Source organism: Paenirhizobium cremeum (genome assembly GCF_022884085.1).
GTDB lineage: Bacteria > Pseudomonadota > Alphaproteobacteria > Rhizobiales > Rhizobiaceae > Allorhizobium > Allorhizobium cremeum.
This window is the reverse complement of sequence record NZ_JAGGCS010000004.1, coordinates 338056-387069: the sequence shown is the minus strand read 5'-3', so window position 1 is coordinate 387069 and position 49014 is coordinate 338056. Positions and strand designations below refer to the sequence as shown.

The following is a 49014-nucleotide window of genomic DNA, read 5'->3' as shown; positions in this document are numbered from 1 at the left end:
CCGCAAAAATATGGCTGCCATACTTTGTCAACAGGACCTAGGACGCATGTCACGGCATAACCAGGATATACGCTCGATTAAGTAGCGAGTGAGATAAAAATAAAGTTGGTTTCGCTCAGTGTATATTCCATCTGGAATATTTCTTTTGTACCCAACAACACTGATCGCCCGAACCGGATGAGATGCAAGCTCTCTTACCGCGACCAATTTCTGTCCGTGTGACAATTCCGCAAAATGTAATATGCGATTTTTTCTTTCCGGCATTCTGGAAGATATCTGATCACGCCACGTTACTGCTTCGAGATCGTATTGTTTTCTGAATAACAACGCGGATAAAACAAGCCAGCTGGATGCACCGCCCCTTCCGCCAGGCTCTCTATAGTTCCCAAGCCCATCGTCCCCAGATTCGTCAATATACGCAATGAATGTGTGTGGCATGACTCAATAGGTATCAAATTATTTAGTCTAAAACATTCTAAAGTTTTCATGCAATCAATACTCAAGCTTTTTAGAAGCTAGAAATCGATCGCGCGGCCGTTGATCTCCCAATCGCCGAAGCGGGCGGGGTCGGCGCCGCCGCGTCCGCCGATTTCTGCCGGCGGCGTTGTTTTGTGCTCGTTGCGGCGGCGTTCCTCCGCCTCGGCAAGAGCGCGCCGCGCTGCATCGCTGAGGACCTTTGCCGGCGGTTCCTGCTCGCGCGTAGCACTCTCGGCGTTGACGGGGTTGTTGTCGTTGTCGGCGTTACTGCTCATATCCGATTCATTCCGGCGATCATTGAAACTTGGCCAAGTCCATTTACATCTAATGCAGTCTTGCGCACCAACCAAGGCTTGAAGCCGGATTTGCGCCGAACGACGGAGAGAAACGATGAATTTCATGCGAACAGCCATGCTGCTGGCCTTCATGACGGCCCTGTTCATGGGTGTCGGCTACCTCATCGGCGGCCAGAGCGGCATGCTGATCGCCTTTGTCGTCGCCGCGGCCATGAACTTCTTTTCCTACTGGAATTCTGATCGAATGGTGCTGTCGGCCTACCACGCCCAAGAGGTGGACGAACGCAGCGCGCCGGAATTCTATGCCACCATCCGGGAACTGGCGCGCAACGCCAACCTGCCGATGCCCAAGGTCTATATCTTCGACAGCCCGCAGCCCAACGCCTTTGCGACCGGGCGAAATCCCGAGAATGCCGCCGTTGCCGCTTCGACCGGTCTCCTGCGCCGGCTCAACCCCCAGGAGGTCGCCGGCGTGATGGCCCACGAGCTGGCGCATGTCGAAAACCGCGATACGCTGACCATGACGATCACGGCGACCCTTGCCGGCGCCATTTCCATGCTGTCCAACTTCGCCTTCCTGCTTGGTGGCAACCGGGACGAGCGCAACAATCCCTTCGGTTTCATCGGCGTTCTCGTCGCCATGATCGTTGCTCCGCTCGCAGCCATGCTGGTCCAGATGGCGATCAGCCGTACGCGCGAATATGCAGCGGACCGGCGCGGCGCGGAAATCTGCGGCAGCCCCCGGGCGCTTGCGTCGGCCCTGCAGAAGATCGCCGGGGATGCCACCCATATCGAAAATGACGATGCCGAACGCAACCCGGCGACCGCACACATGTTCATCATCAATCCGCTTTCCGGACAGCGCATGGACAATCTTTTCTCCACCCATCCGAATACGGAGAACCGGATAGCCGCGCTCCTGCAGATGGAGGAGAGCGGTTTTGGGGGATCGACGCGGCAGGCGCCCGCTGCTAATGCGACCCGCAAATCGCGCTCCGTTCCGAATACCGGCTGGGGGCGCGGCGGCTCCGAACGCCCCAAGGGACCATGGTCTTGAACGAACAGACGCGCGGCAAATCAGGAAAATCCTTCCATAAGGCGAAACCGCGCGGCGGATCGGCAAACGGCAAGGACAAGGTGGCTGCTGCCCCGCCCAAGGCCGGGCTCGATGCCCGCATAGCCGCGGCGAAGATCCTTTCGGCCGTCGTTGACCGAAAGACGTCGCTCGATGGCATGCTGGATGCCGAACACGGCAATCCCGCGTTCCTGGCGCTCGGCGAGGCCGACCGCGGTCTCGTTCGGGCGATCCTGCAGACAGCACTGCGTTATCTGCCGCGGATCGAGGCGATCCTCGGCCAATTGTTGGATTCGCCCTTGCCGGAAGGTGCTCGCTCGCTGCATCACCTTCTCGTCGTCGGAGCCGCGCAGATGCTCTATCTCGATGTTCCCGATCATTCGGCCGTCGATCTGGCGGTCGAACAGGCCAATCGCGATCCCCGTAACCGGCGCTTCGCCAAGCTCACCAACGCCATCCTGCGTCGCCTTGGCCGGGAGAAAGCGGAACTTCTGGAAAGCGTCGCTGATGTCGTCTGCATGCCGGGATGGTTCTTCAACCGGCTCGTTGCTGCCTATGGACGCGAGGCGGCGACCGCGATCGCCAGGGCGCAATTGCAGCCGGCGGCTATCGATATCACCGTCAAGGGCGATGCGGCCGGCTGGGCCGCGAAACTCGGCGGTCAGGTGTTGCCGACGGGAAGCGTCCGGCTCGATCCCTTCCGCGGGGCGATTCCGACGCTTGAGGGTTTCGAGGAAGGCGCATGGTGGGTACAGGATGCGGCAGCCGCCGTGCCAGCCCGCCTGATGGGGGACGTCCGCGGCAAGCGGGTGGTCGATCTTTGTGCCGCGCCTGGCGGCAAGACCGCCCAGCTTGTGGCAATGGGAGCGGACGTGACGGCGGTCGAGCAGTCGGAATCGCGGCTGAAGCGACTGAAGAGCAATCTCGCCCGGCTCGGTTTCTCGGCGGATTGCGTCCGGTCCAATCTTCTCGACTTCGCAGGAGAGCAACCTTTCGATGCGGTTCTCCTCGATGCGCCGTGTTCATCGACGGGAACCACAAGGCGTCATCCAGATGTGCTCTGGACCAAGGGGCCGGAGGATATCGCCAAGTTGGCGGATGTTCAGGAGAAGTTGCTGCGTCATGCCTTGACGCTTGTCGGGCCGGGTGGAAGGGTTGTCTTTTCCAACTGCTCGCTCGATCCGCTCGAGGGCGAGGAATTGATCGAACGAGTGCTGGCTGACAACCCGGCTTTCCGCCGCATCCCAATCCGGCCTGCCGATTGGCCTGGCATGGAGGATGCCGTTTCGCCCAGAGGCGATTTCCGTGCCACCCCCGCCATTCTTGCGGATCTCGGCGGCATGGACGGTTTCTATGCTTGCGCTCTTGCTAAAATTTAACGGAAACTTCACTAAAATTGTTGGAACTTGAAGAGGCTCGACATCGCCTGCTCGTTGGCGGCGGCAGAGGGCGCTATGTGAACGCTCCGCCCCCGGCCATCGGGCCGACACTGGGCGGAGCGAAGCGATGAGCGCCTGCGTGCTGAGGACAGGATATCTGACCGGCCTCGTTCGCGGGGTCTTCCGCACTCGATGTCTTCGGGGCGGTATGGAAAGACAATGCAGATTACAGAACGCCAGAAGCTGATTTCTCTCTATCTCGGCGAGGCCTGGCGACGGGCTGCTCGCGGGCTGGCGATCGGCCGTGCCATGCGCCTCAAATGGTCGCCGGCCAATACCGCCAAGCTGATCGTCGCCCCGACCGATCTGCGGGTCGTTGATCCTTTTGTGGCCGAGGAAATCCTTCAGGGGCGTTTTCCGCTCGCCGGCCGCGTTCTGGATGCGGGCGATCGTTCGCCCTTCGATTTCGAACCTCCATCGCCGGCTTTCGCGACGAGGCTCCACAGCTTCGCATGGCTTCGTCATATCCGCTCCGACAAGAGTCCCCGTGCCTGCGCCAATGCGCGCGCCATCACCGATTCCTGGATCGGTCAGCACGGAGCGCGGACCGGAGGTGAGGCCTGGGATCACGATGTGGTCGCCCAGCGCATCATCGCCTGGCTTTCCCATTCACCTATCGTCCTGCAGGATACCGATGGCGGCTTCTACCGGCGCTTTCTGGCGAGCCTCGTGTTTCAGGTGCGTTTCCTGCGTCGAGAGGCGGATTTCCTGCCGATCGGCCTGAAGCGGCTGCGTGTCCGGATCGCGCTTGCCATGGCCTCCATCGCCATGGAGTCCCGCTCCTCGACGATCCGACGCGCCGCCCGCGATCTCAACCGCGAGATCGACCTGCAGATCCTTGCCGATGGCGGCCATGTCTCGCGCAATCCGCAGGCAGCGGTCGAGCTTCTGTTCGACCTCCTGCCGCTTCGCCAGACCTATATCAATCTCGGCCACGAGGTTCCCGTGCGGCTCATCCCCGCGATCGATCGGATGTATCCCGCCATCCGGTTCTTCCGCCATCAGGGTGGCGATCTCGCCTTGTTCAACGGCGCGAGCTCGACGCTTGCCAATGAACTGATGTGCGTCCTGCGCTATGATGAAAGTGCCGGCCAGCCGTTCAAGGCGCTGCCCCATTCGCATTTTCACCGGCTCGCGGCAGGCGCGACCGCCATCATCATGGATACGGGCCGTCCGCCCTGCCCGGAGCTTTCGAAGACGGCTCATGCCGGCTGCCTTTCGTTTGAGCTGTCGTCGGGCCGCAACCGTTTCATCGTCAACAGCGGTTCTCCGCGCTTTGCCAACGACAAGCTCCGGCAGCTTGCCCGCACCACAGCGGCGCATTCGACCGTTGCCGTCGGCACCAGTTCGTCGGCGCGCATTTCCTCCTCCGCCTTCCTCGGTCCGTTGATGAGCAGCGGCGTGACCGAGGTGGTCGAGCAGCGCCAGACCGGGCCGGACGGCAGCGATCGGCTCTGCGTCAGCCATGACGGCTATCTCGCCCGCTTCGGTCTGTGGCACGAGCGCGAGATCCGGCTCAACGAAGCCGGCAACAAGATCGCCGGCCGGGACCGCTTCCTGCTGCCGGACCGCACGCCGTCCGCAAAGCCTCCCTCGGAACCGACGGTCGCGCGCTTTCACATCCATCCAGCAATCTCCATCGAACGGATCGACCAACGCAAGGTGCGGCTCGTCGCGCCTGACGGCGAGAGCTGGGTGTTTTCGTCGCCCGCCAACGATCTGGTTATCGGCGAGGATGTGTTCTTCGCCGATGTCTCCGGCGTGCGTCCTTCCCGGCAGCTCGAGCTGATCTTCACTGGTCCGGAAATCCGCTGGTTTCTTGCCCATCACGCATAGGATTGACGCTTAAAGGTTTCATCCTGGAGCGGGCTGTGGTAGGCGGCGGCATCGCGTCTGCGATCTCCATCGAAGGCGCAATTCAGATCGGAGAAAACCATGGCCGTCGTTTCCAAGAAAATTCCTGTGCCGGACCGCATCCGGATCCGTACCGCACTCCTGTCGGTGTCCGACAAGACCGGCATCGTCGAGCTTGCGCAGGCGCTGAACGCGCTTGGCGTCAAGCTTCTGTCGACCGGCGGCACGCACAAGGCGATCGCAGCTGCCGGCCTACCGGTGATCGACGTCTCCGAAGTTACGGGCTTTCCCGAAATCATGGACGGCCGGGTAAAGACGCTGCATCCGCGGGTGCATGGCGGTCTTCTTGCGATCCGCGACGACGAGGAACACCAGGCTGCAATGCGCGAGCACGGCATCGAGGGCATCGACCTCTCGGTCATCAACCTCTATCCGTTCGAGGCCGTTCGTGCGGCGGGTGGGGATTATCCGACCACGGTCGAGAACATCGATATCGGCGGTCCCGCGATGATCCGCGCTTCGGCGAAGAACCATGCCTATGTCACCGTCCTGACCGACCCGTCCGATTACACGACGCTGCTCGACGCACTTCATGCTGACGATGGCCATATCTCCTATGCGGCCCGTCAGAAGTTTGCCGCCAAGGCATTCGCCCGCACGGCGGCCTATGATGCGATCATTTCCAACTGGATGGCGGAAGCGCTCGGTATCGACATGCCGGATTACCGCGCTATCGGCGGCGTGCTGAAGGAAAAGATGCGTTACGGTGAAAACCCGCATCAGAGCGCCGGTTTCTACGTTACCGGTGAGCAGCGGCCGGGGGTGGCGACTGCGACGCTCCTGCAGGGCAAGCAGCTTTCCTACAACAACATCAACGACACGGATGCAGCCTTCGAACTGGTTGCCGAATTCCGCCCAGAAAACGGCCCGGCCTGCGCCATCATCAAGCACGCCAACCCCTGCGGCGTAGCGACCGGTCCAAGCCTTGTCGAAGCCTACAAGCGGGCGCTCGCCTGCGATTCCGTCTCGGCTTTCGGTGGCATCATCGCGCTCAACCAGTTGCTCGATGCGGAAACGGCAACCGAGATCGTCAAGCTCTTCACCGAAGTCATCATCGCTCCCGAAGTGAGCGATGAAGCCAAGGCGATCATTGCGGCTAAGCCCAATCTTCGCCTGCTGACCACAGGCGTCCTGCCCGATCCGCGTGCGGCCGGCATCGTCGCCAAGACGGTTTCGGGCGGCCTGCTCGTCCAGTCGCGCGATAACGTTCTGGTCGAGGATCTGGATCTCAAGGTTGTGACGAAGCGTGCGCCGACGGCGGCCGAACTCGAAGACATGCGCTTTGCTTTCAAGATCGCCAAGCATGTGAAGTCGAATGCGGTGATCTACGCCAAGAACGGCCAGACAGCCGGTATCGGCGCCGGCCAGATGAGCCGCGTGGATTCGGCCCGTATCGCAGCGTTGAAGGCGGAGGATGCAGCAAAGGCGCTTGGCCTCTCCGAACCGCTGACCAAGGGATCGGCGGTTGCCTCGGAAGCCTTCTATCCTTTCGCCGACGGTCTCCTGGCGGCAATCGCGGCGGGTGCTACCGCCGTTATCCAGCCGGGCGGCTCGATGCGCGACGCGGAAGTGATCGCCGCTGCCGACGAGCACAACGTCGCCATGGTCTTCACCGGCATTCGCCACTTCCGGCACTGATCCGTTGCAACAATGGAAAACGGTTGGGCCCGGTCGCAAGACCGGGCTTTTTTCATGCCGTTGCCGAAACAGCCGGATGGGCAGCCGGGTAAGGCGTGCGCAGGAGGATGATGAGGCCGATGAGAAGGAAGGCGATCAGGCTCGCCATGCCGATGCGGGCCGAACCGGTCCAATAGGTCAGAAGCGAGAAGCTCAGTGTCGCCATAAAGCTCGTGGCGCGGCCCGACAGCGCATAGATGCCGAAATAGCGCCCAGCCTCCGAGAGGTTGACGCTTCGTGCGAGATAGGATCGCGAGGAAGCCTGCACCGGACCGAAGGCTATGCCGATCAGGACCCCGTAGAGGATATAGGCCTTCTCCGCCGGCGTCGAAAACAGACCGTCGCTGACAGTGGCTGGCCATTGGACGAGGCCGAACAGTGTGAAGTCCCTGCCGGTGGAAATGATCCCGACAGTTGCGGCCAGCAGGAGGAGAAGGCTCAGCACCACGACGAATTTCGAGCCGAGCAGACGATCGATGAAACTCGCCACCATGCAGCCGAAGATCGCCACGACGTTCAGGATGATGCCGTAAATGCCGATTTCCATGGTCGACCAACCGAACATGGCGGCGGCGAAGATGCCTCCGAGAGTCAGAAGGCCGTTGACGCCGTCCTGATAGATCATCCGGCCGACCAGGAAACGGAAAATTCCGGGTTTCCGGCGCAATTCCAGGAGCGTTTTGCCGAGATCCGCCAGACCCGAGCGAACCGCGGCCGGAAGCGGCTTGCCACGCCCAGCATCGGGCGTGAAAAAGAACATCGGCAGGATGAAGACGAGATACCAGAGTGCCGATATCGGGCCGGTGACGCGCGCGTCCTCGCCGGTCACCGGATCAAGGCCGAAGAGCGGGGAAGCGCCGAGCAGCGTGTGGCCGTCCTTCGGGCTTGCGGCGATGAACAGAACCACGCCGATCAGCACGATCATGCCGCCGAGATAGCCGAGGCCCCAGGCGATGTTGGAGACACGCCCGACATCGCGCGTGTTGACCAGCCGCGGCATCATCGAATCGTTGAAGACGATGGAGAACTCCGCCGAGATCGTCGCGAGGATCATCAGCAGCACCGGATAGACGACGGGCGAGCCCGGTGCCGCGGTCCACAGCAGGCAGAGGCTGACGATCTTGATGACGGCGAAGAAGGCGATCCATGGCTTTCGTGAGCCGGATTCATCCGCGATCGCGCCGAGAACGGGCGAGAGCACGGCGATGATGACCGAAGAAATCGTCGCCATGTTGCTCCACATCGCCTGCGCGTTGACCGGATCATCGGTCAATCGCGAGACGAAATAGGGGCCGAAGATGAAGGTCGTGATGACGGTGAAGAACGGCTGGGCGGCCCAGTCGAAAAACATCCAGCTCACCACCCCGCGACTGAAGACCGGTTGTTTCACCGTTTCCACTGCTAGCGTCAATGTCCGCCCCCTTCTGCCAGCGCCATGTTTATCGCGAACGTCCGTGGGCGAGATCGCTCACGAGGCTTGCCGCCACGGCGATCTTGGACAGGCTTGCCTCTGCGCCTTCGCTTAGTACCAGCAGTTCGGCCCCGAGACGATTGATGCGCTGGAGATCGGCAGAATGCCATGCCCTGACAGGTTGTTTCTCCCCGGCATGGCTTGTGAGCGCAGAGATGACGATTTCGCGCCGCGCCGCGCCGATCTGGTCGAGACTGCGGAAGAGCGCGAGGCTGTCGTAATGATCGTTGGCAACGACCCGGGCGCCCAGCGAGAGGATCCGGTCGATGCGGAAAATCTCCGATACCGCGAAATAGCCCTCGATGGCGCGGGCGAGCGGCGCCCCCGTCCGCTCCGCGATCTGCATGACTTCAGGCACCAGCAGCAGGGCCTGCAGCTTCACGACCTCGGCTGCCCCGTCTGCCGGCACGCCCGAAGCCGTCAACTCCGCCGTCTCGGCCTCGAAATGCTGCCTGAGTTGAGCTGGAAGCGTCGAGGAAAGCGCTTTTTCGCAGGCCTTCACTGCCGTCTTGAGGCGTGGCAGAGCCTCGCCGAGTGGCGCGGCGGAAAGCCCAGTCTCGACGATCAGGCGCGTCACGCCCTCATAAACCCGGCCAACAGTTGCATAGAGTCGGTTCTGGACCTCGCCGGGAATGGTTGCATCAAGCGCGTCGATGCGGTCCCAGACCGCCGGCAGGTCGAGGCCGTCCCGGGTCAGCAATGCCGCCTTCACGACCTCTGCCGGCGGCGCTCCGGTTGCATCGCCGACGGCAACCACGAAGCCCGGGCCGCCGCGATTGATAACGTGGTTGGCCAGAACGGTCGCAATGATCTCGCGGTGCAGGCGGTGGCCGGCGATGTCCTTCGCATAGGTCTTGCGCATGCGGGCGGGGAAATAGTTGGTGAGAGCGGATGCGCAATAGGGATCGTCCGGCAGGCCGGATTCAACGATCTGGTCGAACAGGACGATCTTGGCGTAGGAGAGCAGCACGCCGATTTCCGGCCTGGTGAGGCTCTTTCCTCCGGCATAACGCTCGGCAAGCGCGGCGTTATCCGGCAGCGTCTCGACCTTGCGGTTCAACCTGCCGGCCGCCTCGAGATAGTTCATCAGCCGGCTCAGTTCCTCCCTGTTTCCAGACCCCTTGCGTTCGCTGATCGAGATCGCGAGGCTTTGCAGGTAGTTGTTGCGCAGCACGAGTTCACCGACTTCCTCGGTCATTTCCGAGAGCAGGCGGTTGCGCTTGTCACGGGTCAGACGGCCATCGGCCATCGGAGGGGCAAGCGCGATCTTGATGTTGACCTCGACGTCGGACGAATTCACGCCGGCGGAATTGTCGATCGCGTCGGAATTGATGCGGCCGCCGTTCAGCGCATAGGCGATACGGCCGCGCTGGGTGACGCCGAGATTGGCGCCCTCGCCGATCACCTTGGCCCGGACTTCGGTGCCGGTCACGCGGATTGCGTCATTGGCGCGGTCGCCGACCTCCGTATCCGTTTCGCTCGCCGCTTTCACATAGGTGCCGATGCCGCCGAACCAGAGCAGGTCGACCGGGGCCTTAAGGATAGCGCTCATGATGTCGAAGGGCGTCGCGACCGGCTTGTCGAGGCCGATGGCTGCTGCTGCTTCGGGCGTCAGGGCCACGGATTTCTCCGAGCGCGAAATAATCATCGCACCCTTGGAAAGCGCCTTGCGGTCGTAATCCTGCCAGCTCGACCGCGGCAGCGCGAACATCCGTTTGCGCTCGGCGAAGGAGACGGCGGTATCCGGATCGGGATCGATGAAGATGTCGCGATGGTCGAAGGCGGCGATCAGGCGGATCTTTTGCGAGAGCAGCATGCCGTTGCCGAAGACGTCGCCGGACATGTCGCCAACGCCGACCACGCTGAAAGGCGTAGTCTGGATATCCACGTTCATTTCCCGGAAGTGGCGCTTGACCGCTTCCCAGGCGCCGCGCGCGGTGATGCCCATCTTCTTGTGGTCGTAGCCGGCGGAACCGCCGGAGGCGAAAGCGTCGTCCAGCCAGAAACCCGCAGCCTGGGCAAGGCCGTTCGCGGTGTCGGAAAAAGTGGCGGTGCCTTTGTCCGCGGCAACGACAAAATAAGGATCGTCCTCATCAAGCCGCACGGTATCGGCGGGGGCCACGACCTTGCCGCCGACAATATTGTCGGTGATCGACAGCAGCGTGCGGATATAGGTCTTGTAGGCCTCCGTGCCGGCGGCAAGCCAGGCGTCGCGGCTTGCGCCTACCGGCAGCTGCTTGGGATAGAAGCCGCCCTTGGCGCCCACGGGCACGATGACCGCGTTCTTGACCTGCTGCGCCTTGACGAGCCCCAGCACTTCCGTGCGGTAGTCCTGGGCGCGGTCCGACCAGCGCAGGCCGCCGCGGGCGACCTTGCCGAAGCGCAGGTGCACGCCCTCGACCTCAACGCCGAAGACGAAGATTTCGCGGAAAGGCCTGGGGTCCGGCAGGCCGTCGAGAAGCTGCGGGTCGAACTTGAAGGCCAGCATCGTGGCTGCGTTGTCGTTCTTCTGGAAATAATTGGTGCGCAGCGTCGAATCGACCGCGTTGATGTAGCGCCGCAAAATGCGATCCTCATCCAGACTTGGTACGGCGAGGAGCGCGGTTTCGAGCTCCGCATGAATCTCGGCAAGCTTGCGGGTGCGGGCCTTCTCGGCGAGTTTCGGATCGAAGCTCACATGGAAGAGATCGAAGATCAGTTTGACGATCGCCGGGTGCCGGTTCAAAGTTTCGGCGATATGGCCCTGCGAGTAGACGAAGCCCGCCTGCCTGAGATAGGCGGCATAGGCGCGCAACACGGTCACTTCCCGCGCCGACAAGCCGGCGGCCAGCACCAGGCGGTTGAAGGTGTCGTTGTCGACCTTGCCTGTGAAGGCGGCGAGGAAGGCTTCCTCGGTAATCGCCCTTTTCTCGGCAATCCCGAAGGCATCATCGCCATGGACCTGCAATTCCATGTCGTGCAGGACCACAAGCGCTTCGTCACCCTTGTCCCCGGTGGAGACGTGGATATCGAAGGTGCGCTCGCTGATGACCCTGAAACCGAGATTTTCAAGAAGCGGCACGCGACGCGACAGCGGCAGATGGGCGCCCGCATGGAAAATTTTGAGGTAAAGCTGCCTGCCGGCATCCGTCGTGGTCTCATGGAAGGCGATCGATACGGGTTCGCCGGCGAGGCATGCCTGGATATGGGCGAGGTCGTGGACTGCTTCTTCCGGCGAGAAGGCCTCCTGATAGGCCTGGCTGACGGCAAGTCGCGGCGCCTTCGGGCCGGCCAGCGTCTCGAACCGGTCGCTCCAGCGGGCTGTAATTTCCCGCACCGCTTCCTCGAGCGCCGCCTGAGGAATGCGCGGTGTCTTGCCTTCGGATCGGCCGATGATGATGTGTACGCGTGCCACACCGCCTTCCGGGAATGCTGGATAATAGGCGGAAACGCGGCCCTGATAGACCTGGGTCAGATAGCTACCGATCTTCTCGCGTACGACGGAGTTATAGTCTTCACGGGGAACATAGACGATGAGTGAAACAAACCGGTCGAACTGGTCGATGCGCGGCAGGACGCGCACGCGCGGACGTTCCGACAGGTCGTTGATCTGTTCGCAGAACTTCGCAAGCAATTCCGGCTCGATCTGGAAGAGGTCATCGCGCGGATAGGCTTCCAGCGTGTTCTGCAGCATGCGGCCTGAATGGCTCTGCGGGTCGAAGCCGAAATGGTCGGTCACCTTGCGGGCCTTGGCGCGAAGCAGAGGGATCTGGCTCACCGAACCCGTGTAAGCGGTCGAGGTGAAGAGGCCGACGATCCGCAGTTCGCCCACCACCTTGCCGTCCTTGTCGAAGCGTTTGACGCCGATATAGTCCATGTAGGCACGGCGATGCACGATCGATTTGACATTTGCCTTGGTGACGATGAGGAAATCCGGCCCCTGCAGGAATTCGAGGATTTCCGGCGTCGTGGTGACAGCGTTCTTGCCCTGACGAAGGACGAGCACGTCGGGATCGGACAGGATGCCGAGCCCCTCGCCCTTGTTGCGTTCCAGGATCGCGGCGGTGCCTTCGCCGGAATAGACATATTCCCGCATGCCGAGGAAGGTGAAGTTGTCGTTGCGCAGCCAGTCGAGGAAAGCGAGGGCCTCGTCGCGATCTCCCTTGCGGCGGCCGGGAGCGAGTTCGCCGAGTTCGCTCATCGCCGTATCGAGCAGTGCGAGCATCTGCTTCCAGTCCGCCGAGGCCATGTGGACCTGGGCGAGAACGATTTCCAGGCGCGCTTTCAGAGCTTCTGCCTGCGCGTCGGTTAGCGGAGCAAGATGAAGCTGGATATAGCTGGTGCGGATCGCGCCTTCCGGCTCCTCTTCCTCCGGATTGGCGAGCGAGACCTGGCCACCCGGCACCACTGACAGGATCGGATGAACGGCCATGAAGATATCGCGGTAGAGGCTCGTGACCTCGCCCATGACCGAATCATACAGGAAAGGCTTGTTGCGTTCGATGATCGAAAGGACGCTGACCGGGGTTCCTGCCGGCGTGACGTCGGCGACCGGTGCGATGACCACGCGCGGCGTGTCGCCATCCCAGGCGGCGATGTCTGCTGCTGCCCGCAGCGAGGAAAACGCGAGCATTTCGGGGGTATAGTTGTCGAGATCGTCGCCGCTTGCACGCCCGAACAGGATGACGGGATCAATGAAAGGCTCCTGGATCGCCTCCGCTATCCGGCAAGCGGCCTCCAGCTGAGGTTCCCGCTTGAGCTTCCTGTTCACGACCATTGCTCTCTCCCTTTCAATGTCATGCGCATGTTGCGTGCATGATTCATAAAACAATTTGCCAAATGATGTATCTGCATTCGAGCCAGAGACCGATATTTCCGCTGTTTGAATACGCGATAAATATGACGCAGCAGATGCGCGATATTGACAGGTCCGACACAAAAGGCGGATCAACGGCGCGAACGAAAGTGGAAATCCGGTCATGACAGAGAAGTTAAAGGGTGCCGTCATCGTCATTTCGAGCCATGTGGTCCGGGGATCGGTCGGCAATCGCGCCGCCGTCTTCGCGCTCGAGAGCCTCGGTTTTCCCGTCTGGGCCCTGCCGACGGTGGTTCTTCCGTGGCATCCCGGCCATGGCCCCTCGACGCGGCTTACCTTTGAGGACGCGGATTTCGACAGGGCTATCGACGACCTGATCCGCGCGCCCTGGCTTCCCGAAGTGTCCGCCGTCCTGACCGGTTATTTCGGCAACAGCGCCCAGCCACGTTCCGTCGCCCGCCTCATCGAGGCGCTGAAGGCGAAGAAGCCCGACCTTGTCTATATCTGCGATCCCGTGATGGGCGATCTTGGCGGTCTTTACGTTCCGGAGACAACCGCCGTGGCCATTCGCGATCATCTCATTCCGCTTGCGACGATCGCTACGCCGAACCGCTACGAACTCGCCTGGCTGGTCGGCAGCGCACTGGAGAGCAACAACGACATCATGGAGGCCGCGCTTTCTCTCGGCCCGCCGCAAATGCTGGTGACTTCTGCAGTTCCGATGATGGCCGGTGGAACCGGCAATCTCTATCTCAGCGGCCGCAATGCGCTTCTTGCCGAGCACCGGCTGATCGACAATCCGCCGAACGGCCTCGGCGACCTGCTCTCGGCCCTGTTCCTGGCAAGGCTGCTCGAGGGCCTGCCCGAGGAACGGGCGCTTCAGCTTGCCACCGCCGGCGTCTATGAAATGCTGGCGCGCACAGCGAAGAAGGGCGGAGACGAACTGACGCTGGAAAGCGACGCTTCCAGCCTGTCGTCGCCGATGGCGCTCGTCCAGATGCGGCGGCTCGTTCATCCGGCGCAACGTCCGAAGCATCGCTGAAAATGCAAGGCAGCCAACACTTCGAAGTTTGCATGAGACTGTTGCCATGAGCGTCAGCACACGCTAATCGAAGAGCCATGAAGAGCTTCCCTATTCCCTTGATCGACGGATATCGCAACTTCATGAATGGCCGTTACACGGCCGAACGGGAGCGATACCGGCAATTGGCGGACCAGGGGCAGAAGCCCCAGACGCTAATCATTGCGTGCTGCGATTCCCGTGCGGCTCCGGAAACCATCTTCGATGCCGGTCCGGGCGAACTCTTCGTGGTGCGAAACGTCGCCAACATGGTGCCGCCCTACGAACCCGACGGCCATTATCATTCGACGTCGGCAGCGCTCGAATTTGCAGTGCAGGGCTTGCGCGTCAAGGACATCATCGTCATGGGGCATGGCCGCTGCGGCGGTATCCGGGCGGCGCTCGATCCCAATGCGGAACCGCTTTCTCCCGGTGACTTCATCGGAAAATGGATGGGTCTCGTCAGTTCCGCCGCCGAACAGATCCAGGGCAATTCGGTGATGACGGACACGGAGCGCCAAACTGCGCTGGAACGCATCTCAATCCGCAATTCGATCGCCAATCTCAGGACCTTCCCCTGCGTGCGCATCCTCGAGGAGCGCGGCAAGCTTCAGATCCATGGCGCCTGGTTCGATATTGCCAATGGCGAACTCTGGGTCATGGACCCGGACACTCGGGATTTCGTCCGTCTCGACATGGAAGCGGATGCCGAAGAGCCGCATGATCCGTCCTCGCTAATTTAGAGGTTGTTATCACCTTCACCGTAGACTGCCCTTGATTTTAAGGGGCTGAGCCGCGCGGAAATTCCGGGCGCTATAGCGACGCTCGCGGTGAATGGATGAATCTGGAAGGCACGAGAAGGATCATCATTGCGGCACTGCTGCTGCCCAGCCTCATCATGGCGGCTGAGGCAGTTCTTCTTCTGCGCAGTTACTACCAGAACTACAGGAACTTCGAGGCCGGAAAGCACTACGCCTATATCGTGTCCGATGCTGGCAATATTGCCTCTTCCATCGTTGCCGAAGAGGCGCATTCGACAACCCTTTTTCTTGCGGATAGAAGCGACGCAAACCGGGAAACGCTGGCGGTGCGGCGTTCTGATCTCGACGGCCGCCTCGATCGTTTTCTGGCTCTTCTGGCGCTCTATGCGGAAGAGGAACGCAACCTCCACCTGCTGATTCGAGAGCTATGGCGGGTTTCCGAACGCCTGAAGACGTTCCGCACTACAGTCGATAAGGGTATTGCAAGCGTCGATCAGGTCGTTGGATATTACAAGCCCGTTTCGAACGCACTTTTGGAACTGGTCGCTGCACTTCGTTATGAGATCGAAGATCCCGACCTTTCGCGGCAACTGAGCCTGCTGGTTGATCTTCTCGATGCAAACGAGGCGGGACTGATGGTCGCCTTTTACGGAACCGAGCACTTCCGCGGACGCCGGTTGTCGAAGCAGGACCTTGAGACATTCAACCAGTCGTTCGCCTTCCTGACTGTCGTGACCGAGCGGCTCTCCCTATTTCAGGATGCAGGTGCGATCAGGCGACTCCAGGATTTTGATCTCTCCCTTGACGGCAGATGGCTTGCGCATACGGCGCGCGAGATTTCCGCGGGAAAGGCGCAGCCGTCTCGCCTGATGTTGCACCGATGGTCGCGCCTGCAGGACGACAGGACTGCTCTGTGGCAGAGCGGCATCCGTTTCGCGCTCGACGACATCCGCGCGAGTGGCGACGCGCTTGCCCTGCGTTCCCGTTTCCTGCTCGAATTGCTGGTCGGAGCAATGGCGGTGTTTTCGGTGCTGGTCGGAGTGGTGATCCTGCTGGCGGCAAAAGGGGTTGCGTTTGCCAGCCGATTGATGCGGGAAAGGGAATTGCTGGTCGGAGAACTCCGGAATGCCGCCCAGACGGATCTCCTGACCGGTCTCTACAACCGGCGCGGTTTCGATGCCGCGACGACCGCACTGCTGCACGGGCGGGAAGGGATGGGCGCGATCTCCATGGTTATCTTCGATCTTGACCGGTTCAAGCAGATCAACGACGTTCATGGGCACGATGTCGGCGACATGGTGCTGCAGCGGGTCGCCCAGATCGCGCGAAACAGTTTCCGTTCCCAGGATCTTCTGTCCCGTCATGGCGGCGAGGAGTTTGTCGCCCTTCTACCGGATACGTCTCTCGACGATGCAGCGGCACTTGCCGAACGGGTTCGTATTGCCATCGAGGCGGCGGAAATCCGTCTCGCCGATGGGCGGAGCCTGACCGTAACCGCAAGCTTCGGCTGTTCGTCCGCGGAAGGCGGCAAAACGCATGCGATGGTCAACGAACTGATTAAGAAAGCCGATCTGGCCCTTTATGCGGCGAAGTTTTCCGGCCGCAACCGGGTCGTCGTCGACGGCGCGGCGGATGTGCTTTCCGCCGAACGCCGCAATTCACAGCAGACCTGACGCTGCTGGCTGCCGGTTGGGTTACTGTCCGTCGATCTGGGCGCCGATATAGGCGATTGCCTGCTGATAGACTGTCGCGGCATTCCAGCCCTGGATGGCGGCGAAGTTCGGCTGGCCCTGTTGATAGCCAGCGCCGGCCTGCCAGCCGTGTCCTCTCAGGAAGTTTGCGGTGGACGCCAGCGCATCGGCCTTCGAGCGGACGAGATCGATACGACCGTCGCCGTCGCCGTCCACCCCGTAGCGGACCACGTTGCGCGGCAGGAACTGCGTCTGGCCGATCTCGCCATGAGCTGCGCCGACGGCCGAGACGGAGAGCTCATTGTTGGCGACGAGTTCGAGCGCGGCATAGAGCTGATCGGTGAAATATTCGGAGCGCCGGCAGTCGAATGCGAGGGTGGCGACAGCGGAAAGCGTGTGCTCCTTGCCCTGGAAACCACCAAAACCGGTTTCCATGCCCCAGATCGCGATCAAAGGCCCGGCGGGCACGCCGTAACGCTGCTCGATCCTGGCGAAGAGGGCGGCGTTGTTCTTCTTCATGCCCTTGCCGCGGGAGATGATCGCGGCGCCACCGCGCTTCTGCATGAACTGGTCGAAGGACAGCTTGTAGCTCTTCATGCCGCGATCGGCCCGGATCGTCGCGGTATTATAGGATACCGAGGAAAAGACCTTGTTCAGCACCGACGGGCTGACGCCCTGGCCGCTGGCCTCCCGCTTGAATTCGTCGATCCACTGCTCGAATCCCGCCGACGTGCTGCTGCATTGGGCCGCTGCCGCGCCGCCTGCCGTCAGGGAAAGTGCCGCCGCCGTCAAAAGTGCCGCCGCCGAGATTCTGGACAGTCGCATCGATGCCTCGTTGTTCGCTTATTTAGTCTTTGCCGCAACATGCCAGCGGGCGCTGATTCTGTCACGTCTCATTCAACTATTCCGGAAGTATTTCCGGCCCGTTACCGGTCACAAAAAGATGAACTGGCCCGCCCGGCGCGGATGCGAGGGCGGGCCGGAAGATCGTCTCAGGCTGCGGCCTTCTTCGGCTTGATCAGACCGCGATTGACGAGCAACTCGGCGATCTGGACGGCGTTGAGTGCAGCACCCTTGCGCAGGTTATCGGAAACGACCCAAAGGTTGAGACCGTTCTCGACGGTCGCGTCCTCGCGGATGCGGGAGATGTAGGTTGCGTCTTCGCCGGCGCATTCGACCGGAGTGACGTAGCCGCCGTTCTCGCGCTTGTCGACGACGAGGCAACCCGGGGCTTCGCGCAGGATGTCACGGGCCTGGTCTGCCGTGATTTCCTTTTCGAACTCGATGTTGACCGCTTCCGAATGACCGATGAAGACCGGCACGCGAACGGCGGTGCAGGTCACCTTGATCTTCGGATCGAGCATCTTCTTGGTCTCGGCGAGAACCTTCCACTCTTCCTTGGTGTAGCCGTCTTCCATGAAGACGTCGATGTGGGGAATGACGTTGAAGGCGATGCGCTTGGTGAACTTCTTCGCTTCGATCGGATCGGCAACGAAGACGGCGCGGGTCTGCGTGAAAAGCTCGTCCATGCCTTCCTTGCCGGCACCCGAAACCGACTGGTAGGTGGAGACGACGACGCGCTTGATGGTCGCGGCGTCATGCAGCGGCTTCAAGGCGACGACCAACTGGGCCGTGGAGCAATTCGGGTTGGCGATGATATTGCGCTTCTTGAAATCGACCACGGCGTCGGGATTGACTTCCGGAACGATCAGCGGAACGTCGGCGTCGTAGCGCCAGGCGGACGAGTTGTCGATGACGACGCAGCCCTGCTGGCCGATCTTCGGCGACCACTTCTGCGATACCGCGCCGCCGGCCGACATCAGGCAGATATCGGTGTCGGAAAAATCGTAGTTTTCGAGGTTTTGTACCTTCAGCGTCTTGTCGCCGAAGGAAACTTCCGTGCCCTGCGAGCGGGCGGAGGCCAGTGCCACGACTTCATCGGCGGGGAAACCCCGTTCAGCGAGGATACCCAGCATTTCGCGCCCGACATTGCCGGTGGCGCCCGCGACTGCAATCTTGAAACCCATTTACAAGCTCTCTTTCTGTCTCTCCGCGGGTGGTGAGGGAGGAAGGAAGCCCGAGCGCGCACCTTCCATGTCCCCGGCCTTGCCGGGGAGAGAGCGGTGGCCGGAGACGTCAGACGGTTTTCGTCGTCGTTTTGGCCTTGGTCGTGGATGAAAGGACGGCATACGAAAACATCCCGGCTGCAAGCGCCGGGCCGGACCCCTCAACAATGGATGAGCCGAAGAATTGCATGACCGAATCCTTTTCGCGCCGAGCTAATAAGGCGTTTTTGCCGGGAGTCAAGTAAAAGCGCCGAATTCGCCTGATTGTCGCGCTTTCCGGCCGCCGACGCTTCCTTGCATCGCCGTTACCGGCCGTTGTGCGGGAGGGCAATCTCCGGTTATGTCGTTTATAGAATATATATCCGCCATAAAATTCCATTTGCGTCATCATGGTTCGAAGAAGTTAGACTTAAGTCATACGTCCAAAGCATCTCTCTGCTTTTTCCGGATTTCTGCCAGTCTGTTAACAACCTGTACCGCGACAAAACGACCCGGAGGAGCATTGGGCCGGTCGCGTAAAGGGGGATTTATCTTAGTGGAGGAATTACAATGGCAAATGTCGCAGCCGTTAGCGGCTCGCCTCGTGGCATGACCGCCGAGGAACGCAAGGTTATCTTTGCGTCGTCCCTCGGCACGGTCTTCGAATGGTATGACTTTTATCTCTACGGCTCGCTGGCGCTTTATATCGGTGCGACCTTCTTCTCGCAGTATCCGGAAGCGACCCGCAACATCTTCACCCTTCTCGCCTTCGCGGCGGGCTTCCTTGTGCGTCCCTTCGGCGCGCTGGTATTCGGCCGACTCGGCGACCTCGTCGGCCGCAAGTATACCTTCCTCGTCACCATCCTCATCATGGGCGCCTCGACCTTCCTGGTCGGTCTGCTGCCCGGCTCGGCGAGCATCGGCATCGCGGCCCCGATCATCCTGATCGCGCTCCGCATGCTGCAGGGCCTCGCGCTCGGCGGCGAATACGGTGGCGCTGCGACCTATGTCGCCGAACATGCGCCGCATGGCCGCCGCGGTTTCTACACGTCGTGGATCCAGACGACCGCGACGCTCGGCCTCTTCCTTTCGCTGCTGATCATCCTTGGCATCCAGACGGCCATGGGCCGCGAGGCTTTCGCCGCATGGGGTTGGCGCATTCCGTTCCTTCTCTCCGCGCTTCTCCTGGCCGTTTCGGTCTGGATCCGCATGAAGATGAACGAATCTCCCGCCTTCAAGAAGATGAAGGAAGAAGGCACCCATTCGAAGGCGCCGATTTCGGAGGCCTTCGGCCAGTGGAAGAATGCCAAGGTTGCGATTCTCGCCCTGCTCGGCGCCGTCGCCGGTCAGGCCGTCGTCTGGTATTCCGGTCAGTTCTATGCGCTGTTCTTCCTGCAGAACGTGCTGAAGGTCGATGCCCAGGATGCAAACATCATGGTTGCGATCGCGCTTGCCCTCGGCACCATGTTCTTCGTCGTGTTCGGCTGGCTGTCCGACAAGATCGGCCGCAAGCCGATCATCATGGCCGGCCTGCTGCTTGCAGTCGTCACCTATTTCCCGCTGTTCAAGGCAATGACCGAGTTCGGCAACCCGGCTCTGGCTGCAGCCCAGGCCAATATCCGTGCGACTGTCATGGCCGATCCTGCCGACTGCAACTTCCAGTTCAATCCGACCGGTACGGCGAAGTTCACGACGTCTTGCGACATCGCGACCTCGACGCTCACCAAGAACTCGGTTCCCTATGACGTCGTTGCAGGTCCCGCCGGCTCCGTGGCGACGATCAAGATCGGCGATGCGACGATTGAAGGCTACGACGCCATCAAGTCGGCCGACCAGGCCAAGGCACTCGACGCCAAGATGCAGAAGAGCATCAACGTCGCCCTGCAGGCAAACGGCTACCCGCTGGTTCGCGGTTCGGTAAAGGTTCCCGAATCTAAGCTCGACGCTTTCGTTGCCGCCAATCCGGAACTGGCTCTCGACGCTGCAGCTATCCGTGCCGGTGAAAAGGCCACCGTTGCCACCAGCCAGCTCGTCGCCGACAAGCTGCTGACCTCGGAGGAAGCCGCCGGCGCCACCGACATGGCCGTCTATACGATCGCCAAGGGCGGTGCGTTCAAGATGGTCGCCGATCCGGCCACCGTGAACTGGGTTGGCGTCATCGCCGTGCTGACCGTGCTGATGATCTACGTTACCATGGTCTACGGCCCGATTGCCGCCATGCTCGTCGAAATGTTCCCGACGCGCATCCGTTACACCGGCATGTCGCTGCCCTATCACATCGGCAACGGCTGGTTCGGTGGCCTGCTGCCGGCCACGGCCTTCGCAATGAGCGCCGCCAAGGGCGACATCTACTACGGTCTCTGGTATCCGATCGTCATCGCCGGTATGTCCTTCGTGATCGGCATGATCTTCCTGCGGGAGACCAAGGACAACGACATCAACGCGTGAGGCGTCGAGGTCGAAACGTCGGACAGATCCTGATTTGGGGCAACCCGGTGCTTCGGCGCCGGGTTGCTGCCTTTAGGGAGACGCCGCGATGTCTTGAACGTCTGGTCGGGGTGTGAAACAAGAAACGCCGTGCTTTCAATCCGGCCGGGTTTTTTCATGACAGTGACCATTCGCGACGCCTCGCTGGCGGATCTTTCCGTCATCGCCTCCATTTATGCGGACGCGGTTCTCACCGGCACGGCGAGCTACGAGATCGTGGCGCCGGACGAGGCGGAGATGAAGAAGCGTTTCCAGTCTGTCACCAGCCAGGGATATCCCTATATCGCCGCCGTCGACGAGAGCGGAGACGTGCTGGGCTATGCCTATGCTTCGGCCTTCCGCACCCGGCCTGCCTATCGCTGGCTGGTCGAGGATTCGATCTATCTGGCACCTGCTGCGCGGGGCAAAGGGATCGGCAGACTTCTGCTTGCGGAGCTCGTTGCGCGGTGCGAGGCACTTGGCTTCCGGCAGATGGTCGCCGTGATCGGCGGCGCCAGCCCCGCCTCTATCGCCGTTCACCAGGCCTGCGGTTTTCGCATGGTCGGCACGCTGACCGGGACCGGATTCAAGCTCGGGCAATGGCTGGATACCGTCTTCATGCAGATCGCGCTCGGCGACGGCAATGCCAGCGAGCCCGATCCGGAGAGCTATCCGGGAACGCTCTTTGCCGGCTGAAGGCCTATTCCACCAGCTTCAGCGCCTTGTCGAACACTTTCAGTACCTGTTTAAGCTCATGCCCGCGTTTCAGGATGCGGCCATCGGCGCCCACCACCGAAAAGGCGCCCTGTTTCGACGCCAGTTTCGGATTCTTCTCGATCCGGTAGAGAGGATACTCGCCCGATCGCTTGAAGACCGAGAAGACCGCCTTTTCCTTCAAGTGGTCTATCGCATAGTCGCGCCATTCGCCTTCGCCGACCATGCGTCCGTAGATCCATAGGATCGCATCGAGTTCCCGGCGATGAAAGGTGACTGGCAGCGGATCCCGGCTCTGGCGATATTCCTGCAGATCAACGATGGAAGCGGGCCTGCCATCCTGCGTGTGCGGCGGCTGTCCCTGCAAATCCGGCTCATCGGTCATCAAGACTCCTCGACGTCTCCATCGTGACGGATAAGTGACAGTTTGCCTGACCTCCGTGAAATTGCAACCCTTCCGCCCGATGGTTCGGATCGCGTTTCCGGCGCAATCAGTTTCGCGTGCGATTTCGGTTCTCGAATTCGGCCAGCAGAAGATCGCGCAGCCTTCCCGCCACCGGCGACATACGTTTGCCTGTCATGCTGATGAGGTGATAGGGCGCGACGCTGATCGGCGCCTTGATGTCGAGCTGACAAAGACCCGCGCCGGTGGTCTGGCGACAGAGCAGGTCGGAGACCTCCCGCGACATCGGCGCGATCGCGTTCGAGGAGGCAAGCATTGCGATCATCACCAGCAGGGACGTGGTGTTGACGATGTTGTAGGGAATGGGCGCGCCCTGCTCCACGAAGGCTTCCTCGACGGCCTGGCGCACCGGGGCCCCGGGCGCCTGCATGGCCCAGGGAAAATGCACGAGGTCGGCGAAGGTCAGGTGCTCGGCATTTGCCAGCGGATGGCGCTGATGCACCAGAAGATCGACCTCTTCGGAGAGAGAGGCCTGGATGGTGAACTGACGGGCGTCGATGCCGGCGGGAATGCGCCCCAGGACGAAATCCAGATGACCGGACATGAGATCCGCGATAAGCGGACCGCTCGGCGCCACATCGACATGAATGTCGGCCGCATCGGTTTCGGCTTTCAGCATGTCAATCGCTGGAACGACATAGCCGACCGCGCCGCCTGTCACCGCACCGATGCGCACCGCGCCGGAGAGCCCGCGCCTGATCGCCTCGACCTCCCGGGCCGCTTCTCGGATTTCCATCAGCAGGTTCTGGGCGCGTCGCGCCAGCGCCCGGCCGATCGCCGTGGGTTCCATGCCTTTCGGCGTACGCGTGAAGACGGGACTGCCGATAATATGCTCTATCTCGGACAGCATGCGCGACGCCGCCGGCTGGGTGAGCGCAAGGGCGTTGGCGGCCAGGCTCAGCTGCCCGAGGTCGACGATGGCCCGGATGAGATTGAAGTGCTTGGGCAGAAGGCGGCTGGCAATGATATCGGACATGATGAACATATCGAATATGGTATGAAGAAAGTCAAATAATTCATTTGATCGGTATGTCCGAGCCGTTAAGACTCACCCCAGATCGGGGGCCGCCTGCGCGCGCACCGGTTCTTGCAATGACGGTTGCCAGAAGGAGCTGGGGCCGGATGGATCAGCCAAGGGAGGAATCCATGAAGAAAATCAGCACTCTTATTGCGTCTGTCGCTATCGGCGTGGCTATGTTCGCGTCTGCGGCTCTCGCAGAAACGAAGGGCGTCGTCGGTATCTCGATGCCGACGAAGACCTCGACGCGCTGGATCTCGGACGGCGAGACCATGGAAAAGCTGTTCAAGGACGCCGGCTACACGCCGGACCTGCAATTTGCCGATGACGATATCCCCAATCAGCTCGCCCAGATCGAAAACATGGTCACCAAGGGTGCCAAGGTTCTCGTGATCGGTGCTATCGACGGCACGACGCTGTCGGATATCCTTCAGAAGGCAGCCGATGCGGGCGTGAAGGTCATCGCCTATGACCGCCTTATCCGCGACAGCGGCAATGTCGACTACTACGCAACTTTCGACAACTTCCAGGTCGGCGTCCTGCAGGCCACCAGCCTCGTCAACGGCCTGAAGGAAAAGTTCGCCGACACCAAGCCGTGGAACGTCGAACTGTTCGGCGGTTCGCCGGATGATAACAACGCCTTCTTCTTCTATGATGGCGCAATGTCGGTCCTGCAGCCGCTGATCGACAGCGGCGATATCGTCGTCAAGTCCGGCCAGATGGGCATGGAACAGGTCGGCACGCTGCGTTGGGACGGTACTGTCGCCCAGGCCCGCATGGAAAACCTCCTGTCCTCGACCTATACCGATGCCAAGGTCAACGGTGTCCTGTCTCCCTATGACGGCCTGTCTATCGGCATCCTGTCGGCCCTTAAGGGCGTCGGCTATGGTTCCGGCGATCTCGTCATGCCGGTCGTCACCGGTCAGGACGCCGAACTGCCGTCGGTCAAGTCGATTCTCGCCGGCGAACAGTATTCGACCGTGTTCAAGGATACCCGCGAACTCGCCAAGGTCGCCGTCTCGATGGTCGATTCGATCCTGCAGGGCAAGGAACCGGAAGTGAACGACACCAAGACCTATAACAACGGTGTAAAGGTCGTTCCGTCCTACCTGCTGAAGCCGGTTGCCGTCGACAAGACCAACATCAAGGACGTCATGGTCTCCTCCGGTTACTACACCGCCGAGCAGATCGACAACTGATCCCTCCGGATCGACGCGGGTCCGCGAGATGTCGCGGACCCCATTCCCATCGCATTGAGGGAGCTCGCGCCTTCGGCTGACCTTGGTCGCCGTGCCTGCGCTGGAATTCTGTACATGGATAACATCATTCTCGAGATGCGTGGCATCACCAAGACGTTTCCGGGCGTGAAGGCCCTGGATAACGTCAACCTCAAGGTTCGCGAAGGCGAGATCCACGCTCTGGTCGGCGAAAACGGCGCCGGCAAGTCCACCCTGATGAAGGTGCTTTCCGGCGTTTACCCCGCCGGGACCTACGAGGGTGAAATTCATTTCGACGGCGAGGTCCGTCATTTCTCCACGATTTCCGACAGCGAGGAACTCGGCATCATCATCATCCATCAGGAACTGGCGCTGGTGCCGCTCCTGTCGATCGCCGAAAACATCTTTCTCGGAAACGAAGTGGCCACCCGTGGCGTCATTCACTGGGCAGAGACCTTCTCCCGCACCCAGGATCTGCTTGCCAAGGTCGGGCTGAAGGATTCGCCGACGACCCTGATTACCGATATCGGCGTCGGCAAGCAGCAACTGGTCGAAATCGCCAAGGCGCTTTCCAAGAAGGTGCGCCTGCTCATTCTCGACGAGCCGACCGCTTCGCTCAACGAGACCGATTCCGATGCACTGCTCAACCTGCTGATGGAATTCCGCAAGCAGGGCATGACGTCGATCATCATCTCCCACAAGCTCAACGAAATCCGCAAGGTCGCCGACCAGATCACCATCCTGCGCGATGGCGGGACAGTCGAAACGCTCGACTGTCACACCGGCGATATCAGCGAGGACCGGATCATCAAGGGCATGGTCGGTCGCGCCATGGAGGATCGCTATCCGCTGCGCGAGCCGAAGATCGGCGAGACGCTGCTCGAGGTGAAGAACTGGAACGTCTACCACCAGAACCACCGCGACCGGAAATTCCTGCACGACGTCAATTTCACCGTGCGGGCCGGCGAGGTCGTCGGCATTGCCGGCCTGATGGGCGCGGGCCGTACCGAGACCGCGATGAGCCTGTTCGGCCGCTCCTGGGGTCACAAGATTACCGGCGACGTGTTCATGAACGGCAAGGCGGTGGATGTCAGTACGATCCCGCGGGCAATCGATGCGGGCCTTGCCTACGTCACCGAGGACCGAAAGCACCTCGGCCTCGTGCTGAACAGCAACATCAAGGAAAACACCACGCTGGCCAACCTGCGGGCGGTCTCCGCAAATGGTGTGATCGACGACCGCAAGGAAGCCGCGATCGCCTCCGACTACCGCACCAAGCTGCGCATACGCTCGCACTCGATCTATCAGGAAACCGTCAACCTGTCGGGCGGCAACCAGCAGAAGGTCGTGCTGTCCAAGTGGCTCTTCACCAATCCCGAGGTGCTTATCCTCGACGAGCCGACACGCGGTATCGACATCGGTGCGAAATACGAAATCTACACAATCATCAACCAGCTAGCCGCAGAGGGCAAAGGCATTCTGATGATCTCCTCGGAGATGCCGGAGCTTCTGGGAACCTGTGACCGCATCTACGTGATGAACGAAGGCCGGATCGTTGCCGAGCTTTCGAAGGAAGAGGCGAATCAGGAATCCATCATGCGTGCCATCATGCGCTCGGGGGAGAAACACTAATGGCAATCGACACAAGAACCGAAACCCCGAAAGTTTCCGTCAGCGATTACCTCAGGAAGAACATTCGCGAATACGGTCTGCTTCTGGCCCTCGTGGTCATCATGCTGTTCTTCCAGTACATGACCGCTGGGGTGCTGTTCCGCCCGGTCAACATCACCAATCTGGTGCTGCAGAACTCGTTCATCGTCATCATGGCGCTCGGCATGCTGCTGATCATCGTGGCCGGGCATATCGATCTGTCGGTCGGCTCGATCGTCGCATTCATCGGCGGCATATCGGCGATCATGCTGGTGAAATGGGGCTGGCATTTTGCCCTGGTGGTGCCACTCTGCCTCGTCCTCGGCGCCGCCATGGGCGCCGCGCAGGGCTACTGGGTGGCCTACCAGAAAATCCCGTCCTTCATCGTGACGCTGGCGGGCATGCTGGTTTTTCGCGGCCTGACCTATGTCGTACTCGAAGGACGTCCGATCGGGCCGTTCCCGAAGGAATTCCAGCTCCTGTCGACCGGCTTCATTCCTGATTTCCTGTCGTTCACCGATCCGGCCACCAGCGATATCAAGAACTATGTCGCGCTCATCGCCGTTCTCATCCTGGTTGCGCTCGCCATCTATTCCGGCATGCGCGAACGCCAGATCAATGAACGTCACGGCACTCCGAACGAACCTTTCGCTTTCTTCGCCGCCCAGATGCTGATCATCAGCGTGGTCGCGATTTTCCTCGGTTTTCAGCTTGCGACATATCGCGGCCTGCCGAACGTGCTTGTGGTCATGGGTGTGCTCATCGCGCTCTACTCGTTCGTTACCACTCGCTCGACCATCGGCCGGCGGATTTATGCAATGGGTGGCAACGAGAAGGCGGCCAAGCTTTCAGGCATCAATACCGAGCGGCTGACCTTCTATGCCTTTGTCAACATGGGCGTGCTGGCCGCGCTCGCGGGTATGATTATCGCCGCGCGTCTGAACTCGGCGACGCCGAAGGCCGGCGTGGGCTTTGAGCTCGACGTCATCGCGGCGTGTTTCATCGGCGGTGCGTCGGCTTCGGGCGGCGTGGGCAAGATCACGGGTGCCGTTATCGGCGCCTTTATCATGGGTGTCATGAACAACGGCATGTCGATCATGGGTATCGGCATCGACTATCAGCAGCTCATCAAGGGTCTGGTGTTGCTCGCCGCCGTCTTCTTCGACGTCTACAACAAGAACAAGGCAGTCTGAGGTAAAGGCTATGTATCTGTCGCAATTGAAGGGTGGCGGTATCATCTGCCGCCAGGGAGACTCTGCGCGCCTCGTTCCGGGCTTCGCTTCCACCTACGAGTTGGCGAAGAGCGCAGTCGAGGCCGGGATTTCACTCGCGGCCGCCATCGAGCGCCGGGGTGCCGGCGACGCCGTCGACCTCGCCGCGCTCGCAGCCGGCGGCAGGCTCGATTGTCCTGTCCGTCATCCGGATCCGGCCCATATGTTCCTCACCGGAACGGGCCTGACCCACACGGGTTCGGCCTCTGCCCGTGACAGCATGCATGCCGACACCACCGGCATGAGCGACTCGATGAAGATGTTCCGCATGGGCATCGAGGGCGGCAAGCCGAAGCCGGGTGAGCAGGGGGTGCAGCCGGAGTGGTTCTACAAGGGAACCGGTGTCAACGCGATCGCGCCGGGCGAGGCCCTGGTGTCGCCGTCCTTCGCTCTCGATGGCGGTGAGGAGCCGGAGATTGCCGGCTTCTACCTGATCGGCGAGGACGGCACGGCGTTCCGCATCGGTTTTTCGCTGGCGAACGAGTTCTCCGACCACGTCACGGAAAAGATTAACTACCTCTATCTTGCCCATTCCAAACTGCGGCCGGCCTCCTTCGGTCCTGAACTTCTGGTGGGTGAACTGCCGGAACACGTAACCGGCGCCTCGCGCATCCTGCGCGACGGCAAGGTGATCTGGGAAAAGCCTTTCCTTTCGGGCGAGGGCAACATGTCCCACACCATCGCCAACCTCGAATATCACCATTTCAAGTACGACCTCTTCCGTCAGCCGGGCGATCTTCACGTGCACATGTTTGGCACGGCGACGCTTTCCTTCGCAGACGGCATCAAGACACAGGACGGCGATGTATTCGAAGTCAGCGCGACCCAGTTCGGGCTTGCGCTCAGCAATCCCCTGAAGACCGCGGCCGAACAGATGCCGGCGGTCAAGGCCCTCTGAGAGCGGCCTGCGGACAAAATCGGGCGGCATGAGCCGCCCGCCCTTCGACCAAACAGAATCGAGACAAGCCATGAGCGCTTTCAAACCGGCAGCTTGGCCACGCAGACTGAGATCCCAGGAATGGTACGGCGGCAACTCGCGTGACAATATCTATCACCGCGGCTGGCTGAAGAACCAGGGCTACCCGCACGACCTGTTCGACGGGCGCCCGGTGATCGGCATCCTCAACACGTGGTCGGACCTTACGCCCTGCAACGGCCACCTTCGCGAACTCGCGGAAAAGGTCAAGGCGGGTGTCTGGGAAGCCGGCGGTTTCCCGCTCGAAGTGCCTGTCTTTTCCGCTTCGGAAAACACCTATCGTCCGACCGCGATGATGTACCGCAACCTCGCGGCTCTCGCGGTGGAAGAGACGATCCGCGGCCAGCCTCTCGATGGCGTCGTGCTTCTCGTCGGCTGCGACAAGACCACGCCGTCGTTGCTGATGGGTGCGGCCAGCGTCGATCTGCCGGCGATCATGGTCTCGGGCGGTCCGATGCTGAACGGCTATTTCCGCGGCGAGCGCGTCGGTTCCGGCACGCATCTGTGGAAGTTCTCCGAGGCGGTCAAGGCCGGCGAGATGACCCAGGAGGAATTCCTGGAGGCAGAGGCCTCGATGTCGCGATCGACCGGTACCTGCAACACGATGGGCACCGCCTCGACCATGGCGTCGATGATGGAATCTCTGGGCATGACGCTCTCCGGCAACGCCGCCATTCCGGCCGTCGACAGCCGTCGCCGCGTGATGGCGCAGCTTTCCGGCCGCCGTATCGTGCAGATGGTGAAGGACGACCTCAAGCCTTCCGACATTCTCACCAAGGCCGCTTTCGAAAACGCGATTCGGACCAATGGCGCGGTCGGCGGCTCGACCAATGCCGTCGTGCACCTTCTCGCCATCGCCGGTCGTATCGGCGTCGACCTGACGCTTGATGACTGGGACCGGCTTGGCCGCGACATCCCGACCATCGTCAACCTGATGCCGTCGGGCGAGTATCTCATGGAAGAATTCTTCTATGCGGGCGGCCTGCCTGTCGTCCTGAAGATGCTCGGGCAGTCGGACAAGCTTCACAAGGATGCGCTGACGGTCTCCGGCGGTCCGATCTGGGATGAGGTGAAGGACGTTCGCAACTGGAACGAAGACGTCATCCGTCCCGTCGAGCGGGCCCTGACGCAGCATGGCGGCATTGCCGTGCTCAAGGGCAATCTGGCGCCGAAGGGCTGTGTACTGAAGCCGTCGGCTGCTTCCGAGCACCTGATGCAGCATCGAGGCCGCGCCGTCGTGTTCGAGGACATCGACGACTACAAGGCGAAGATCAACGATGAATCGCTCGATATCGACGAGACCTGCGTCATGGTGATGAAGAACTGTGGTCCGCGTGGCTATCCGGGCATGGCGGAGGTCGGCAACATGGGGCTGCCGCCGAAGGTTCTGCGCAAGGGCATTACGGACATGGTCCGTATCTCGGACGCACGCATGTCCGGCACGGCCTATGGCACCGTCCTCCTGCATACCTCGCCGGAAGCCGCTGTCGGCGGTCCGCTCGCGGTGGTTCGCAACGGCGACATGATCGAGATCGATGTCGCCAACCGGCGCGTCCATCTCGATATCCCGGACGAGGAACTGCAGCGCAGGCTTGCCGCCTGGCGGCCGGCGACGGAAGCGCCGACCGGCGGTTACGCGCGCCTCTTCCACGATCACGTGGAAGGTGCCGATACCGGCGCTGACTTCGACTTCCTGAAGGGTTGCCGCGGCAGCGCCGTCGGCAAGGACTCGCACTGAGGAGAGCCCCATGACGAAGCGCATTCCGCTGGCGCTCGTGGGCGTTGGCAAGATTGCCCGCGACCAGCATATTCCCTCGATCGCCGGGGGCATGGATTTTGAGCTTGCCGCAGCCGTCAGTCGGCACGGCAAGGTCGATGGTGTCGAGAATTTCGAGAGCTTCGAAACCTTTCTCGCCGCCCGTCCGGACGTGACGGCTGTTTCGCTCTGCACGCCGCCGGAAGTCCGTTTCGACATGGCGAAAAAGGCGATTGCCGCCGGCCGCGACGTGCTGATGGAAAAGCCTCCCGCCACTACGCTCGGCGAAGCCGAAGCGCTGACGGCGCTTGCCGCCGAGGCGGGCGTAACGCTTTTTGCCACCTGGCATTCCCGCTTTGCGCTGGGTGTCGAACCGGCGCGACTCTGGCTTTCGGACAAGATCGTCAAGGGCGTGTCGATCGTCTGGAAGGAAGACGTGCGCCGCTGGCATCCCGGTCAGGCCTGGATCTGGGAGCCGGGCGGTTTCGGCGTTTTCGATCCCGGCATCAACGCGCTGTCGATCCTGACTGCCGTCGTACCGGGTCCGATCCTTGTCGAACGCGCGGCGCTGGAATTTCCGGAAAACAGGAAGCAGCCGATTGCAGCCTCGATTGCCATGCGCACCTTCGATGGCGCTCCCGTAGGCGCCGAATTCGACTGGCGCCAGGAAGGCCCGCAGACCTGGGACATCACGATCGAGACCGATAAGGGCTCTTTGCGTCTTTCAAAGGGCGGTTCGGAACTCTATATCGGGGATGCGCTCCATACGGCAGGTCCCGACCGGGAATATGCCGGCATCTACGAGCGCTTCGGCGCACTTGTCCGCGCACGTGAAAGCGATACCGACTACCAACCGTTGAGACTCGTGGCGGATTCCTTCCTCTGCGGCGAACGGAAGGTGGTCGCTTCCTTCGAAGATTGACCATAACGAGGAGGCCCTCCCTTGGCCTATACACTGACCGGAAAGCACCTGATCGCAGGCAACTGGATTGCAGGTAACGAAACCTTCGACTCTTCGCCGGCTACTGGCCCCGTCCGCTCCTTTTCCACCGGCACGGCCGCGCTGGTCGATCAGGCGGCGAAGGCTGCCGAGGAGGCCTTCGAAACCTATGGCTATTCGAGCCGCGAATCCCGCGCCGCCTTCCTGGAGGCGATCGCAGAGGAAATCGATGCGCGTGGCGATGCGATCACAGAGATCGCCATGCAGGAAAGCGGCCTGCCCGAAGCCCGGCTCATCGGCGAGCGTGGCCGCACCGTCGGCCAGCTCCGGCTGTTTGCCGCCCATATCCGCAAGGGCGACTATCTCGATCGCCGCCACGATGAAGCGCTTCCCGACCGCAAGCCGCTGCCGCGTCCGGATCTGAGGCTCGTCCAGCGTCCGATCGGGCCGGTCGGCGTGTTCGGAGCCTCGAATTTTCCGCTCGCCTTTTCAACGGCCGGGGGCGACACGGCGTCGGCGCTGGCCGCCGGCTGCCCGGTTGTCGTCAAGGGCCATGAAGCGCATCCGGGCACGGGCGAAATCGTCGCCCAGGCGATTGATGCCGCGATCAAGCGCACCGGCGTCCATCCTGGCGTCTTCTCGCTCGTGCAGGGCGGAAGCCGCGAGGTCGGAACCTCGCTCGTCCAGCATCCGCTGATCAAGGCCGTCGGCTTCACCGGTTCGCTGGGCGCTGGTCGCGCACTCTTCGATCTCTGCGCGCGCCGTCCCGAACCGATCCCGTTCTTCGGCGAGCTCGGTTCTGTCAACCCGATGTTCCTGCTGCCGGCAGCGCTTGCCGCCCGCGGCGAGGCGATCGCCAAGGGCTGGGTTGGTTCGCTCACCACCGGCGCCGGCCAGTTCTGCACCAATCCCGGCATTGTCGTGCTGACGGAAGGGACCGATGCGGACACTTTCACGGCCACGGCCGAGCAGGCGCTTGCACAGGTCGGTGCGCAGACCATGCTGACGGATGGCATTGCCGATGCCTATCGCAAGGGTGCCGCCCGCATCGCCGCTGTCGAGAATGTCCGCTCGGTACTGACTTCGACCTGCGATCTGCGCAACGCCAAGCCGTATCTCTTCCAGACGACGGCCGAAAACTGGCTGGCGAACCATGAACTCGGCGAGGAGGTCTTCGGTCCGCTCGGCATCATCGTGACGGCCAAGGATGCCGACGAGATGGTGGCGCTCGCCCGCAGCCTCGAAGGACAGCTCACCTCGACGCTGCATCTCGATGCCGGCGACGAGCCGATTGCCGGTCGCCTGCTGCCGGTCCTCGAGCGCAAGGCAGGTCGCATTCTGGCAAACGGCTTCCCGACGGGAGTCGAGGTGGCCGACGCCATGGTGCATGGCGGTCCCTACCCGGCTTCCACCAATTTCGGCGCGACCTCGGTCGGCACGATGGCGATCCGGCGGTTCCTCCGTCCGGTCTGCTATCAGGACATTCCGGTCGCCCTTCTGCCCGAAGACCTGCAATAAAAGGATGACTTGCCGCCCATGACCGGTTCGCCGTTTGCCGCCCTCGTCGATTGGGGAACCAGCAATTTCCGCCTCTGGATCGTGAATGCCGAAGGCGGTGTTCTGGCGGAGCGTCAGTCGGATGACGGTATGGGCAGGCTCGAACGGGATCGTTTCGGTCCTGTCCTGGAAAGGCACCTGCAGGCGCTTGCCGCGCCCGCAGGCCTTGCCGTCGTTGTCGCCGGTATGGCGGGCGCCCGCAGTGGCTGGCTGGAGGCGCCTTATGTCGAAACGCCGGCTCCCCTCGACGGTCTTTATCGCGATGCGGTGTCACCCGCGCATTCCGGCCGTCGGGTTTTCATCCTGCCGGGTGTCTGTCAGAGGATTGCGGGCGCTGAGGATGTCATGCGAGGGGAGGAAACCCAGCTTTCCGGCGCCGTCGCTTCCGGGTTGCAGAACGGTCTGTTTTGCCTGCCCGGCACCCATTCCAAATGGGCGGATGTCAGGGATGGCGCGGTTTCACGCTTCACCACCGCCATGACCGGGGAACTTTTCCAGCTTCTCAGCCGACAGTCGATCCTTCGGCTTTCTGTCCCGGAGGATGCGCGTGCCGATGCCGAACACGCGGCTTTCGCCGCTGGTGTTGACGAGGCGACCGACCCGCATTTTTCCTTGACGACCCGCCTCTTCTCGATCCGGGCGGAAAGCCTGCTGGGGTCGGCCGATGGAACGGCTGCGGTCTCCCGCCTCTCCGGCCTGCTGATCGGTGCCGAAGTCGCCGCCATGAGCCGGCGCTATATGCCGGAAGGCGAGGTGCACATCATCGGTACGGGCGCTCTCGCCCGCCTTTATACCAGGGCGCTCGGACTGTCCGGCATTCGCGCCTCGGCGCTCGATGGAGGCGAACTGGTCCGGAAGGGATTGTTTGCCGCCGCCCGCGCCCTCGTTTCCGTCGCCTGAAGGAGTGACAAGCCATGACCTCTTCCTCCATCTCGTCCGTCGCCTGGCCGAAGCTGAAGCGCAACCTCGTCGCGATCCTGCGCGGCGTCCGACCGGATGAGATCGAGGCGATTGTCGATGCCCTGGTCGAAACCGGATTCGAGGCGATCGAAGTGCCGCTGAATTCGCCGGATCCGTTTGTCTCGATCGAGAAGGCGCGCCGGCTTGCGCCTGCCTCCTGCCTGATCGGCGCCGGAACTGTGCTCGACGTCGCCAATGTCGACCGTCTCGCCGACGTCGGAGGCAATCTTCTCGTCACCCCCAATGTCGAGCCGGATGTCATAAGGCGTGCGGTCGGCCACGGCATGGTTACCATGCCGGGCGTCTTTACCGCCACCGAGGCGCTGCTTGCCGCGAAATCCGGGGCGGCGGCGCTCAAGTTCTTCCCCGCGAGCGCGCTGGGTGCGCAGGGCATCAGTGCGATTCGTGCGATCCTGCCGTCGACACTGGCGATCGGCGCCGTCGGCGGCGTTTCCGAAACCGATTTTGCCGCCTATCTGAAGGTCGGCGTCACCTGTTTCGGTCTCGGTTCGAGTCTCTACAAGCCCGGATATGATGCCCGGGCCGTTGCCGAACGCGCGATCAAAACCGTTGCCGCCTATGACGAGACGGTCGCCGGCGCCTGACATCCTGGGGTCCAGAAAAGAGATGAGTTAATCCTTTCTCTTTTTGTCCAGTTTAAAGTTGACTCTTCTTGTTCACTTAATATTGTCCCTCCGTTCGCGGCGCATACGGGGATCGGTCGCTGCGGACCTTTGGACAGACATGAACAGGAGAGGTCTATGCAGCGGCGGAGCGATCAACCGGCGGTCGGAGTGAATTCGGGACGGCGTTCGGCAAAGGGAATACGTCAATCCCTTCTTGCCGGCGTCGCAACTCTGGCCGTCCTTGCGGCAGCCGCGAGTGCAGTTGCCCAGGAGCCCGCTCAGGACGGATCGACCGAGCTGAAGCCGATTGTCGTCACCGGCAAGAAGGAGAGCGCCGTCGGTCCCGATGCGACGGTGGTGGCGACCGAATCGGCCACCGGCACGAAGACCGACACTCCGATCCTCGACACTTCAGCCTCTGTCTCCGTGGTGACGCAGAAGGAAATGGAGATGCGGGGGGTCGATAATCTGCAGCAGGCCCTTTCCTATACCGCAGGCGTTCTCGGCGACGAGTTCGGCTCAGACGACCGCTATGACTATCTTCGTATTCGTGGTTTCGACCAGACGGCGCTCGGCACCTACCGAGACGGCCTGCCGGCCCGCATTCCGGCATGGTTCACGGCGAGCCGTCTTGAGCCCTATGGCCTGCAACGGGTGGAGGTTCTGAAGGGCTCGACTTCCACGCTTTTCGGCCTTAACGGCCCGGGCGGGCTGGTCAATGCCATCACCAAGCGCCCGCAGGACGAGTTTCATGCGGAAGTCTACACCACCTTCGGCGACGAACACATCGAGACCGGCACCGATTTCGGTGGCCCGATCGGCGACAGCGATGTCTGGAGCTACCGGTTCACCGGCAAGTGGCAGGACGCGGCCAACAGCTATGACTATTCCAACGACGACCGGCTCTATATCGCGCCGGCCCTGACCATCAAGCCCGAGGAAGGCACTTCGCTCACCATCCTGACGGATTATTCGAAGCGTGAAAGCAGCCTCTCCTACGGCTTTATCGACGGCGTCGACATCGACCTCGATACTTTCTTGGGTGAGCCGGAATTCAACAAGTTCAATACGGAGCAGACCGATGTCGGCTACCAGTTCGAACACGAGTTCGACAACGGCCTGACCTTCCGGCAGAACGCCCGCTACAGCCATATCGATCTCGACTATGAGCAGGTCTATGGCGGCACGACCGATCCGGCCGACGATCGCACAGCGTTTCAGGTCTATAGCAGCGGCTATCGCTTCACGATCGACAATCAGCTTCAGTACGATGCGAGCTGGCAGGCGTTCGACAGCAAGACGCTGCTCGGTCTCGACTACACCTATGACAACACCCGGGAAGATATCGACAGCGGCACGGTGCCGGGTATCGACATCTACGATCCCGTCTATTGCGGCCGAAGCTGCATCACCCTCGGACCGTATGTCGACTGGCGCGTGAAGCAGAAGGCTCTCGGTATCTACGCACAGGAAGAGCTGACCTTCGACGATCGCTGGATCCTGACGCTCGGCGGCCGCTACGATCATGTGAACACCGTAGCCGACTATCTGGATACCGGACTGCAGGACGACGATACCGCAGAGGCCTTTACCTCGCGGGTCGGCCTTACCTACAAGATCAACCCGGAACTCGCCGTCTACGCCAATTATTCGGAGTCCTTCCAGCCGCTCGTCACGCCGGGTGCCAACGGCTATTCGGTGGAGGGTTCGCTGAAGCCGCAGGAGGGCACTCAGTATGAGGTCGGCCTCAAGTACCGGCCGGAAAGCATCGATGCGCTCTTCACGCTCGCTCTCTTCGATCTCAAACAGACCAACGTTCCCACTTATGTGACCCCGACCGTGCAGCGTCAGATCGGCGAGGTTCAGGTGCGGGGCGTCGAACTCGAAGGCAAGATGGCGCTTAACGATCGCCTCAACCTCACGCTCGCCTATTCCTATTGGGATGCGGAAATCCTGGAGGACGGTCTCAGCGGCAATGCCGGCAACCGCCCGGATCGCGTGCCGGAACATATCGCTTCCGCCTGGCTCGACTACACGATCCCGGGCGACGGATTCCGGGGCGATCTGACGCTTGGTGCCGGCGTCCGGTATGTCGGCCAGACCTTCGGCGACGCGGAGAACACCGTATCCGTCGATGGTTATACCGTGGTCGATGCGGCGGTGAACTACAAGGTGACGGACAATCTCAATCTTGCCGTCAACGCAACCAACCTGTTCGACCGCGAGTACCAGACGACCTGCTACTACGGCACCTGCTACTACGGCGACCGCCGCAAGGTCGTCGGTACGCTGAAGTACACCTGGTGAGGCTGTGAGCCCGGAACCGGTCAAAGAGGTATCGGTCGCCGATGGCCCGGTCGCGTCGAAGGACGCGGCCGGCGTCGTTGATTTTGCCGATCTGCTGGCGCGCAAAACCGGCGCCAAATACATCTACAGCACCGGCAGGTTTCTATCGCGCCCGCCTGCCGGCACCGAGCTCGTTGCCTGCCAGGAATTGGCGGACGAGCGGATATTCTCAGGGCTGATCGACCGCTATGCCCTCCGCTACAGCGAAGCCGACCGGCGGGCGGTGGTCTCGATGTGGACGATGTATTATTTCAGCAGCCTGATGATCGGCGCTGCCGTCGCCTGGCTCGAACTGCGGCGCGTCCTGCCTTTGTCCCTTGATCGACTGAACCTCGCGGCAGACGCCGCCAGCGGAGAGCCACGGGCCTTCGTGTTTCCCGACTGGGGCCACGAGGAGGAGGGGGCTACCATACATGAAGCCCTTCACGGCCTTTTCCGCCTGCATGCCGAGCCGCTCATCCATGCCATTGCCGCAAACGCCGGCGTCAGCCGCAAGCTGATCTGGGCGAATGCGGCCGGCTATCTCAGCTGGATCGTCAGCGAGGTCGGGCGGCTGACAGATCCGGCGCTGGCTGTTGAGGGGATGGTCTTGCTCGACGAACCGTGCTGGCCCGACGGTTGGAAGAACCCGCTTTTCGGGATGATACGCCGGGAGTGCGGGGAAGATGGCGCCACCTTCGGCCGCCGCCGCGTCTGTTGCCTGCGCTATATCCTGCCGGGCGTTGCCGGCTGCGGCGCGGTCTGTCCCCTGCCGGAAGGCCGCAGCTGACGGCGGTCAAGCCTTCTTTCGCAGCATCAGCATGAGGAACGGTGCGCCGACCAGCGCCGAAACCAATCCCGCCGGTATCTGGTAAGGGAAGACGACGGTGCGTCCCGCCCAGTCCGCCAGCACCATCAGTCCGCCGCCGATTGCGGCTGCGCCGGCCATCTGCGGAAATGCCCGGACAAGCCCCGCTTCGCGGGCCAGATGCGGTCCCATCAGCCCGATGAAGCTCAAAGGTCCGACGCTCAGCGTTGCGGCCGCGCTCATCAGCCCGGCGAGGCCGAAAAGCGCCAGCCGCGAGCGGGTGAGCGGAAGACCGAGTGCTGTCGCCGCGTGGGGGCCGAGCGGCAGGATATCCAGCCAGCGGCGGGTCGAAAGAGCGAGGGCGATCAGCAGCGCCGCTGCTGCGGAAACGGTCACGGCGGTAACGCCATCGACATTGTAGGTCGAGCCGCTCATCCAGCGCATCAGGAACATGGCGCGCGGATCGCCACTTGCCGAGAGGATGCCGACCACGGCATCGACCATGGCGCTGAGCGCGATGCCCGCAAGCAGCACCCGTTCCGGCGCAAGCCCCGAGCGGGCGGCGAAGACAAAGATAATGCCGAGCACGATCAGGGCGCCAAGGGCGGCGGAACCGAGCTGGCTCGCCAGATCCGGGGCTGCCAGCGTAAAGACCGCGACTGTCACGCCGAAGGTCGACCCGGCGCTTATGCCCAATACCTCGGGGCTTGCCATTTCGTTGCCGGTGAGCCGTTGCAGAATGACGCCGGCTACCGCCAACATCGCGCCGGAGGCGAGTGCCGCGAAAACCTTGGGCGCCCTCAGCATCAGGATTTCCCCGGCCGCTGCCGGATCCAGGAAGGCCCAGCCGCCGTCCAGCGCGCGGCCAAGGAACAGGCCGACCAGCACGATGATCGCAACGGTGGTAAGAGCCAGGAGGAGCGCCTTCGGGCCTGCGGCCAACCGGCCGCCTTGCCTCGTTCTGCCTTGCAGTACCCGGTGACGGGTCTTCAGCCGGGGCAGCAGCAGGAGAAGAAGCGGCGACCCGAAAACGGCGGTGACGGCGCCGGTCGGCAGGAAATCGGCCATGGCACCGGCGAGATATTGCACGGCCCCGTCGGCGAACCACAGCAGCGCTCCCCCCATAAGGCTCGACCAGACCAGAATCTCGACCGGACGCCGGGCGCCGGAAAGCCGGGCAATGGTCGGAGCGACAAGGCCGATGAAACCGATGACCCCGACGGCGCTCGTAACGAAGGCCGCAAGTGTCACGGCGGCTGCGACAGCGACGAAACGTAGTTGCGTGATGCGCAGGCCAAGCGCGGATGCGCCGGCTTCGCCGAGTTCCAGCAGCGAAAGCGGACGGATAATCAGCGCCGAAAGGATCGCGACGGCGGCAAGCTTGGGCGCCAGCGAAAGCGGTATGGACCAGCTCTGCTGGGAGAGCGATCCCGCGCCCCAGATGAACAGGCTGACGAGATAGCGCTCATTGAGCAGCATCAGGATTGCCGAGAGTGCGCCGCACCATAGGCTGATGACGAGGCCGGAGAGCACCAGGGAAAACGGCGAGAAGCCCCGCCGCGCGCCGAGCAGGAAGACGAGAGCCGCGGCGATGGCGCTGCCGGCAAGGGCGACGAGATCGCGGCCAAGGCCGAGCAAGGCGGGCGCAAAGAGCGTCGCGACCGCAAGCGCCAGGTTTGCGCCGGCCGAAATGCCGAGCGTGGTCGGCGAGGCGAGCGGATTGCGCAGCACCTGCTGGAAAAGCGCACCCGAAAGCGCGAGCGCCGAGCCCGCCAGAAGCGCCGTCGCCATGCGGGGCAGGGCGGAATAGAGGAGCACCATGCGTGTGACGTCGTAGCCGGCTGCAGGCGCGGCTTCGAGGACCGGCGCGACCTGAAACCAGGCAATAGCTGCCGCCAGCAGCGCCATTGCAAGCGTGATGGACGCCGGCCCGAAAGTAAGCCCTGCCGATCTGCTGTTCATGAGCCGGATTCCAGCTTGCTGGTGATGAGGGAGGCGAGGCGCATGGCTTCGTTGACCATGCCGAACATCAGGGCGGCGGGAACCACCGAAAAATGCCCCGACCGGGCGAAGGGCAGAGCCTGCCAGAGCGGGCTCTGGCTGAGCTTCGGCATGACGTCTGCGGGAACGGGCTCGAAGGCGATCAGTTGCGCACGGGGGTCTTCAATCCTTGACAGTTCCTCGATGCCGATGGCCTGAAAGCCCCAGTAGTTCGATCTTTCCTTCCAGGCGTTCTCGACGCCGATCTTTTCCAGCACGTCGTTGAACAGGCCGGGGGCGCCATAGATGCGGGCGTGGCGGGCGTCCATGAAATTGATGAGCGCCAGCGGGGGCGGCGACAGCGGCTCGAGCCTTCGGCGGCAATCGGCGAAGAAGGCTTCCGCCGCCGCAAGATAGCGCTCGCCGTCTTCCGCCCGACCGATGGCTTCGGCGAGTTTCCGGGTCGCCGCGATAGAGGCCGGCAGGATTTCCCCGCCTTCCGGGGTGTATATCGCCAGCCGCAGGACCGGCGCGATCTTTTCGAGCTTGGGAATGAGTGCGTCGAGATAGGGCGTGGCCAGGATGAGATCGGGCTTCAACGCGACGAGGACTTCGAAATTGACTTCCCAGGGGCTGCCGAGGTCGAGCACGCCCGGCGGCATTTCCGGTTCGACCATCCATATGTCCCAGTCGGCCAGTGAGGCGACCGCGGCCGGCGTGACGCCGAGCGAAAGCAGGGTGGAGGCGAGGCCGTAATCGAGGCTGGCGATCCTCGGCGTGTTGTTCGCGAGGGCCGGCACGGCCGGCATCGACAGGGCGCCGACCATCGCTCGCAGCAGGGTGCGGCGTCTGAGCGGAAACAACGAGCCTGGGTTTTCACGAAACATAAGCGAGCGGTATGCTGAGGGCCGGATGGGGCATCACGTCCATCGCGATGCCGTAGATGTTCTCCAGCGCTTCCCGCTGCAGCAGTTGGGCCGGCGTGCCGCTTGCGACCACTTTTCCGTGTTTCAGGGCATGGATGCGGTCACAGAAGCGGGCGGCCATGTTGATGTCGTGCAGCACGATCACGACGCTCAGCCCCTTCTCGCGCGAAAGCCGGCGAACGAGCGAAAGCACCTCCATCTGGTGGGCGATATCCAGCGCGGAGGTCGGTTCGTCGAGAAGCAGGCATTCACTGTCCTGGGCCACCAGCATGGCGATCCAGGCGCGCTGTCGCTCGCCGCCGGAGAGCGTCTCGACCAGCCTGTCGGCGAAGTCGTCGAGATGGGTAAGCGCGATGGCTTCCTCGACCTTCTGCCGGTCCCGGTCGGTGAAGCGCCCCAGCGCCCCGTGCCAGGGATAGCGTCCGCAGGCCACCAGTTCGCGCACCGTCATGCCGGCGCCGGCGCCGACGTCTTGCGGCAGATAGGCGACGCTGCGGGAAAAGGCGCGCGCATCGAAGGAGGCGGCGGGATGCCCGGCGTAATGAACCGTTCCGGAATTCTGGGTCTGCTGGCGGGCCATGATCTTCAGGAGCGTCGATTTGCCGGAGCCGTTATGACCCACGAGCGCGGTAATCTCTCCCGCGACAAAGTCCAGCGTCACGTCGGTCAGGATGGCGCGCCCCTCGAGGGTCAGCCCGACGGCTTCGACACGGAACGCCTGTCTGAATTGTTCCGTGTCTTGTGCGGGCCATTGGTGTCTCGTCATGCTCCGCTCCTTCGCAATTGCGCAACATCGGTTGTCACTGCGTTACTAAATATGATATTTCCAATCAAGTATATCTTTCCAACAACGCCACCAGCCCCGCCGGCCTGCCCCACGAGGAGCGGAATGAGTTATCTGCCCCGCATGAACAACCGCATCGACGGTTTCTCGGTCCTTCAGGGATTTCATCGCCGATACTGGGACGGCATGGTGGCCGATCTCTGGAGCGTCGACTGCGCGCCTGAGGCCGGCGGTTATTATGTCGGGCGCGATCCGCGGCTCTTTGCCGTGCTCGACGCGCAGTTCGGCGCGGACGGCGATTTCACCATGGCGGAGCTCGGAACGGCTCCTCTTCGGGCCTGCCAGCGCCGCGCCATTTCCTTCATCCCGGCGGGCATGGAGATGCGCACCGAAATGCGCGGCATCCGTTTCCTGCGTCATCTCGACCTGCATTTCGACGTCGACGGGCTCACCCGCCGTTTCGGCGAAGATCTTTCTCCCCAGCTGCTGGAGGAGCCGCGGTTTCTCTGCGACGAAGCGCGCCTGCTGGCGCTTGCCGACCTGATCGCCGCAGAATGCGCCGCGCCCGACCCCTTGCACGGACTTTACGGTGACGGGTTGACGTTGGCTCTCCTGATCGACGTCTTGAAGATCGGCGCCGCCGTCGAGCGGCGGCGCTCCAAGCTGGCGGCATGGCAGTTGCGCAAGGCGACGGAATTCATCGAGGAGAACTGCCTGCGCGCCATTCGCCTGGACGAGCTTGCGGCGCTGACGGGTCTGTCGCCATCCCATTTCAGCCATGCCTTCAAGGCGTCCACCGGCCTGCCGCCGCATCGCTGGCAGATGAAGGTCCGCATGGTGCGCGTCAAGGAGTTCTTGCGCCGGCACGACATGTCGCTGACCGCGGTCGCTGCCGAAACCGGCTTTGCCGATCCCGCCCATTTCGCCCGCGTCTTCCGTCGTCAGGTCGGCGTATCGCCGTCCATGTGGCGCAAGGCGAACCTCGATTGAGAACGAGCATCGATCCACCGGGCGAAGTTTGACCAAATACGGTCAAGCGCGCGCAGGAACGGACAAGCAGGAAGAATAATCCTGATATAAATACTCATCTTATTTTCGACACTATTCGATCCGGCCGGGTGCAGGGCCTGCCGGTGTAACGGGGTATATCATGCGCAGACAAAGGGGATATCGCTCGAAGAGCAGTGCGTGGCGCGCGGGGGTTGCGCTGGCGATACTGGCCTGGCCGGCTGCCGCTGCCGCCCAGGACGCAGGCACGACGCTTGAAACCATCGTGGTCCAGGGCAAGAAGGAAAGCGCGACCGGTCCGGTCGACGGCTATGCCGCAAGCCGTTCCTCGACCGGTTCCAAGGCGGATACGCCGATTGCCGAGATCCCGCAGTCGGTATCTGTTGTCGGTCGTGAGGAACTCGACGACCGCGGTGTGACCAATAAGGTGGACGAAGCCCTTCGCTATACCGCCGGTGTCTTCGCCGAACCTTTCGGCGTCGATCCGGATACGGACTGGATCTATATCCGCGGCTTCGATGCGACACAGACAGGCGTGTTTCTCGACGGTCTCAGCCTCTATTCCTATGGCTTCGGCGGCTTCCAGATGGACCCGTTCTTCCTGGAGCGCGTCGAGGTGTTGAAGGGACCGGCTTCGGTTCTCTATGGTGCGGCCAATCCGGGCGGTCTCGTCAACATGGTGGGCAAGCGCGCGCTGGATGAAAAGCTGCTCTACACCGAAACCGGCATCAATAGCGACGGCAACGCCTTTTTCGGCTTCGATGCGGGCGATGTTCTTCAGGACGGTGCCTTCAGTTACCGCCTGACCGGCAAGATCTCCGGTGGCGACCAGTATACCGATTATTCCGAGGATTTCCGCGGCGGGATCATGCCGCAATTCACCTGGAAGCCGGACGAGGCCACCAAGCTCAACGTTTACGGTTTCTATTCCGCGCTCGATCAGGTGCATGTCGGCAACGGTTTCTATCCTTACGTCGGCACGGTGGTCGATGCTCCCTTCGGCAAGATCGACCCGGAGTCCTTTTACGGCGAGCCGGATATCGACCACGGCGAATACCAGCAGACCATGATCGGCTACGAGATCGAGCATGAACTGGACAGTGGCTGGACGCTTTCCCAGAACGCCCGCTACGCGCATCTCAACAAGTACGAGAACGCGCCCTACACCTACGGCTACTACGACTCCTCCACCGGCACCGGCTATCTCGAAGAACCGGTTGGCCCGGATTACCAGTTCTACCGCATTGGTTTCGAGGGCAAGTCAAAGGTCGACAGCTTCGTCGTCGACAACCGGATCGATGGCGAATTCGCAACCGGCGGACTGGATCACGACCTGACCGTCGGGCTCGATTACAAATATTATCGTCTCGATCATGAGCAGGCCTGCTGCGGCTCGACGCCGATCAGCGTGACGGACCCCGTCTATGGCGCGGCGCAGGGCACCAATTTCGTCTATCTCGATCAGGTGCTGACCCAGCAGCAGGTCGGCATTTATGCTCAGGACCAGATCAAGTTCGGCGGTGGCTTCATCGCCACGCTCAACGGCCGTTACGACTTCGTCAAGACGGAATCGGATGCGACTGTCGGCTATTCCTACTCATCCGACGATAAGGCGGCGAGCGGCCGTGTCGGTCTCGCCTACGAGTTCGCCAACGGCTTCACGCCCTATGCCAGCGCCTCGACCTTCTTCAATCCCGTGATCGGTTCCAGCGCCACCGCACCGATCAAGCCGGAAGAGGGCTATCAGGTCGAGGGCGGCTTCAAGTATGAGCCGACCGCATTCGAGGGCCTGTTCACGGCATCGGTCTTCCATCTGGTCAAGCAGAACTGGACCGTTACCGATCCGGCCACCTTCCTGCAGTCGCAGATCGGTGAAGTCACCTCCACCGGCATCGAGCTGGAGGCCAAGGTGCAGATCGCCGACGCCTGGAAGGCGACGGCGGCCTTTACCTGGCAGGATCTCGAAATGACAGAACATGCCGATCCGACCCTTGTCGGCAACAGCCCCTACCTCATTCCGGCTGTTACCGCTTCGGCCTGGCTCGACTACACGGTGCCGACAGGCGTTCTCGAGGGCCTGAGCGTCGGTGCCGGCCTGCGCTATCAGGGCGAGTCCTGGGCCGATTACGCCAATACGCTGAAGGTGCCGGACGCGCTGCTCGCCGATGCCGCCATCCGCTACGAGAAGGACGGCTGGGGCCTGTCGTTCAATGTCGCCAACCTGTTCGACAAGGAATATGTCAAGGGTTGCCAGGGCACGCTGACCTGCGGCTATGGCGAGGGACGCACCTTCACGCTTAAGCTCAGCAAGACTTGGTAATAAGGTCTGCCGTCTGATACTCAAAGCCGCCGGAACCCATTGGTTTCCGGCGGTTTTTCGTTTGCAGATGATGGTTTGGGAGAGGTCAGCGCCACATGCCGCGCATGCGGGCGCCGACGTCGATCCGCTTCTGTCGCTCGCCATGTGCGGCCTGCCCTTCGCCGGCGGCGGCAATTGGCCAGCTCACCTTTTCGAAATATTGCAGCAGCATGGCGGGAATGAAACGCGAGCGGGCGGCATAGACGTGACGGTCCCCTTGCGCGTTCTGGCCATGGGTGAAGAAGCGCTGCGGCGTGATGATATGCAGGCTGTCCTTGGCGCGTGTCATCGCGACATAGAGGAGGCGGCGCTCCTCATCGATTTCGTCGGTGGTGCCGACGCCGAGATCCGAGGGAATGCAACCGTCGACGCAATTCAGCACGAAGACCGATTTCCATTCCTGTCCCTTGGCGGAGTGGATGGTCGAAAGGATCAGGTAATCCTCATCGCGCAACGGTACGCCGGCCTGATCGCTGGTCGCATCGGGTGGATCGAGAGTGAGTTCGGTCAGGAAGCGCTCCCGCGACGGATAGCCACCTGCGATCTGTTCGAGCTGTAGGAGGTCGGCCATGCGGGTCTCGGCATCCTCGTGAATGCGGCCGAGATGCGGTTCGTACCATTCGCGAACCCTGGCGATTTCTCCCGGCCAGCCGAGGCTAATGCCCCTCAGTTCCATGAGCATTCTCGTGAAGGCGCCCCATTCCTCGCCGCAGCGGGGCGGCGGGGGCATTTCGGCAAGCGAAATCAGCGGCTCCGGATCGGCGGCTGCAGTGTCGAGGATCTTGCCGGCCGTCTGCGGGCCGATGCCCGGCAATAGCTGCAATAGACGAAAGCCCGCCACTTTGTCGCGCGGGTTCTGGGCGAAGCGCAGGGTTGCCAGCAGATCCTTCACATGGGCGGCGTCGAGGAATTTCAGCCCGCCGAACTTCACGAAGGGGATGTTTCTCCGGGTGAGTTCGATTTCCAGTGGGCCGCTATGGTTGGAGGCACGAAAAAGCACGGCCTGCTGTTTCAGCGTCGTGCCGGTCTCGCGGGCCGCCAGCACCTGTTCGGCGACATAACGGGCCTGATCGGCTTCGTCGCGCACACCGACCAGCATCGGGCGCTCCTCGCTTGCCCGCTCGCTCCAGAGGTTCTTGGTGAAGCGTTCGCGCGCAAGGCCGATGACGCCGTTTGCCGCTGTCAGGATCGGCTGGGTGGAGCGATAATTGCGGTCGAGGGTCACGACCTCGGCGGGCGGGTCGAACTGCTTCGGAAAATCGAGGATGTTGCGGATCGTTGCGGCGCGGAAGGAATAGATCGACTGGGCGTCGTCGCCGACCACGGTGAGGCCGGTGCCGGCCGGTTTCATCGCGGTGAGGATGGTCGACTGGAGCCGGTTGGTGTCCTGGTATTCGTCGACCAGAACATGGTCGAAACGGCCGCCGATCGCGCCGGCAAGATGGGGATCGGTGACGGCATGGGCCCAGTAAAGCAGGAGATCGTCGTAATCGAGCACGTTCTGTGCCTGCTTGGCCTCGACATAGCCGGCAAACAACTCCTTCAACTGGCTCTCCCAGTTGCTGCACCAGGGAAAGGAGGATTGCAGTGCTTCCTTCAGAGGACATTCCGCATTCACGACGCGGGAATAGATCGCAAGACACGTCGCCTTGGTGGGGAAGCGGCTTTCCAGCTTAGAGAGGCCGAGCTGGTGACGGACCAGATTCATCAGGTCGGCCGAATCCTCCCGGTCGTGAATGGTGAAATCCGGGTCGAGGCCGATCTCGTAGGCGTATTCGCGCAGGATGCGCGCGCCTATGCCGTGGAAGGTTCCGGCCCATGTGAGCGCATCCGTCAGGGTGGATGCGTCCTTCCCCAGCACCTTGCGGCAGATGCGTTCCACACGCGCTGTCATTTCGCTGGCAGCACGCCGGGAAAAGGTCATCAGAAGGATGCGGCGGGGGTCGGCGCCGTTGACAAGCAGATGGGCGACGCGATGGGCCAGCGTGTTGGTTTTGCCCGATCCGGCGCCGGCGATGATGAGAAGAGGTCCGGCGCCACCCTCGGGGGCGGGAATGCCACGGGAGGCCGCTGCCCGCTGCTGCTCGTTCAGGGCATCCAGATAGGCCGACGGCGGCGGCAGTGACGGGCTGGAGGTCATGCCCATCATGTGCCTCAGATCGGGCGATTCGGCAAGAACATAGAGCGAACTTTCACGATATTACGGCAGCGCGCGCACCCGCCCACGCAAAGCGCTCTTTCGGCCGAATGCGCTTTTTTTAGCTCCGCCGTATTTTGGACAAAACACCGCCCAAATTTAAACTGAGACTGCTACGCACTTGGTTGGCGCGGTGCGCCAAAACGGTCCGGTCTGGCGCATTGACCCCTTACCCCCAGCCCCCCAATGCACCCGGGCCGGACCGGCCAAGGCAAAATCCTTCGAGAAGCTTCAGATTTTGGCCGGATCGATCATCATGGTCGCGCCGAGAATGCCTGCGGGCTCGCCCTGCGGCCCGGTGGACTGGAGAAGGATGGCGCAGCCGCTATTACCGTCCGCACCGATGAGCTTTGCCGGCAGCACGAGATCCAGCGGCTTGCCGTCCCACATTCCGACGGTCTGGACATCGGTGACGCTGTTCCAGTAGACCATCTTCTTGCCGACGTTCTCGCCCTTCAGGAGCTCCACCGTTTCCTTGCGGCGGAAATAGACCACCACCACGTCGGCCTTGCCGACCCCGGCGCCGACCTTGACCACGAGTTCGTCGCCCTTCTTTTCGGCCTCGACGGGAATGCTGAGGCCGTCGCCGGTCTTTTCCAGCGCGTCGAGCTTCTGGTTGATCGCACCGACATCGGTGCCTTTCATATGGTCGCGACCGTTGAGGATGGCCTGGGGCGTATAGACGCCGCTGCGGCGGAGGCTGCGGGCATAGCCGTACTGGCGGGTGGTGTTTTCCTTCGAGGCAAGCGTGTCCGCCCAGCCCATGTAGTTCCAATAGTCGACATGATAGGCAAGCGCCACCACATCACCCTGGCGCACCAGCGCCTCGAAGGCGCGGTCGGCCGGCGGGCAGGAGCCGCAGCCCTGCGAGGTGAACAGTTCCACCACGCCCTTCAGCGGCGTTCCGTCGGCCGAGAGCGCGGGCGCGGCGAGCGCCAGCGTCAGGAAAAGTGCCAGACCTTTGAACATGCCCCTGCTCATGGAGTGCCCCGTCGCGCGATCGGCGGCTCGCGGAGGGTGCCGCCGTCGATCTTTTTTTGTGCGTGTCGACACATAGCTCTTCCGGCGTTCAAGGCAAAGTCACGATGGGGTGAAACTGCCCGCCAATCGCGCCGTCCGGTGCCGGAATGACAAAGAAAACCGCCGGCCGACGAGGTCGACCGGCGGTTCTTGTCGTTGGAAGCCGTCCGGATCAGGCGGCGAGGTCGCGAAGAACGGTCTGCAGAATGCCGCCGTTCTCCATGTAGGTGACCTCGTCGAGCGTATCGATGCGGCAAAGCAGCGGGACTTCCTTCACCGAACCGTCGGCATAGGTGATCTTGGCGATCTTGGTCTCGCGCGGCTTGATGTCGCCTTCGAGGCCCTCGATGGTGACAGTTTCGTCACCCTTGAGGTTGAGCGAAGCCCAGGTGGTGCCGTCTTCGAAGGTGAAGGGAACCACGCCCATACCGACCAGGTTCGAGCGGTGGATACGCTCGAAGGACTGGGCGATCACGGCCTTGACGCCGAGCAGGTTGGTGCCCTTCGCGGCCCAGTCGCGGGACGAACCGTTGCCGTATTCGACGCCGGCGAAGATCACGAGCGGAACGCCCTCTTCCTTGTACTTCATAGCGGCGTCGTAGATCGACATCTCTTCCTTCGACGGATAGTGGATGGTGTAGCCACCTTCCTTGCCGTTCGGGCCGAGCATATGGTTGCGGATGCGGATGTTGGCGAAGGTGCCACGCATCATGACTTCATGGTTGCCGCGGCGTGTGCCGTACTGGTTGAAGTCCGCGACCTGGACACCGTTGTCGAGCAGGTAGGCACCAGCCGGCGAGGCGGCCTTGATCGAACCGGCCGGGGAGATGTGGTCGGTGGTGATCTTGTCGCCGAACAGGCCGAGGACGCGAGCGCCCTTGATGTCGTGCAGGCCCTCGCCGGTCTTCTTCATGCCGACGAAGTAAGGCGGGTTCTGAACGTAGGTCGACTTGTCGTCCCAGGCATAGGTCTGGCCTTCCGGAACCTGCACGGCCTGCCAGTTCGCGTCGCCCTTGAATACGTCGGCATACTTCGATTCGAAGAGTTCGCGCGTGACGTATTTGTGGATGAACTCCTGCACTTCCGCAGAGGTCGGCCAGATGTCCTTGAGGTAGACCGGATTGCCGTTCTTGTCCTCGCCGAGCGGTTCCTTGGTCAGGTCCTTCTGGACCGAACCGGCAAGCGCGTAGGCGACCACGAGCGGCGGAGAGGCGAGGTAGTTCGCCTGGACGTCAGGCGAAATGCGGCCTTCGAAGTTACGGTTGCCCGAGAGTACACCCGCGGTGATCAGG

The 49014-nt window shown here is 62.0% G+C and carries 36 protein-coding genes (1 of these 36 only partly in view); 22 read left to right on the top strand and 14 right to left on the bottom strand.

Annotated features, from left to right (window positions below):
- Positions 1-27 precede the first annotated feature (27 nt).
- Complete coding sequence (locus tag J5N58_RS26050; protein WP_425314458.1) at positions 28-438, bottom strand: DUF3800 domain-containing protein; 411 nt, start codon at positions 436-438, stop codon at positions 28-30.
- Between the two features lie 77 nt (positions 439-515).
- Complete coding sequence (locus tag J5N58_RS10360) at positions 516-752, bottom strand: DUF1674 domain-containing protein (protein ID WP_112830634.1); 237 nt, start codon at positions 750-752, stop codon at positions 516-518.
- A 115-nt stretch (positions 753-867) separates the two neighbouring features.
- Here J5N58_RS10360 and htpX point away from each other — a divergent pair, with 115 nt between their 5' ends.
- The 4 genes from htpX to purH all read left to right on the top strand — a co-directional run bounded on the left by htpX (position 868) and on the right by purH (position 6839).
- Complete coding sequence (htpX, locus tag J5N58_RS10355) at positions 868-1830, top strand: zinc metalloprotease HtpX (RefSeq protein ID WP_113338055.1); 963 nt, start codon at positions 868-870, stop codon at positions 1828-1830.
- The gene (locus J5N58_RS10350) at positions 1821-3227 is read left to right on the top strand and encodes an RsmB/NOP family class I SAM-dependent RNA methyltransferase (RefSeq protein WP_113425427.1); all 1407 of its coding nucleotides are present in this window, start codon (positions 1821-1823) and stop codon (positions 3225-3227) included. Before htpX ends, J5N58_RS10350 begins: the two co-directional genes overlap by 10 nt.
- 219 nt (positions 3228-3446) lie before the next feature.
- Complete coding sequence (locus tag J5N58_RS10345; protein WP_113338057.1) at positions 3447-5123, top strand: heparinase II/III family protein; 1677 nt, start codon at positions 3447-3449, stop codon at positions 5121-5123.
- Positions 5124-5222: 99 nt separating this feature from the next.
- The gene (gene purH, locus J5N58_RS10340) at positions 5223-6839 is read left to right on the top strand and encodes a bifunctional phosphoribosylaminoimidazolecarboxamide formyltransferase/IMP cyclohydrolase (RefSeq protein WP_113338058.1); all 1617 of its coding nucleotides are present in this window, start codon (positions 5223-5225) and stop codon (positions 6837-6839) included.
- A gap of 52 nt (positions 6840-6891) precedes the next feature.
- Here purH and J5N58_RS10335 read toward each other — a convergent pair whose 3' ends face one another.
- Positions 6892-8229, bottom strand: coding sequence for an MFS transporter (locus tag J5N58_RS10335; RefSeq protein ID WP_113338059.1), 1338 nt, complete (start codon positions 8227-8229; stop codon positions 6892-6894).
- 88 nt (positions 8230-8317) lie between these two features.
- Positions 8318-13105 (bottom strand): NAD-glutamate dehydrogenase, encoded by a 4788-nt coding sequence (locus tag J5N58_RS10330; protein ID WP_244710689.1) that lies wholly within the window; start codon positions 13103-13105, stop codon positions 8318-8320.
- Between the two features lie 202 nt (positions 13106-13307).
- Here J5N58_RS10330 and pdxY point away from each other — a divergent pair, with 202 nt between their 5' ends.
- From pdxY to J5N58_RS10315, 3 genes are all read left to right on the top strand, one after another.
- A complete protein-coding gene (pdxY, locus tag J5N58_RS10325) occupies positions 13308-14186 on the top strand; it encodes a pyridoxal kinase PdxY (RefSeq protein ID WP_112830628.1) in 879 nt (292 codons plus the stop codon).
- A gap of 77 nt (positions 14187-14263) precedes the next feature.
- Positions 14264-14947: a carbonic anhydrase gene (locus J5N58_RS10320; protein WP_112830627.1), complete on the top strand. Its 684-nt coding sequence runs from the start codon at positions 14264-14266 to the stop codon at positions 14945-14947.
- A gap of 95 nt (positions 14948-15042) precedes the next feature.
- Positions 15043-16638 (top strand): GGDEF domain-containing protein, encoded by a 1596-nt coding sequence (locus J5N58_RS10315; protein ID WP_112830626.1) that lies wholly within the window; start codon positions 15043-15045, stop codon positions 16636-16638.
- Positions 16639-16659: 21 nt separating this feature from the next.
- Here the strand turns inward: J5N58_RS10315 and J5N58_RS10310 are convergent, their stop codons facing one another.
- Both J5N58_RS10310 and J5N58_RS10305 read right to left on the bottom strand, forming a co-directional pair.
- Complete coding sequence (locus J5N58_RS10310) at positions 16660-17481, bottom strand: lytic murein transglycosylase (protein WP_113425431.1); 822 nt, start codon at positions 17479-17481, stop codon at positions 16660-16662.
- A 167-nt stretch (positions 17482-17648) separates the two neighbouring features.
- Positions 17649-18683: an aspartate-semialdehyde dehydrogenase gene (locus tag J5N58_RS10305; protein ID WP_113425432.1), complete on the bottom strand. Its 1035-nt coding sequence runs from the start codon at positions 18681-18683 to the stop codon at positions 17649-17651.
- Between the two features lie 588 nt (positions 18684-19271).
- Here J5N58_RS10305 and J5N58_RS10300 point away from each other — a divergent pair.
- Both J5N58_RS10300 and J5N58_RS10295 read left to right on the top strand, forming a co-directional pair.
- Positions 19272-21149, top strand: a complete 1878-nt coding sequence (locus tag J5N58_RS10300; RefSeq protein WP_113443168.1) for an MFS transporter — start codon at positions 19272-19274, stop codon at positions 21147-21149.
- Positions 21150-21305: 156 nt separating this feature from the next.
- Positions 21306-21863: a GNAT family N-acetyltransferase gene (locus tag J5N58_RS10295; protein ID WP_244710687.1), complete on the top strand. Its 558-nt coding sequence runs from the start codon at positions 21306-21308 to the stop codon at positions 21861-21863.
- A gap of 4 nt (positions 21864-21867) precedes the next feature.
- On the opposite strand, the gene J5N58_RS10290 is transcribed toward J5N58_RS10295, so the two are convergent.
- Together J5N58_RS10290 and J5N58_RS10285 are read right to left on the bottom strand one after the other, a co-directional pair.
- Positions 21868-22266, bottom strand: coding sequence for a DUF2794 domain-containing protein (locus J5N58_RS10290; protein WP_112830622.1), 399 nt, complete (start codon positions 22264-22266; stop codon positions 21868-21870).
- A gap of 106 nt (positions 22267-22372) precedes the next feature.
- Positions 22373-23320, bottom strand: coding sequence for a LysR family transcriptional regulator (locus tag J5N58_RS10285; RefSeq protein ID WP_112830729.1), 948 nt, complete (start codon positions 23318-23320; stop codon positions 22373-22375).
- A gap of 170 nt (positions 23321-23490) precedes the next feature.
- Between J5N58_RS10285 and chvE the strand changes: the two genes are divergently transcribed.
- From chvE to fhuF, 11 genes are all read left to right on the top strand, one after another.
- The gene (gene chvE, locus J5N58_RS10280) at positions 23491-24561 is read left to right on the top strand and encodes a multiple monosaccharide ABC transporter substrate-binding protein (RefSeq protein WP_112830621.1); all 1071 of its coding nucleotides are present in this window, start codon (positions 23491-23493) and stop codon (positions 24559-24561) included.
- Positions 24562-24675: 114 nt separating this feature from the next.
- Entirely contained in the window at positions 24676-26211 is a 1536-nt protein-coding gene (gene mmsA, locus J5N58_RS10275) for a multiple monosaccharide ABC transporter ATP-binding protein (RefSeq protein WP_244710685.1), read from the top strand.
- Positions 26211-27422: a multiple monosaccharide ABC transporter permease gene (mmsB, locus tag J5N58_RS10270; protein WP_244710683.1), complete on the top strand. Its 1212-nt coding sequence runs from the start codon at positions 26211-26213 to the stop codon at positions 27420-27422. Before mmsA ends, mmsB begins: the two co-directional genes overlap by 1 nt.
- A gap of 10 nt (positions 27423-27432) precedes the next feature.
- Entirely contained in the window at positions 27433-28398 is a 966-nt protein-coding gene (araD1, locus tag J5N58_RS10265; protein ID WP_113338065.1) for an AraD1 family protein, read from the top strand.
- 70 nt (positions 28399-28468) lie between these two features.
- Positions 28469-30214: an L-arabinonate dehydratase gene (araD, locus tag J5N58_RS10260; RefSeq protein WP_244710681.1), complete on the top strand. Its 1746-nt coding sequence runs from the start codon at positions 28469-28471 to the stop codon at positions 30212-30214.
- Between the two features lie 10 nt (positions 30215-30224).
- Entirely contained in the window at positions 30225-31154 is a 930-nt protein-coding gene (locus J5N58_RS10255) for a Gfo/Idh/MocA family protein (protein ID WP_113425435.1), read from the top strand.
- A gap of 21 nt (positions 31155-31175) precedes the next feature.
- The gene (locus tag J5N58_RS10250) at positions 31176-32690 is read left to right on the top strand and encodes an aldehyde dehydrogenase (NADP(+)) (protein ID WP_244710679.1); all 1515 of its coding nucleotides are present in this window, start codon (positions 31176-31178) and stop codon (positions 32688-32690) included.
- Positions 32691-32708: 18 nt separating this feature from the next.
- Positions 32709-33629: a 2-dehydro-3-deoxygalactonokinase gene (locus tag J5N58_RS10245; protein ID WP_244710676.1), complete on the top strand. Its 921-nt coding sequence runs from the start codon at positions 32709-32711 to the stop codon at positions 33627-33629.
- A gap of 14 nt (positions 33630-33643) precedes the next feature.
- Positions 33644-34294, top strand: coding sequence for a 2-dehydro-3-deoxy-6-phosphogalactonate aldolase (locus tag J5N58_RS10240; protein ID WP_113443164.1), 651 nt, complete (start codon positions 33644-33646; stop codon positions 34292-34294).
- 156 nt (positions 34295-34450) lie between these two features.
- On the top strand, positions 34451-36622 hold the full coding sequence (locus J5N58_RS10235) for a TonB-dependent siderophore receptor (protein WP_113425438.1): 2172 nt from the start codon (positions 34451-34453) through the stop codon (positions 36620-36622).
- A gap of 4 nt (positions 36623-36626) precedes the next feature.
- Positions 36627-37430: a siderophore-iron reductase FhuF gene (gene fhuF, locus J5N58_RS10230; protein ID WP_113443163.1), complete on the top strand. Its 804-nt coding sequence runs from the start codon at positions 36627-36629 to the stop codon at positions 37428-37430.
- Between the two features lie 6 nt (positions 37431-37436).
- Here fhuF and fhuB read toward each other — a convergent pair whose 3' ends face one another.
- The 3 genes from fhuB to J5N58_RS10215 are packed head-to-tail and all read right to left on the bottom strand — an operon-like array spanning position 37437 to position 41120.
- A complete protein-coding gene (gene fhuB, locus J5N58_RS10225) occupies positions 37437-39410 on the bottom strand; it encodes a Fe(3+)-hydroxamate ABC transporter permease FhuB (protein WP_244710674.1) in 1974 nt (657 codons plus the stop codon).
- Complete coding sequence (locus tag J5N58_RS10220) at positions 39407-40315, bottom strand: ABC transporter substrate-binding protein (RefSeq protein ID WP_113443162.1); 909 nt, start codon at positions 40313-40315, stop codon at positions 39407-39409. The genes fhuB and J5N58_RS10220 overlap by 4 nt, the downstream gene beginning before the upstream one ends.
- Entirely contained in the window at positions 40305-41120 is an 816-nt protein-coding gene (locus tag J5N58_RS10215; protein WP_112830609.1) for an ATP-binding cassette domain-containing protein, read from the bottom strand. The genes J5N58_RS10220 and J5N58_RS10215 overlap by 11 nt, the downstream gene beginning before the upstream one ends.
- A gap of 123 nt (positions 41121-41243) precedes the next feature.
- Between J5N58_RS10215 and J5N58_RS10210 the strand changes: the two genes are divergently transcribed.
- Positions 41244-42128 (top strand): helix-turn-helix domain-containing protein, encoded by an 885-nt coding sequence (locus J5N58_RS10210; protein ID WP_112830608.1) that lies wholly within the window; start codon positions 41244-41246, stop codon positions 42126-42128.
- Positions 42129-42288: 160 nt separating this feature from the next.
- Positions 42289-44466, top strand: coding sequence for a TonB-dependent siderophore receptor (locus J5N58_RS10205; protein WP_244710672.1), 2178 nt, complete (start codon positions 42289-42291; stop codon positions 44464-44466).
- A gap of 85 nt (positions 44467-44551) precedes the next feature.
- Here the strand turns inward: J5N58_RS10205 and J5N58_RS10200 are convergent, their stop codons facing one another.
- The 3 genes from J5N58_RS10200 to acnA all read right to left on the bottom strand — a co-directional run.
- Positions 44552-46645, bottom strand: a complete 2094-nt coding sequence (locus tag J5N58_RS10200; protein WP_113443223.1) for an ATP-dependent helicase — start codon at positions 46643-46645, stop codon at positions 44552-44554.
- Positions 46646-46933: 288 nt separating this feature from the next.
- The gene (locus J5N58_RS10195) at positions 46934-47683 is read right to left on the bottom strand and encodes a DUF1223 domain-containing protein (protein WP_244710669.1); all 750 of its coding nucleotides are present in this window, start codon (positions 47681-47683) and stop codon (positions 46934-46936) included.
- A 211-nt stretch (positions 47684-47894) separates the two neighbouring features.
- A protein-coding gene (gene acnA, locus J5N58_RS10190; protein WP_113338078.1) for an aconitate hydratase AcnA crosses the window boundary here: on the bottom strand, positions 47895-49014 show its end. Its footprint extends 1574 nt past the window's final position; only the last 1120 of its 2694 coding nucleotides appear in the window; the start codon falls outside the window, past its right edge; the stop codon is at positions 47895-47897.

Coding starts and splice junctions, on each gene's coding strand:
- mmsB (WP_244710683.1), top strand. CDS start 26,211: ATGGCAATCGACACAAGAACCGAAACCCCGAAAGTTTCCGTCAGCGAT.
- J5N58_RS10335 (WP_113338059.1), bottom strand. CDS start 8,229: ATGTTTTTCGACTGGGCCGCCCAGCCGTTCTTCACCGTCATCACGACC.
- araD1 (WP_113338065.1), top strand. CDS start 27,433: ATGTATCTGTCGCAATTGAAGGGTGGCGGTATCATCTGCCGCCAGGGA.
- J5N58_RS10245 (WP_244710676.1), top strand. CDS start 32,709: ATGACCGGTTCGCCGTTTGCCGCCCTCGTCGATTGGGGAACCAGCAAT.
- J5N58_RS10295 (WP_244710687.1), top strand. CDS start 21,306: ATGACAGTGACCATTCGCGACGCCTCGCTGGCGGATCTTTCCGTCATC.
- J5N58_RS10195 (WP_244710669.1), bottom strand. CDS start 47,683: ATGAGCAGGGGCATGTTCAAAGGTCTGGCACTTTTCCTGACGCTGGCG.
- J5N58_RS10200 (WP_113443223.1), bottom strand. CDS start 46,645: ATGACCTCCAGCCCGTCACTGCCGCCGCCGTCGGCCTATCTGGATGCC.
- araD (WP_244710681.1), top strand. CDS start 28,469: ATGAGCGCTTTCAAACCGGCAGCTTGGCCACGCAGACTGAGATCCCAG.
- J5N58_RS10205 (WP_244710672.1), top strand. CDS start 42,289: ATGCGCAGACAAAGGGGATATCGCTCGAAGAGCAGTGCGTGGCGCGCG.
- J5N58_RS10330 (WP_244710689.1), bottom strand. CDS start 13,105: ATGGTCGTGAACAGGAAGCTCAAGCGGGAACCTCAGCTGGAGGCCGCT.
- J5N58_RS10210 (WP_112830608.1), top strand. CDS start 41,244: ATGAGTTATCTGCCCCGCATGAACAACCGCATCGACGGTTTCTCGGTC.
- pdxY (WP_112830628.1), top strand. CDS start 13,308: ATGACAGAGAAGTTAAAGGGTGCCGTCATCGTCATTTCGAGCCATGTG.
- chvE (WP_112830621.1), top strand. CDS start 23,491: ATGAAGAAAATCAGCACTCTTATTGCGTCTGTCGCTATCGGCGTGGCT.
- J5N58_RS10315 (WP_112830626.1), top strand. CDS start 15,043: ATGAATCTGGAAGGCACGAGAAGGATCATCATTGCGGCACTGCTGCTG.
- J5N58_RS10350 (WP_113425427.1), top strand. CDS start 1,821: ATGGTCTTGAACGAACAGACGCGCGGCAAATCAGGAAAATCCTTCCAT.
- J5N58_RS10235 (WP_113425438.1), top strand. CDS start 34,451: ATGCAGCGGCGGAGCGATCAACCGGCGGTCGGAGTGAATTCGGGACGG.
- purH (WP_113338058.1), top strand. CDS start 5,223: ATGGCCGTCGTTTCCAAGAAAATTCCTGTGCCGGACCGCATCCGGATC.
- J5N58_RS10285 (WP_112830729.1), bottom strand. CDS start 23,320: ATGTCCGATATCATTGCCAGCCGCCTTCTGCCCAAGCACTTCAATCTC.
- J5N58_RS10255 (WP_113425435.1), top strand. CDS start 30,225: ATGACGAAGCGCATTCCGCTGGCGCTCGTGGGCGTTGGCAAGATTGCC.
- J5N58_RS10345 (WP_113338057.1), top strand. CDS start 3,447: ATGCAGATTACAGAACGCCAGAAGCTGATTTCTCTCTATCTCGGCGAG.
- J5N58_RS10290 (WP_112830622.1), bottom strand. CDS start 22,266: ATGACCGATGAGCCGGATTTGCAGGGACAGCCGCCGCACACGCAGGAT.
- J5N58_RS10220 (WP_113443162.1), bottom strand. CDS start 40,315: ATGTTTCGTGAAAACCCAGGCTCGTTGTTTCCGCTCAGACGCCGCACC.
- J5N58_RS10300 (WP_113443168.1), top strand. CDS start 19,272: ATGGCAAATGTCGCAGCCGTTAGCGGCTCGCCTCGTGGCATGACCGCC.
- mmsA (WP_244710685.1), top strand. CDS start 24,676: ATGGATAACATCATTCTCGAGATGCGTGGCATCACCAAGACGTTTCCG.
- J5N58_RS10215 (WP_112830609.1), bottom strand. CDS start 41,120: ATGACGAGACACCAATGGCCCGCACAAGACACGGAACAATTCAGACAG.
- J5N58_RS10310 (WP_113425431.1), bottom strand. CDS start 17,481: ATGCGACTGTCCAGAATCTCGGCGGCGGCACTTTTGACGGCGGCGGCA.
- J5N58_RS10240 (WP_113443164.1), top strand. CDS start 33,644: ATGACCTCTTCCTCCATCTCGTCCGTCGCCTGGCCGAAGCTGAAGCGC.
- J5N58_RS10305 (WP_113425432.1), bottom strand. CDS start 18,683: ATGGGTTTCAAGATTGCAGTCGCGGGCGCCACCGGCAATGTCGGGCGC.
- J5N58_RS26050 (WP_425314458.1), bottom strand. CDS start 438: ATGCCACACACATTCATTGCGTATATTGACGAATCTGGGGACGATGGG.
- J5N58_RS10360 (WP_112830634.1), bottom strand. CDS start 752: ATGAGCAGTAACGCCGACAACGACAACAACCCCGTCAACGCCGAGAGT.
- fhuB (WP_244710674.1), bottom strand. CDS start 39,410: ATGAACAGCAGATCGGCAGGGCTTACTTTCGGGCCGGCGTCCATCACG.
- J5N58_RS10320 (WP_112830627.1), top strand. CDS start 14,264: ATGAAGAGCTTCCCTATTCCCTTGATCGACGGATATCGCAACTTCATG.
- htpX (WP_113338055.1), top strand. CDS start 868: ATGAATTTCATGCGAACAGCCATGCTGCTGGCCTTCATGACGGCCCTG.